A 55563-nucleotide genomic window follows, 5' to 3' on the forward strand; every position below is an offset into this window, starting at 1 on the left:
CCGCCGCCGGCGCTCCCGCAGACGACCAGGCCCCGGCCGACGCCGCCGCCTCCGAGGAGGACGTCGTCGATGCCGAGGTCGTGGACGACGAAGACGAAGAGAAGAAGTAATCATGACGGACAAGAACTTCGACGAGAACGAGGTTCCGGAGGGGTCGGATGCTCAGGCATCCGGCCCCGTGCCGCAGAACCAGGACGTTCCTGACAACGCCGACTCGAGCGAGGCCGCGGCGGCCGAGGGCTCGGACGACGACCTCACGGTCGACGACATCCTGAACGCAGAGCAGATCGACGAGGCGGCCAGCGAGGACGGCTCCGACGCGGGCATCATCGACGCCGAGAACGCTCTGCTCACCGACCTCAAGCGTCTGACCGCCGAGTACGCCAACTACCGGCGCCGCACCGAGGAGCAGCGTCACGTCGAGATCGCGCGCGCGAAGGGCGAGGTCGCGAAGGGCCTGCTGCCCGTGCTCGACGACCTCGACCGAGCCCAGCAGCACGGCGACCTCGTCGAGGGCTCGGCCTTCGCCGTGATCGCCGAGAAGCTGCGCGGCGTCGTCGAGCGACTCGGCGTCGTCGCCTACGGTGCGCAGGGCGAGGAGTTCGACCCGCAGCACCACGAGGCGATCTTCCAGCAGCCGACCCCCGGTGCCACCACCTCCACGATCCTCGAGGTCGTCGAGGTCGGCTACCGTCTCGGCGATGTCGAACTGCGCCCGGCCAAGGTCGTCGTCGCCGTTCCCGCCGAGTAGGAGCAGGTGATCGATGGCTAGCCAGGACTGGTTCGACAAGGACTTCTACAAGACGCTCGGCGTCTCGAAGGACGTTTCGGATGCCGATCTGAAGAAGACCTATCGCAAGCTCGCCCGCAAGTACCACCCCGACTCCAATCAGGGTGATGCGGCGGCCGAGGCGAAGTTCAAGGAGATCAGCGAGGCGTACAGCGTGCTCAGTGACGCCGAGCAGCGTCGCGAGTACGACGAGATCCGCGCCATGGGCTCGGGTGCGCGGTTCACCGCACCCGGTGCCGGCGGCGCAGGCGGCTTCGAAGACGTGTTCAGCCGGTTCGGGCAGGGAGGACGAGCGAGCCAGGCCGACTTCGACGACATCTTCTCGATGTTCTCGCAGGGCGGCGGCTCGTTCGGCTCCGGCCGCTTCGGTCAGCCGACCGGCGGGTACCGCGGCTTCGGCGGCCCGCAGAAGGGCACCGACCTCACGGCCACGACGACGCTCGACTTCGTCACCGCGGTGCAGGGCGACACCATCACCCTGCAGGCCGGCGACGGCAAGCCGTTCAAGGTCAAAGTGCCGGCGGGGGTGAAGGACGGGCAGAAGATCCGGCTGCGCGGCCGCGGGCGTCCGTCGCCCGACGGCGGCGAGCCCGGCGACATCGTCGTGCAGGTGAAGGTGCGCCCGCATCCGGTGTTCAGCCGCGAGGGACTGAACCTGCGCCTGACGGTGCCGGTGACGTTCACCGAGGCCACGCTCGGGGCGACCATCGAAGTGCCCACCCTCGGCGGTGACACGGTCAAGCTGCGCGTGGCCCCTGGCACGCCCTCCGGGCGCGTGCTGCGGGTCAAGGGGCGTGGCGTGACGACGGCGAAGGGCACCGGCGACCTGCTCGCCGAGCTGCAGATCGCCGTTCCCTCGCACCTCGACGACGCGGCCAGGGAAGCGCTGGAGCGCTTCCATGAGCTCGGCCCCAAGGAGAACCCGCGGGCCGAGATGATGGCCAAGGCGAAGGTCTGACCATGGACGCCGATTCACCCGTCTTCGCGATCGCGGTCGCCGCGGAACTGGCCGGAATGCACCCTCAGACCCTGCGGCAGTACGACCGCATCGGTCTGGTGGTGCCCGGCCGCACCCGCGGCGGCTCGCGGCGCTACTCGATGCGCGACATCGAGCAGCTCCGTGAGGTCGCCCAGCTCTCGAGCGAGGGGATGAGCCTGCCGGCCATCGCCCGTCTGCTCGATCTGGAGGACGAGGTGCGGATGCTGCGCCGCCGCGTCGGCGAGCTCGAGGGCGCTCTGCGCGCCGAGCGCGAGACCCGCCCCGGTGTGCGCGTGTTCGCCGCCGGGGCATCCGGCCAGGTCGTCACCCTGCCGTCGGGCCGGCGCATCCGCCGCTCGACCGAGGTCGTGCTGTGGCATCCGCGCCGTGCCGCCGTCGAGGCGGACGGCGCCACCGCATCAGAGGCGGTCGAGTCGTAGAGCGCGCTCAGATCCCGAGCACGGCCTTCGCGATCAGGAAGTAGATGATCAGGCCCGTCGCGTCGACGAATGTCGTGATGAACGGGTTCGAGAAGACAGCCGGATCGACCTTGATGGCGCGCGCGGCGAGCGGCATGATGCCGCCGATCGATGCCGCCACCGTGCAGACGGCGGTGAGCGTGAGCCCGATCACCAGACCGACGTGCCAGTCGTAGATCAGACCTGTCAGCGTGAAGCCCAGGATCCCGAGCAGCAGACCAAGGCTGAGCCCGACCCTCACTTCGCGCGAGAGCACCTTGCGCACATCGCGGGGCGTGATCTCGCCGAGGGCCAGCGAGCGCGTGACCGTCGTCGCCGCCTGATTGCCCGTGTTTCCGCCGGTGCCGATCAGCAGTGGCACGAACAGCGCCAGCACGGTCATCTGCGCGAGGGTCGCCTCGAACGCGTCGAGCACCTGCACGGTCAGCGTCGCGCCGACCGCGAGCACAAGCAGCCACACCACGCGCGAGCGCACGAGGCGGCGGATCGGGGTCGACAGGTACGAGCGGCGCAGCGGCTCGACGCCGCCCTGACGTGCGGCATCCTCGCTCTCCTCCTGCTTCAGGATGCGGGCCGCGTCGTCGATCGTCAGGATGCCGACGAGCCGCTGATCGCCGTCCACGACCGGCAGGGCCAGCAGGCCGTAGTCGGTGGTGCGGCGCGCGGCGATCTCCGCGTCCTCCGTGACCTCGGCGACGTGCGGTTCGCTCATGACGTCGGCGATCAGGGCATCCTCGTCGGCCGACATCAGATCCCGCAGGCTCACGATCCCGACCACCCGCCGCGCATCGGTGACCGGCAGCGTGTACACGGTCTCCGCGCTGTCGAGGGCGGCGCGGATGCGCGTGAACGTCTCGCGCACCGTGAGCCGGGGGTGGGTGGTGACGAACTCGGGGCTCATCCGCCTGCCGACGGAGTGCTGCGGATAGCCGAGCATCCCCGCGGTCAGCTCGCGCTCCTGCCGGGTCAGGCCGCGCAGCAGCTGCGGAGCGACGGATGCGGGCAGCTCGTCGAGCAGCCAGACCCGGTCGTCGGGGTCCATCTGGGCGAACAGCGACGTCACCTCGGCCCTGCGCAGGGCGCGCACCAGGTCGCCCCGGGTGCCGGGGGAGAGCGCTTCGAACACGTCCAGCGCTCTCGCCTTCGTGAGCAGCCGGTAGACGATGGCGGCGTCTTCGATGCCCAGCCGGTCGATGAGCTCGACGACCTCGGGAACGCTCAGCGGCGTCAGCGTCGCGGATGCGCCGGGCAGGTCGCCCTGGGCGATGAGGCGGCGGATGTCGTCAGCGGCGTCGGAGACGGTCTGAAGCTGGAGGGGAGTCATGAGCGTGCCTTAGGAAGGCACCGCACGGAGCGGACTTCGCCGGAGCGAAGGGGCGTGCGTCGCAGCAGACGACGCCGCTCAGCCGAGCGGTGCGGAAGCGGAGGGTGTGACGTGTCTGCGACTATGACTGTCACTCGACATGGTGAACCACCTCGCTTCCTGGTGCTCGGGGAGACGTACCCACCGATCGTACCCGGATGCGCTGGATCGCCCTCACAGCGGGGGTCGTGTGCAATAGGGTTCTCATCGTCGGGGGGCTGCGCAAGGCGGGCCGTCGGCCTGTCACCGGAGGAGAATCCATGCGCACCGCACCCAAGTCCGCCCTGTTCATCACCGCTCTCGCCCTCGCTGTCGGCCTCTCCGGCTGCTCGGGCTCCCCGGCGGCCGACAGCAGCAGCGGCCAGAAGACCGACAAGAAGCCGGCCACCAGCAGCCAGAGCGTCGCCGATGCCTGCCAGCTGTTCGTCGACGAGGGCACCAAGATCAGCAACAAGGCGCAGGAGCTCTCGGCTTCGGCGACTACCGACCCGGAAGCCGCCGCCGCCGCGCTCGCAGACGTGCAGAAGGAGTTCGAGGCACTCGGCGAGAAGATCACCAACGAAAAGGTCTCGCCCGTCTACAACGAGTTCGTGTCGGCGTACGCCGAGTTCTCGACCATCATCGGCGAGGTCTCGGCAGACCCATCCCAGGCAAGTGACGCCATGCAGAAGGTCAACGACACCGTCACGAAGGTCTCCGACGCGAGCACCGAGCTCGGCGAGATCTGCAACGGCTGATCCGGCGCCGCCCGCCGACAGCTGGTGCTGCAGGCCCACCGCGACGACGGACCACGATGGCGTTCGCCGGCTACCTCTGAGCAGGAGGGTCACTCAGGCGGGCGGCAGGCGAAGCACGTCGCCCTCGCCGCCGGTGATGTCGCCTGCGATCCGGATGCTGCGGGCGAGGTCGTCCAGGGCCCCCTCCAGAGTGCCGAAGCGCTCGCGGTCGCTGCACACCGCCGTCAGGGTGATGAGGTGGGTGCCGGTGTCCCACGTGTAGGTCGCCGACGCGGGCGAGGCGGGGTTCGGGGGCGACGGCATCAGCAGCTTCTCGCCCTGGCCGAGTGGAGTGCGGAAGTCCTCGGTGTCGTCGTACTCCATCGGCATCATGGCGCGTGCGGTGCGCAGCTGCGGGGTGAGCGCCTGCACGGTGGCCATCGCGACCACCAGCTCGGGCTCGGCCCTCCATGTCCACGCGAGCACCCGACCATCCGCCTTGCGCATCGCGAACGGGATCGCCTGGCTGGCGAGCCAGCTGCCGAACCGGGCGCCGGGCAGCGTCTCGCGCCCGAGTCCCGTGCCGGCCTGCGCCATCAGCATCCGGATGGCGGCCTTGCGATGCCGGCGGCCGCGCAGTCCCAGCGAGCCGGTGACGGGGATCCACAGGGCGCGGTCGGCAGACGAGATCAGGCGCATGCACCCACGGTACGCGGCCCGCCTCCCCGGATGGCACAGTGCCCTCGGGTAGAGTGACGGGCGCCCAGAGCTAGAGATAGGCAGCAGACTTCACGTGACCTCCGGACGCCCCCTGAAAATCCTCATCGGCTGCGACACGTTCGCCCCAGACATCAACGGAGCCGCACGCTTCGCCGAGCGCCTCGCCGCCGGCCTCGTGCAGCGCGGCCACGACGTTCACGTCGTCGCGCCGAACACCGCCTATCGCCGCTCTCCTGCGCACACCGAGGTGATCGAGGGCGAGCCGATGACGATGCACCGACTGCCCGCCCTGCGCTGGCTGCCGCACGACTGGGTGCGCTTCGTCTGGCCGTGGCGCTCGAAGCACTGGGCGCGCAAGGTGCTCGACGACGTGCGGCCCGACATCGTGCACATCCAGTCGCACATCATCATCGGGCGCGGACTCACCCGCATCGCGAATCAGCGCGGCATCCCCGTCATCGCGACGAACCACGTGATGGCCGAGAACATCCTCGACCACACCACGTTCCCCAAGTTCATCGACGAGGTGGTGCTGAAGCTCGCGTGGGCCGACGCCAAGCGCACCTTCGGTATGACCCGCGCGGTGACCACACCCACGCGGCGGGCCGCGGACTTCCTCGAGCGCACCACCGACATGCGGGGGGTCGTGCCGATCAGCTGCGGCATCGACCGACGCAACTACGATCCGGTGATCGCGCCGCGTGACCGCAACCGCATCCTGTTCGTGGGGCGCCTCACAGGCGAGAAGCAGGTCGACGTCGTGTTGCGCGCAGTCGCCGCGCTCGACCCCGCCCTCGACGTGCACTTCGACATCGCCGGAGGGGGCGATCAGCGCAAGGCGCTGGAGACGCTCACCGCTCAGCTGGGCATCGAGGACCGGGTGACCTTCCACGGCCGGGTCACCGACGCCCGGCTGCGCGAGCTGTACTCGCGCTCGTCGGTGTTCGCGATCGCCTCGATCGCCGAGCTGCAGTCGATCGTGACGATGGAGGCCATGGCATCCGCCCTGCCCATCGTCGGAGCGAACGCCGTCGCCCTGCCGCACCTCGTGCACGACGGCGAGAACGGCCACCTGTTCGAGCCCGGGAACGTCGACGACCTCGCCGACAAGCTGACCCAGGTGCTGACCGCGTCGCCGGCCGAGTACGAGCGGATGCAGCGCGCCTCGCTCGACGGCGTGGCCGTGCACGACATCAACCGCACGCTCGACACGTTCGAGGCACTCTACCGCGACGAGCCGCTGCCCGCCTGACGGCCGGTCGCGGCTGCGCGCGCGGTCGTGCGGAGGCAGCGCGCGGCCCCGCGGAGGCAGGTGAACGCGCGAGGGTCGGACTGACCGGGGGCGTCTTGTCCTGCGCGCGTGCGTTCGCCTGCGCTCGCCGGGTCACCGCTCGGCTCAGCCGCCATCAGCCGCAGCAGCTCGCCGCGGCCACCGCCCACGCCGGCCGTCAGGCGTCGGTCATGCCGCGGCGCAGCAGACGGCCGCGCGGGTTCTCGAAGTCGATGACCTCGCCGTGCAGCCATGTGCGGCGCACCACACCGGCGAGAGCCCTACCCTGGTACGGCGTGATCGGGTTCTTGTGGTGCAGCTTGCTGACGTCGACGACGTAGGCGTCATCGGCGGCGAAGATCGAGAAGTCGGCGTCGTAGCCCGGAGCGATCCGGCCCTTGCCGGTGAGCCCGGCGAACTGCGCCGGGCGCTCGCTCATCCAGGTCACGACCTGCTCGAGCGGCAGTCCGCGGCGGCGGGCTTCGGTCCAGATCAGCGACAGGCCGAGCTGCAGTGACGCCACGCCGCCCCAGGCCACGCCGAAGTCGCCGTTCTCGAGATCCTTCAGATCGAGGGTCGAGGGGGAGTGGTCCGACACGATGAAGTCGATCGTGCCGTCCTCCAGACCCTGCCAGAGCAGCTCGCGGTTGCCAGCCTCGCGGATCGGCGGGCAGCACTTGAACGCGGTCGCCCCGAGCGGGATCTCCTCGCTGACCAGGGTCAGGTAGTGCGGGCAGGTCTCGACGGTGATCCTCAGCCCGTCGCGCTTCGCGGTGCGCAGCATCGCCAGGGCGTCCGACGACGACAGGTGCAGGATATGCGCCCTGGCGCCGGTCCAGCGGGCGCGCTCGATGACCTCGGCGATGGCGAGGTTCTCGGCCCCGCGGGGACGGGATGCCAGGAACTTCGCGTAATCGTCGCCGTCGGGCTGCGGGGCGCGGTCGATGGCCCTGGAGTCCTCGGCGTGCACGATCATCACCGAGTCGAACGTGGCGAGCTCGCGCATGTCCTCCTCGAGCTCTTCGGGGTCGAGCGGGGGGAACTCGTCGACGCCGGAGTGCAGCAGGAAGCTCTTGAAGCCGAACACGCCCGCGTCATGCAGGGGGCGCAGGTCGGCGGTGTTGCCCGGCACGGCGCCGCCCCAGAAGCCCACGTCGACGTGCGTCTGGCCGCGCGCGACATCGCGCTTGATCTCGAGCGCCTCGACGCTGACGGTGGGAGGGATGCTGTTCAGCGGCATGTCGACGATGGTCGTCACGCCGCCGGCGGCAGCGGCGCGGGTCGCCGAGGCGAAGCCCTCCCACTCGGTGCGACCCGGCTCGTTGACATGCACGTGGGTGTCGACCAGCCCGGGGATCAGGGTCTCGTCGTCCGCGAGCTCGATGACCTCGGCGCCGTCGAGACCGTTGCCGAGCGGCTGCATGGCGACGATGACGCCGCCGCGCACGCCGACTTCGCGGGGGCGGATGCCGGAACTGGTGAGCACGCGCTGCCCGCGGATCACGAGGTCGTAGCGCTCGCCGGTGGGGTCGAGCGAGATGGATGCTGACTGCTGGTGCCCGGCGTCCTGCGACATCCCGACCGCCCTTTCACTGCTTTCATGATGCGAGAACAACTTTTCGCACTAAGGGATCTCACCATGCGGACGAAACGCTGTCAACACCGAGCGAGTGTAGTCCTGGCCCAGACTGACAGGGGCTCAGCGCCTGCCGACGGACGGCCTGGGTCGGGTTAGAGTTCTCGCGCCGCAGAAACCGGATCCCGGAACTCACACGAACGGAGTCATCATGACCGACAAGCTCACCCCCGGCACCACCGCACCCGACTTCGCGCTCGCCGACGCGAACGGCCGCACGCTCGCGCTCGCCGACCACCGCGGGCGCGACGTGGTCGTGTACTTCTACCCGAAGGCGGCGACGCCCGGGTGCACGACCGAGGCCTGCGACTTCCGCGACAGCCTCGCGGCGCTGGATGCCGCCGGCTACGCCGTCATCGGCGTCTCGCCGGACTCGGTCGACGAGATCCGAGCCTTCGCCGAGGCCGAGGGTCTCACCTTCCCCCTGCTCGCCGACACCGACGCCACCGTGGCGAAGGCCTGGGGCGTCTGGGGCGAGAAGACCGTGGGCGATCGCACCTTCGACGGCGTGATCCGCTCGACTTTCGTGCTCGACGGCGACGGCGTCGTGCAGCGCGCGGAGTACGGTGTGGATGCAGAGGGTCACGTCGCACGTCTGCGCGCCGAGCTCGGCGTCTGACTCCACGATGTGAAACGCGCCGCCGGGCGGTTGACAAACCGGTCCGGCGGCGTACAGACTTCTTTGCAGATGCTGAAACAACAGTTCCGGCATACGGAAGAAACCTTCCCGTGAAGACTCCGTCAGGGGTTTCCGTATAGCCTTCGCGCCGGATGCCAGCGTTCTGCTTGAGGATCGAAGATGCTGCTCGAGGACTTCAACTCGGCTCACCGTGAAGAAGCCGTCGCCGTCGTGAAGCCGGCTCTGGACATCACCCGCTGGATCGACGCGATCGTCGACGGTCGGCCCTACCGCAGCGTCGACCAGATCGTCGCCGCGGCCGAGTCAGCCGCCGCGCCCCTCTCCGAGGCCGAGCTCGACGGCGCGCTGGCGCACCACCCGCGCATCGGCGAGCGACCCCAGGGCGAGACCGCCGAGGCCGCCCTGTCGCGCAAGGAGCAGCCGGGCGTCGACGCCGAGGCCGCCGCCGCGCTGGCTGCGGGCAACAAGGCCTACGAGGAGAAGTTCGACCGCGTGTACCTCGTGCGCGCGGCCGGACGCACCGCCGAGGAGATCCTCGCCCTGCTGCAGCAGCGGCTGGGCAACACCCCCGAACAGGAGCTCGCCGTCGTCGACCAGCAGCTGCGCGAGATCGCGGCGCTGCGGCTGGCGGGAGCCCTCGAGAGCTGAAGGAGCGCACCATGAGCGTTTCCCACGTGACCACCCACATCCTGGACACCTCGATCGGGCGCCCCGCGCCCGACGTCGCCGTCGCACTCGAAGCCCGCCAAGGCGACGGGTGGGTCGAGATCGGTGCAGGATCCACAGATGCTGACGGGCGGGTGAAAGAACTGGGCCCCTCGCGGCTGGAGAGCGGTGCGTACCGCCTCCGGTTCGACACAGCGGCCTACTTCGCCGGCATCGACACGGACACCTTCTTCCCGGAGGTGGTGTTGACCTTCCAGGTCGACGCTGAGCAGGCGCACTACCACGTGCCGCTCCTGCTCAGCCCGTTCGCCTATTCCACTTACCGAGGAAGCTGAGTTGACAACATGACCGACATCATTCTGGGCAAGAACCAGTACGGCAAGGCAGAGGTCCGCGTGGTGCGCATCACCCGCGACTCCCACCGTCACGAGATCGAGGACCTCAACGTCACCTCGCAGCTGCGCGGCGACTTCGACAGCGCGCACTTCAAGGGCGACAACGAGCACGTCGTGGCCACCGACACGCAGAAGAACACGGTGTACGCCTTCGCCAAGGACGGCGTCGGCAGCCCGGAGGAGTTCCTGCTGCGTCTCGGCCGGCACTTCACCGGCGAGTTCGCCTGGGTCAGCGGCGGACGCTGGGAGGCCGAGCAGTACACCTGGCAGCGCATCCAAGGCGACGACGGGGAGCACGACCACTCGTTCGTCCGTGGCGGCACCGAGACCCGCACCTCGGTCGTGCAGATCGACGGCGACGACACGGTCGTCATCGCCGGCCTGCAGGATCTCAAGGTGCTCAAGTCGACGCAGAGCGGCTTCGTCGGATACCCCAAGGACAGGTACACCACGCTGCCCGAGACCGAGGACCGCATCCTCGCCACCTCCGTCACCGCGAAGTGGCGGTACAACCGCGCCGACATCGACTTCAACGAGGTCTTCGCGGACGTCCGCCGCCTGCTGCTCGCGGGCTTCTCGCGCAACTACTCGTACGCCCTGCAGCACACGCTGAAGGAGATGGCGGAGGCCGTTCTCGAGCAGCACCCCGAGATCGATGAGATCCGCTTCTCGACCCCGAACAGCCACCACTTCGTGGTCGACCTGTCGCCGTTCGGCCTCGAGAACCCCAACGAGGTGTTCTATGCGGCCGATCGTCCCTACGGCCTGATCGAGGCATCGTTCCTTCGCGCGGGCGCCGACACCGACCACTGGTCGTGGGACGGCATCGCCGGATTCTGCTGATCCGCACCGGATGCCGTTCGGCCGGCCGCTGACCCCGTCAGCCCCTGCCGCCGAACGGCATCCCCGCCGCGGCGACCGTGAGAGAGGGGACGTTCGCCTCGGCGGGCAGCTGCGCCATGAACAGCACGGCGCGCGCCGCGTCCGCGACGTCGAAGGTGGGCTCGACCAGGCGCGAGCCGTCGGCCTGCAGGGCACCCGAGCCGACCCCGATCTCGGACATGATCCGCGTCGCCGCGTTGCCGATGTCGATCTGACCGCAGCTGATGCCGTGCGGCCGGCCGTCGAGGTCGATCGACCGGGTCAGGCCGGTGATGGCGTGCTTGCTGACGGCGTACGCCACCGAGAGCGGCCGCGGCACCTGCGCCGAGATCGAGCCGTTGTTGATGATCCGTCCGCCGGACGGCCGCTGGGCGATCATCGTGCGCATCGCGGCTCCCGCGCAGAGCAGGGCACCGGTCACGTTGACATCGATCGTGCGCTGCCACTCGACCGGGTCGACGTCGGCGGCGGATGCCACCGGCCCGAAGATCCCCGCGTTGTTGAACAGCACGTCCACGCGGCCCCACTCCGCGACCACGCGGTGGAACAGCGCGTCGACCTCGGCGGGCACGGTGACGTCGGTGGGCACGACGAGAGCGTCCGGATGCCCGTCCGCGGTCTGCTGCAGGGCATCCGCCCGCCGGCCCGCGAGGGCCACCCGGAAACCGGCGGCGAGCATCGCCACCGCGACGGCGCGCCCGATGCCGGAACCCGCACCGGTGACGACTGCGACGCGTGCGCTCGTCATCTCAGTTCACCCGCCCGCCCCAGGTCAGGACGCCAGCTCGGCGCTGATCGCCTGCGCGGCCGCACGCAGCATGGGCACGGCACGCTCTCCGAAGGCGTCGTCGACGCGCGAGATCGGACCCGACACCGACACCGCGGTGGGCGTCGGGGCGTCGGGCACGGCCATCGAGAAGCAGCGCACGCCGATCTCCTGCTCCTGGTCGTCGATCGCGTACCCCCGCTCGCGGATGCGGTCGAGTTCGGCGATGAGCGCGTCGACGTCGCCGATGCTGTGCTCGGTGGGCGTGGGCATCCCGGCGCGGGTGACGATCGAGCGCACGGTGTCGTCGGGCAGCTGGGCGAGGATGGCCTTGCCGACGCCGGTGTCATGCATGTGCGCGCGCCGGCCCACCTCGGTGAACATGCGCATCGAGTGCAGCGAAGGCACCTGGGCGACGTACACGACCATGTCGCCGTCGAGCACTGCCATGTTGGCGCTCTCGCCCAGCTCGTCGACGAGCGTCTTCAGCTGCGGGCGCGCCAGCGCACCGAACTGACGCGACGCGCCCTCGCCGATGCGGATCAGCCGCGGGCCGAGCGCGTAGCGCCGGTTCGGCAGCTGGCGCGCATAGCCGAGCGACACGAGCGTGCGCAGCAGCCGGTGGATGGTCGGCAGCGGCAGGTCGGTCGACGACGCCAGCTCGCTGAGCGTGACATCGCCGCCGGCGTCGGTGACCAGTTCGAGCAGCTCGAAGACGCGCTCGACGGACTGCACTCCGGACCCGCTGCCGCGCGGGGTCTTGCTTTCAGCCATCACGTCCTCCTATGTGCTCGCACGATTCCATCATGCGAGAAGTGCGAGCGAAAGTCGTCCGCGACCCTCATCGTTGATTGCAGCGAACTTTCGTAAGATAGACAATAGTCTCCACTATGCGAAAGCACGAAGAAGTCCACCAGCACACGTGAGTCGGCGCAGCGATGCGCCGCCCACCTCAGGGAAGAGGAATCATGGCCAACCCCGGTCCCGGCAATTCGATCACACTGCGCATCGACGCCCCCTCCAACTTCAGCGTCACCAGCGAGCTCGCGGCCGCTGCGGCATCCGCCGGGGCCGCGATCACCGCACTCGACGTCGTCGAGTCGCACCCCACCTCGATCGTCGTCGACCTCACCTGCAACACCATCGACGACGACCACGCCACGCGCATCCGCGACGCGGTCGAGGCCCTCGACGGCGTGCACGTGCGCCAGGTCAGCGACCGCACCTTCCTCATGCACCTCGGCGGCAAGCTCGAGGTCGTGCCCAGCGTGCCGCTGCGCAACCGCGACGACCTCTCGCGCGCATACACCCCCGGCGTCGCCCGCGTCTGCATGGCGATAGCGGAAGACAAGAGCAAGGCGCGCAACCTCACCATCAAGCGCAACACCATCGCCGTGGTCACCGACGGCACGGCCGTGCTCGGCCTCGGCGACATCGGCCCCGAGGCCGCGCTGCCGGTCATGGAGGGCAAGGCCGCGCTGTTCAAGCAGTTCGCCAACGTCGACGCCTGGCCGGTCTGCCTCGACACGAAGGACACCGAAGAGATCATCAAGATCGTCAAGGCGATCGCCCCCGTCTACGGCGGCGTGAATCTCGAGGACATCGCCGCCCCCCGCTGCTTCGAGATCGAGGCGCGCCTGCGTGAAGAGCTCGACATCCCCGTGTTCCACGACGACCAGCACGGCACCGCGATCGTCACCCTCGCAGCCCTCGTCAACGCCCTCAAGGTCGTGAAGAAGGCCATTGAGGACGTGCGCATCGTCGTGTCGGGCGTCGGCGCCGCCGGCAACGCGATCATCCAGCTGCTGCTCGCCGAGGGCGCGAGAGACATCGTGGCCTGCGGCCGCGACGGCGCCATCGTCGCCGGCGTCGAGTACGCCGACGCGCATCGCCGGGAGATCGCCGCCACCACCAACCCGCGCGGGTTCGAGGGCAGCTTGAAGGAGGCCATGGTCGACGCCGACGTCTTCATCGGCGTGAGCGCGCCGAACGTGCTCGACGAGAACGACATCGCGGCCATGGCCGACGACGCGATCGTCTTCGCGATGGCCAACCCGACCCCCGAGGTCGATCCGGTCGTGGCATCCAAGCACGCCGCTATCGTCGCCACCGGCCGCAGCGACTTCCCGAACCAGATCAACAACGTGCTCGCCTTCCCCGGTGTCTTCCGCGGTCTGCTCGACGCGGGCGTGTCCGACATCACTGCGCCTATGCTGGTCGCGGCGGCCTACGCCATCGCGTCTCGCGTCGAAGACGATGAGCTCAACGCGAGCTTCATCGTCCCGAGTGTGTTCGACCCGATGGTCGCCGGCGCCGTCGCCGACGCGATCGTGCGGGCCGTCGAGTCCGCTGCTGCCGACACGTCGGCAGAGAAGGAGTGAGCCGGGTGTCAGCCAACACGACCCTGCGCGAAGACGACTTCGCCGACATCGACGCCCGCCTGGCGCAGACCGACGCGCTTCTGTCGGGCTCGTACCCGGGCGATGACGGCAGCCGGCAGCCGGTGCACACCCTGTACGTGCCGGCCGATCGCTTCGATCGCGACCTCCCTGCCCGCTTCGGGGCCGACGCGATCGCCGCCGTCGACGCCGCCGGCGGCACCGCTGTGCTCGCCGAGTCGGTCGGTCTGGGTCACCTCGCCGACCAGCTCGCGCCGCTGGTGGATGCCAAGCTGCGCCGCGAGCCCATCGAAGACCTGCGTCTCGACTTCGAAGACGGCTACGGCGCACGCGACGACGATGAGGAGGACGCCGACGCGATCCTCGCCGCGGAGCGTGTGGCCGAGGCCGTCGCCGCAGGCACGGCGACGCCGTTCATCGGCATCCGGTTCAAGTGCTTCGAGGCGCCGACCCGGCGCCGCGGCATCCGCACCCTCGACCGCTTCGTCACCACGCTCGCCGCCGCAGGCGAGCTGCCCGACGGGCTCGTCCTCACCCTGCCGAAGGTGACCACCGTGGCGCAGGTCGAGGCGATGGTCGCGCTGTGCGAGCGCTTCGAGCAGCGCCTCGGGCTGGCATCCGGGCGCCTGCGCTTCGAGGTGCAGATGGAGACGCCGCAGCTGATCGTCGCCGCCGACGGCACGATCCCGGTGGCGACGCTGCTGCACCGCGCCGAAGGACGCGTGTCGGCGCTGCACTACGGCACCTACGACTACAGCGCATCACTGCAGATCGCCGCGGCGTACCAGTCGATGGAGCATCCCGCCGCCGACTACGCCAAGCAGGTGATGCAGGTCGCCGTCGCCGAGACCGGCGTGCGCCTGTCGGACGGGTCGACCAACGTCATCCCCGTGGGCGAGAACGCGGCGGATGCGTGGAAGCTGCACGCCCGCCTGGTGCGCCGCTCGCTCGAGCGCGGCTACTACCAGGGCTGGGACCTGCACGCCAACCAGCTGCCGACCCGTTATCTCGCGACCTACGCGTTCTACCGCGAGGGGTTCGAGGCGGCCGCACGCCGGCTCGACAACTACCTGCACGGCAGCGACGCGACGATCATGGACGAGCCCGCCACCGCGCGCGCCCTCGCCCGCTTCGTCGTGCGCGGCCTGGAGTGCGGCGCGCTCACCGACGACGAGGTGCGCTCGTCGTCCGGCGCCTCGCCGGCCGAGCTCACCCGGCTCGCGCATCCCAAACTCGCCACCAAGGAGGCCTGATGTCCTACTACACCCCGACCGGCGGGCTGCCGCCGCAGACCGACCTGCTCACCGACCGCGCGATCGTGAAGCTCGCGTACACGGTGATCCCCAAGGGCGTGCTGCGCGACATCGTCACCAGCAGCCTGCCCGGGTTCACCCGCACCCGGGCGTGGATCATCGCCAAGCCCACCCCGAGCTCGGCGCAGACCTTCTCGCAGCTGATCGTCGAGATCTCGCCCGGCGGCGAGGCGGCCGAACCCGAGGTCGAGGCCGGGGTCGAAGGGGTCGTGTTCGTCACGACCGGGCGTCTCACGCTCACGCTCGAGGGCGAGACGCATGTGCTCGAAGAGGGCGGCTACGCCTTCCTCGCGCCCGGTGCGGACTGGTCGCTGAAGAACGAGGGCGACGAGATCACGAGCTTCCACTGGATCCGCAAGGCGTACGAGTGGCTCGAGGGCGTCGACGCGCCGGCATCCTTCGTCACCCGCGACCAGGACATCGAGCCCACCCCCATGGTCGGCACCGACGCCTGGCTCACCACCCGCTTCGCCGACTCGAGCGACATGGCGCACGACATGCAGGTGAACATCGTCACCTTCAAGCCGGGCGGCTCGATCCCCTTCGCGGAGACGCACGTCATGGAGCACGGCCTGTTCGTGCTCGAGGGCAAGGCGGTCTACCACCTCAACGGTGACTGGGTCGAGGTCGAGGCCGGCGACTACATGCTGCTGCGCGCGTTCTGCCCGCAGGCCTGCTACGCCGGCGGCCCCGGCGACTTCCGCTACCTGCTGTACAAGGACATGAACCGTCAGATCAAGCTGACCTGAGCCGGCCTCGCCGAGAGCGACCGACTCCTGAACGCACCCGTCGGGCATCCGGTGGGTGCGTTCGGCTTTCCAGCCGGTTCCGGATGCCGGAATGTCGGCACCTCGTCATTGACACCTCCCGCACACCCGCCTAGCCTTTCGTTAGTAGGAATCTTTCTTCCGCAATACGAAAAGCAGGGAATGCCATGAGCTACACCGTCAACGCCTCGATCCTGCTGACCGACCTGCCCGTGAACGAGCGTCCGGCTGCGGCCGGGGCGGCCGGATTCGACGCCGTCGAGTTCTGGTGGCCCTTCTCGTCGGCCGTGCCCGCGCAGCACGAGGTCGACGCGTTCGTCGCCGCCATCGATGAGGCCGGCGTGCAGCTGACGGGTCTGAACTTCTTCGCCGGCGACATGCCCGCCGGCGACCGCGGACTGGTCTCGTGGATCGGTCGCGAGGGCGAGTTCCGCGACAACGTCGAGGTCGTGGTCGGCATCGGCGAGCGCACGGGCACGAAGGCGTTCAACGCGCTCTACGGCCTGCGCCAAAAAGGCGTCGACGCGACGGCGCAGGACGACCTCGCCGTCGAGAACCTCGCACTCGCAGGCAGGGCCGTCTCGCGCATCGGCGGAGTCGTGCTGCTCGAGCCGGTCTCGGGCGCCGACGCCTACCCTCTGAAGACCGCCGCCGACGCGCTCGCCATCATCGCCCGCGTCAAGGACGAGCACGGTGTCGACAACGTGCGCCTGCTCGCCGACTTCTACCACCTCGCCGTCAACGGCGACGACGTCGCTGCCGTGATCGCCGAGCACGCCGGCGAGTTCGGGCACATCCAGATCGCCGACGCCCCCGGTCGCGGCGAGCCGGGCACCGGTGAGCTGCCGCTGACCGAATGGATCGACGCAGCGCGCGCCGGCGGCTACGACGGCGTGATCGGCCTCGAGTACAAGGCCACCCAGGACGACCCGTTCGCCTGGATCAAGAACTGACACCCCACTTCCGCGAAGGAGCGACGACATGACCAGCATCACCATCATCGGTCTCGGAATCATGGGCCTGCCCATGGCGAAGAACCTGGTCAAGGCCGGTTATACGGTCACCGGGTTCAACCGCAGCCCCGAGGCCGTGCAGAAGCTCGTCGATGCGGGTGGCAACGGCGCCGCCAGCATCGCCGAGGCCGTCAAGGACGCCGACGTGATCGTCACGATGGTCCCCGACTCCCCGGACGTCGCCGGCGTCGTGCAGGGCCCCGAGGGCGTCTTCGCCAACGCGAAGAAGGGTGCCCTCTGGATCGACAACTCCTCGATCCGGCCGGATGTCGCCAAGCAGCTGGCCGAGGAGGCCGTCGCCGCCGGCCTGGGCGCCGTGGATGCGCCGGTGTCCGGTGGCGAGCAGGGTGCCATCGACGGGGTGCTCTCGATCATGACCGGCGGCTCGGCCGAGGACTTCGCCAAGGCCGAGCCCATCCTGCAGGCCATCGGCAAGACCATCGTGCACGTCGGGCCCGCCGGCGCCGGTCAGACCGTGAAGGCGGCCAACCAGCTCATCGTCGCCGTCAACATCCAGGCCCTCAGCGAGGCGATCGTCTTCCTCGAGGCGTACGGCGTCGACACCGACGCGGCACTCAAGGTGCTCGGCGGCGGTCTCGCGGGGTCCAAGGTGCTCGACCAGAAGGGGCAGAAGATGCTCGACCGCGACTTCGCCCCCGGCTTCCGCTTGGCCCTGCACAACAAGGATCTCGGCATCGTCACCGCCGCAGCCCGCGGCGCCGGAGTCGCCGTCCCCCTCGGCTCGGCCGTCGCCCAGCTCGTCACCTCGCTCGTCGCCCGCGGCGACGGCGGCCTCGACCACTCCGGCCTGTTCAAGCTCACCGCCGAGCTCTCCGGCCGCGACAACGACTAAGGACAGAACATCATGACCCGCATGCGCGCAGTGGACGCCATCGTCCAGATCCTGATCAAGGAGGGCGCTGACGAGGCGTTCGGCCTGCCCGGAGCCGCCATCAACCCGCTGTACTCCGCGATACGGGCCGGTGGTGGCATCCGGCACACCCTCGCCCGTCACGTCGAGGGCGCGGCCCACATGGCCGACGGCTACAGCCGCACCGGCGACGGACGCATCGGCGTCTGCCTCGGCACCTCGGGCCCCGCCGGCACCGACATGATCACCGGCCTGTACGCGGCGATCGCCGACAGCATCCCGATGCTGTGCATCACCGGCCAGGCGCCGGTGGCGAAGCTCGACAAGGAGGACTTCCAGGCCGTCGACATCGCGTCCATCGCGAAGCCGGTGACGAAGTTCGCCAAGACGGTGCTCGAGGGGGCGCAGGTTCCCGGGGTGTTCCAGAGCGCCTTCCAGATCATGCGCTCGGGCCGCCCCGGCCCGGCGCTGATCGACCTGCCGTTCGACGTGCAGATGACCGAGATCGAGTTCGACATCGACACGTACGAGCCGCTGCCGGTCGCCAAGCCCGTCGCCACCCGCGCGCAGGCCGAGAAAGTGCTCGACATGCTCACCGCGTCGAAGCATCCGGTGATCGTCGCCGGCGGCGGCATCATCAACTCCGGCGCATCCGACAAGCTCGTCGAGCTGGCCGAGACCCTCGGCGTGCCGGTGGTTCCGAGCCTGATGGGCTGGGGCGCGATCGCCGACGACCACCCGCTCGCCGCGGGCCTGGTCGGCATCCAGACCTCGCAGCGGTACGGCAACGCGAGCTTCCTCGAGAGCGACTTCGTGCTCGGCGTCGGCAACCGGTGGGCGAACCGCCACACCGGCGGGCTGGACACGTACCGCAGGGGCCGCACCTTCGTGCACGTCGACATCGAGCCGACCCAGATCGGTCGCGTGTTCGCGCCGGACTACGGCGTGGTCTCCGACGCGGGAGCGTTCATGGACGCCCTGCTCGATGCGGCCCGCGATCGGGTGGCCGAGCTGCCCGACTACAACGCCTGGGCCGAGGAGTGCCGCGACCGCAAGGCGCGCCTGCAGCGCAAGACGAACTTCGACGACGTTCCCATGAAGCCGCACCGCGTGTACCAGGAGATGCTCACGGCGTTCGACCGCGACACCACCTTCATCACCACGATCGGCCTGTCGCAGATCGCCGGCGCGCAGCTGCTGCACGTGTACGGCCCGCGCAAGTGGATCAACGCCGGCCAGGCGGGCCCGCTGGGCTGGACGGGACCTGCAGCCCTCGGCGTCGTGCGCGGCAAGCCCGGCGAGCAGGTCGTCGCGCTCTCCGGCGACTACGATTTCCAGTTCATGATCGAAGAGCTCGCGGTCGGTGCGCAGCACAAGCTGCCGTACATCCACGTCGTGGTCAACAACAGCTACCTGGGCCTGATCCGTCAGTCGCAGCGCGGATTCGAGATGGACTACGAGGTCTCGCTCGCGTTCGACAACGTCAACACGCCGTACGATCCCGACAGCGTGGCCAGCGGCTACGGCGTCGATCACGTGAAGGTCGCCGAGGGTCTGGGCTGCAAGGCGATCCGCGTCGAGCGCCCTGAGGAGCTCGCCGCCGGATTCGCCGAGGCCGCGCGCCTGCGTGACGAGTTCCAGGTGCCGGTCGTGGTCGAGGTCATCCTCGAGCGGGTCACGAACATCGCGATGGGTGCCGATCTCGACACCATGAACGAGTTCGAGCCTCTCGCCACGTCACACGCGGACGCTCCCGAGGCGATCTACGCCCTGCTCGACTGACCGCCATGCGCATCCTCATCGCCTCTGACAAGTTCAAGGGCTCGGCGACGGGCCCGGAGGTGGCGACGGCGCTCGCCGACGGCATCCGGGAGATCATCCCGGATGCCGTCGTCGACGCCGCACCCGTCGGAGACGGCGGCGAAGGCACGGTCGACGCGGCCGTGGCGAGCGGCTTCACACCGGTGACGGTCTCGGTCACCGGTCCCACCGGTCGCCCGGTGGATGCCGCGTTCGCCGTCCGCGGAGAGCAGGCGATCATCGAGATGGCCGCTGCCAGCGGGCTGGACGTGCTGCCCGGCGGCGAGAAGGATGCCCTCGGCGCGAGCAGCCGCGGCACCGGCGAGCTCATCGTCGCGGCGCTCGACCGTGGCGCGACCTCGATCGTGCTCGGCGTGGGTGGCAGCGCGTGCACCGACGGCGGCGCGGGCATGCTGCAGGCACTGGGCGTCGCCCTGCGCACCGAAGACCGAACCGTGCGCCCCGGCGGCGCGGGGCTGGTCGACCTGGTCTCGGCCGACATCTCCGGTCTCGACCCTCGTCTCGACGGCGTCAGCTTCGTGCTCGCCGCCGACGTCGACAATCCCCTCCTCGGAGATCGAGGGGCCGCCGCGGTCTTCGCACCGCAGAAGGGGGCGAGCGCCGACGATGTCGCCGTCCTCGAGGCGGGCCTCTCGCGTCTCGCAGAGCTCGTCGACGCCCTGCCCGGAGTGCGGGCATCGGCAACCGCGCCCGGTGCGGGCGCCGCCGGCGGTGTGGGATACGCGGCTCTCGCGGTGCTCGGCGCCGTGCGCGAAGCGGGCATCGATGTCATCCTGCGCCTGATCGGTCTGGAGGCGCGCATCGCCGACGCCGACCTCGTCATCACCGGCGAGGGGAGCCTCGACGAGCAGAGCCTGGGCGGCAAGACCCCGATGGGCGTCTCGGCCGCTGCCGCGCGGGCCGGGAAGCCCGTCGTGGCGGTCTGCGGTCGCACGACGCTGGATGCCGCCCAGGCGGCATCCGCGGGCTTCGTGAAGGTCTATGCGCTGAGCGACATCGAGCCCGAGCCGGCGAAGAGCATGGCGAACGCGGTGCCTCTGCTGCGCGAGGTCGGCCGCACGATCGCCGCGGAGCTCGGTGCCCTGACCGCCCGCTGAGCCGGGTGGTCCCATGTGGTCGCCTCGCTGCGCGTGATGCGGCCATTCGGGCCCACTCGACGCGGGGAGCCGGGCGCGTGAGTCGTGCCCGCTGAGCCGGGTGGTCCCATGTGGTCGCCTCACTGCACGTGATGCGGCCATTCGGGCCCACTCCACGCGGGGGAGATGGGCGCGTGGGTCCTCAGGCCGCCTTCGGGAAGAGGACGCGGAATGCGCGGATGAAGCCGCTTCGCTGGTCGGCAGGCAGATGGAAGTCCGGGTCGATGTTGGCGGCCGGATGCTCTGCGGGCGGGACGTTCGCCTCAGTCGGATGTGCGCTCATGTCCCTCTCCGTTCTTATTCCCATATCATGGAAGAGGTGTCTTGCTTTATGAAAGAGTATGCATGAGGTCATCGACGAGTCAACACCCTTCCACGCTGTGCAATCGAAGATCGCGCGGGGTGAGCGCGTCGCCCCCGGGTCTGCTGTCGCTCGGTCAGCTCCACTGACCGGGCTGCGCGAGCACCCGCGACCGCACGGTCACAGTGCCGGTCGCGATCTCGGCCGTGCAGAACAGCAGCGACATCGTCGGGTACCCGTGGACACGGTTGTCGCGCACGATCGCCCTTTCGTCCTCGGGGGAGAGAGCGGCGCTCTCGGCGAGCACCGCGACCCAGCGCTCGTCCCACCCCTCGGCGGAGCGGTCGGCAGTCGCGGCGGCGAACTGCGGCAGCCACGCCTCGATGCGAGCTGTGCGCGGATCATCGAGGTCATCGTGCGCGATCATGTGCACGCCCGTCGGCACGGCCGTCTCGCGCAGCTCCGCGCCGTCCCACGACAGCACGCGAGATCCCTGCGGCGTCACCTCGAGCAGGTTGAACCCGTGCATCGGCAGCGGACCCTCGGGCGAGCGGCCCGCGACCGACTCCAGCGCCAGCGTCCCTCGGGAGCGCACGCCGTCGTCCGGCAGGTCGAGCACGTCGGCACGGTTCAGCAGCACGGCCAGGCGCCCCGCAGCGGGATCGGCGGCGAGCCAGGCACCGCCGGCGCGGCGGTCGCGGATGCCGGTCACACCGGGATGCGCGTCGGGCCACCACTCGCCGAGGTCGTCCCACGGACGATCCGGATCCTCGTCGCGCACGGCCAGCAGCCGGGCGCCGTCGCCGGGGAAGGGGGCGACATCGATCACGACGGTGCACACGAGCACGAGTCTAAGCGGGGCTCGACACGGCACAGCCCGCCGACCCGCGCCGCCGGGCGCAGCCCATGATCTCGCGAGCTGGGGCAGAATCGAACGCGTGAACATCGTCGTCGCCGTCACCGGCGGGATCGCCGCGTACAAGAGCGTGCACCTGGTGCGCCTGCTGATCAAGGCCGGTCACGAGGTCACCGTCGTGCCCACCGAAGACGCGCTGCGCTTCGTCGGCCTGCCCACCTGGGAGGCGATCAGCCGCAGGCCGGTCACGACGAGCGTGCACGAGGACGTCGCCCAGGTGCGCCACGTCGCCCTGGGACAGGCCGCCGAACTCGTGATCGTCGCACCGGCGACGGCGAACACGATCGCGAAGATGGCCGCGGGGCTCGCCGACGATCTGCTCGGCACCACCCTGCTCGCCACCACCGCCCCGGTCGCGATCGCTCCGGCGATGCACACCGAGATGTGGCGCCACCCGGCCACGCAGGCGAACATCGCCACGCTGCGAGACCGCGGCGTCGCCATCCTCGGACCGGGCGAGGGCGAGCTGACCGGCGGAGATTCCGGACCGGGACGGATGCTCGAGCCCGAGCAGATCCTGGCCGAGGCGCTCGCCCTGCTCGACGGCGACCAGCAGGAGAGGGACCTCGAGGGGCTGCGCGTCGCCGTCTCGGCGGGCGGCACCCGCGAGCCCCTCGACCCGGTGCGCTTCCTCGGCAACCGCTCCAGCGGGCGACAGGGCACAGCCCTCGCACTCGCCGCAGCCGACCGCGGCGCCGAGGTGCTGCTCATCGCCGCGCACGTCGACGGCACGGTGCTGGCGGATGCCGAACGGCATCCGCTCATCCGCCTCGAGCAGGTCGGAACCGCAGCCGAACTCGGCGACGCGATGCGCCGCGCATCGGAGGAGGCCGCCGTGATCGTGATGGCCGCCGCCGTCGCGGACTACCGCCCGGCCGACGTGTCCGACCGCAAGCTCACCAAGGAGTCAGGCCCCCTCGAGAGCATCGAGCTGGTGCAGAACGAAGACATCGTGGCTCACCTGGCGGCCCGCCGGCACCCGGGTCAGGTGATCGTCGCGTTCGCCGCCGAGACCCCGGATGACGCCGTCGACCTGCTCGAGCGTGCCCGTCGCAAGCGCGAGCGCAAGGGCGTCGACCTGCTCGTGGTGAACGAGGTCGGCTGGGACCGCGGGTTCGAGTCGGGCCAGAACGCCGTGCACGTCATCGGCGACGGCGGGGCGGTGGTCGCTCGGGCATCCGGAACCAAGCGCTCGGTCGCCGACGACGTGTGGGACGTCATCGCCGACGTTCTGGCGTGAGGCGGCGGCTCAGCCGCCGATGTACGACATCTCGATCCGCTTGCGCTGCGTGCGCAGCGCCGGGGTGAGGCCGGCGCGGATCTCCGAGTAGCGGTCGTCCCGTCCGCCCCAGACGGATGCCATGGCCGCTGCCAGCTCGACGTCGTCGGCGCCACCGCGCATGAGCGCCCGCAGGTCGTGGCCCTGCGAGGCGAACAGGCAGGTGAACAGCTTTCCCTCGGTCGAAATCCGTGCGCGCGTGCAGGTGCCGCAGAACGCATTGGTCACGCTGGAGATCACGCCGATCTCGCCGCTGCCGTCGGCGTAGCGCCAGCGCTTCGCGGTCTCGCCGTGCACGGTCGGGGCGACCGGCTCGAGCGGGAAGACCGCGCCGACGCGATCGATGATCTCGGCCGACGGCACGACCTCCTCGAGCGACCAGCCATTGGTGTTGCCGACATCCATGTACTCGATGAAACGCAGGGTGTACGGGGTGCCCTTGAAGTGCCGCGCCATGTCGATGATCTCGCCGTCGTTGACGCCGCGCTTGACCACCATGTTGAGCCGGATGGGTCCGAGGCCCGCCGCGTGCGCCGCGTCGATGCCGTCGAGCACCCGTCTCACCGGGAAGCGCACGTCGTTCATGCGCTGGAACAGCGCGTCGTCGAGCGAGTCGACCGACACGGTCACGCGCTGCAGGCCCGCGGCCTTCAGCGCCTGGGCCTTCATCACGAGGGCGGAGCCGTTGGTGGTCAGGGCCAGATCGAGCGGATGACCGCCCGGCGTGCGGATCGCGGCGAGCTGCTCGATGAGCTGTTCGATGCCGCGTCGCAGCAGGGGTTCACCCCCGGTGAGGCGCAGCTTCTGCACACCGTGCGCCGCGGCGACGGTGGCGATGCGCGTGATCTCCTCGAAGCTCAGCAGCTCGTCGCGATCGAGGAACGCGTAGTCGCGGCCGAAGATCTCCTTCGGCATGCAGTAGACGCAGCGGAAGTTGCATCGGTCGGTCACCGAGATGCGAAGATCGCGCAGCGGACGACGAAGCCGGTCGGTCAGCGCGACCGACGCATCGGCCGGCCGGCCGTCGCCGTCAATGCGCCTGCTCGCCATGATCATGTCCTCTCGCGTGTGAAACGGTAGCACCGGATTCCGGGTCGCGGACCCGCCTGGGCCCGTATCTATTGTCGCTCGCGCGTCTTTTCCGCCGAGGCCACGAATGCGTGTCGGAATTCTCTGGACGCCGGGGGACGATGTTGCTATTCTCAAAACAGCCGCATATCCGAGAAGTGGCTCGATTGAACAGTCAGCGGTTCGACGTATATCTCGCAGAACGATCCCACCCGGGTCTGACTCGATAAGCCGTATCACTGCTACGTCAGCAAGGAAGCTCTCGTATGAACAGCAGTGCTATACCTATATCCGAATCGCGGACTGACCAGGCGTCATCGCCCGCCCCCGCCGAGTACCTGGCGGAGGCCGTGCGGATCGCCGTCGACAACGTCCGCAATCAAGGCGGACCGTTCGGCGCCGTGGTCGTCACGGCCGACGGCCAGGTCTTCGAAGGCGTCAACCGCGTCACCGCCGATCTCGACCCCTCGGCGCATGCCGAGGTCACGGCGATCCGCAACGCGTGCCGCGAGCTCGGAACCTTCGACCTGTCGGGAGCGACGCTCTACACGAGCTGCGAGCCCTGCCCGATGTGCCTGGCCACGTCGCTGTGGGCGCGCATCGAGCGGGTGTACTTCGCCGCCGACCGCAACGACGCCGCCGACGCGGGCTTCGACGATGCGGCGTTCTACCGCTACTTCGAGGGCGGCGAAGCCGACCGGGCTGTCATGCCCGTGACCGACATCGCGCTGCCGCCTGCGCAGCGAGTCGCTCCCTTCACCGAGTGGAGCAGCACGCCCACTCGCATCGAATACTGACCCCCGACCCTTTTCGGAGCCGATGATGTCTTCACCTTTCCCTCCTTCCGCGCGCCCATCCGAGCCCGACGGATCCACGCCGGCTGACGCCGGCACATCCACCACAGCTGACACGTCCACCACAGAGGTCGTCGGCAACGACGCCGCCGGGCACTTCGCCCGCGGCGACGCGCAGCTGCCGCCCCTCGCGACCGGGGCGACGACGACCGTCGACGCCACGCCCAAGAACGCATTCGACCGGTTCTTCGAGATCACCCGGCGCGGGTCGACCGTCGCCCGCGAGATCCGCGGCGGCGTGGTCACCTTCGTGACCATGGCGTACATCGTCATCCTCAACCCGCTGATCCTCGGTGGCGTCACCGACGTGTCCGGTGGCGCGCTGGATGCCGCGCAGATCGGCGCCGCCACGGGCCTCACGGCCGGCGTGATGACGATCCTGTTCGGTGTGTTCGCGAAGCTGCCGTTCGCCCTCGCGGCGGGCCTCGGCATCAACTCCTTCCTCGCCGTCTCGGTCGTCGGCCAGGTCACCTGGCCCGAGGCGATGGGTCTGGTCGTGATCAACGGCCTGCTGATCGTGCTCTTCGGCGCCACCGGCATCCGCACCGCCATCTTCAGGGCGGTGCCGCAGGCGCTGAAGGCGGCGATCACCGTCGGAATCGGCCTGTTCATCGCCTTCATCGGCTTCGTCGACTCGGGCTTCGTCAACCGCACCCCGGGCGGCCCGCCCGTGCAGCTCGGCGACAACGGCTCGATCACCTCGGTGCCCACGCTGATCTTCGTGTTCGGCCTGGTGCTCATCGGCATCCTCGTGGCGCGCAAGGTGCCCGGCGGCATCCTCATCGGCATCGTCGTGAGCACCGTGGTGGCGCTGATCGCGCAGTCCGTGCTGAAGCTCGGGCCCTCCTTCGAAGACCCGAACGGCTGGCACATGACCATCCCGGAGCTGCCGGCCGCGTGGATCACGATCCCGGACTTCGGTCTGATCGGCCAGTTCGACCTGTTCGGTGCCTTCGGCCGCGTGGGCATGCTCTCGGCCACGATGCTCGTGTTCACGCTCGTCTTCTCGAACTTCTTCGACGCGATGGGCACGATGACCGGCCTCGCGAAGAACGCCGGGCTCGCCTACAAGGACGGCACCTTCCCGCGTCTGCGCTCGGCGTTCGTCGTCGAGGGCTTCGGCGCAGTGGCGGGCGGTGTGACCTCCACATCGTCGAACACCGTGTACGTCGACAGCGCATCGGGAATCGGCGAGGGCGCCCGAACCGGCCTCGCCTCGCTGGTCGTCGGCGTGCTGTTCCTGCTGTCGATGTTCGTCACCCCGCTCACCCTCGTCGTGCCGATCGAGGTGGGCTCGGCAGCCCTCGTGATCGTCGGCGCGATGATGATGTCGCAGATCCGCGAGATCAAGTTCACGAAGTTCGCGGTGGCGCTGCCGGCGTTCCTCACGATCGTGACGATGCCGCTGACCTACTCGATCGCGAACGGCATCGGGGTGGGCTTCATCTCGTGGGCGCTCGTGAACGCCTTCTCCGGTCGTGCCCGCAAGGTGCACTGGCTGATGTGGATCGTCGCCGCCGGCTTCGCGCTGTATTTCGTGCGCGGTCCGATCGAGGCGATGCTCGCAGCCTGAGTGCAGAAGAAAAGCCCCGATCCTCATTCCGAGGATCGGGGCCTTTCTGTTTGCACGGGGATGCTTCTCGCGGGAACGGGAAATGCGTCCGCGCACCATTCATATGCGGGGCGGATCCTCCTTTCCCCGGAATGTTGCATTGCGAAATGCCGGAATGCGTTCGGCGCATTCCGGCATTTCCCAGAATGTCATTCGGTTGACAGCTGCGCCGCCTCCTCGATGAGCTGCAGGATGCGGGCGGCGACGCTCACCGCGATGACGGCGGGCTGCTTGCCCGCAACCTCCGGGATGCCGATCGGGGTCGTCACCCGGGCGAGGTCCGCGTCGGTGTGACCGAGCTCGTGCAGCTTCTTGCGGAACCGCGCCCACTTCGAGGTCGAGCCGATCAGCCCGATGGAACCGAGCCCTGGAGTGCGCAGCGACTGGTCGACGATCGCGAGATCCTCGACGTGGTCGTGCGTCATCACGAGCACATGAGCCCCGGCCGGGATGTTCAGCAGGGCGGACTCGGGCACCGGGGTGTGATGCGGCTGGATGCTCGCCACGGCATCGGTCGTGGCCGGCACGAGACGCGCCGGGTCGAGCATCTCGGCGCGGGAGTCGACGAGATGCAGCGACAGCTCGTGCCGCGACAGGATGCGCGCGAGCTCCAGGCCCACGTGCCCCATGCCGAACACGGCCACCGAGGGCACCACGCGAACGGGTTCGAGCATGATCGTCACCTCTCCTCCGCAGCACTGCACGCCGTATTCGGTCGTCGCCTTGTCGCTGAGCGTGAGCGTCAGCAGCTGAGGCTCGGCCGTGCCCGAGGCGAGCATCTCGCGGGCGCGATCGGTGGCGGTCGCCTCGAGGTTGCCGCCACCGATCGTGCCGAACTGATCGCCGGGCGAGATGACCATCTTCGCGCCGCCGTTGCGGGGCGCGTGACCGCGCACCATCGCCAGCGTCACGATCACCGCGGGGGTGCGGCTCTCGCGCAGAGCGCGCAGGGCATCCAGCCAGTCGACCATGTCAGACCACTGCGAGCTCGGCTGCAGGCTCCGCCGCGCCGTGCGCCGCGCGGGCGGCCTCGACCGCCCAGTACACCGCCTCCGGCGTCGCCGGCGAGGCCAGATCGACCGAGTGGCCCGCCGGGCCGAAGGCCGCGACAGCATCGCGCAGCGCCTCACGGGCGCTGAACGCGAGCATGAACGGCGGCTCTCCCACGGCCTTCGAGCCGTAGACCGCGCCGTCCTCACGGGCGTTCTGGAACAGGCGAACGGCGAACTCCTCGGGCATCTCCGAGAAGCTCGGCAGCTTGTAGGTCGACGCCGACTGGGTCTGCAGGCGGCCGCGGTGCGGGCCGTCGGTGACATCCCACCGCAGGTCCTCCAGCGTCAGCCAGCCCATGCCCTGCACGTACGCGCCCTCGATCTGGCCGATGTCGAGCATCGGCGAGAGCGAGTCGCCCACGTCGTGCACGATGTCGACGCGGCGGATGCGGTACGCGCCGGTGAAGCGGTCGATCTCGACCTCGGTGGCCGCCGCTCCGTACGCGAAGTACTTGAACGGTGAGCCGTGCATGGTCTCCGGGTTCCAGTGCAGACCGGCGGTGCGGTAGTAGCCCGCCGCGAACAGCTGCACGCGCTGGAAGTACGCCGCCTTCGCGACCTCGGCGAAGGTCAGCCTCTCGGACTTGCCGAGCCCGGTCACGTAGCCTCCGCCGAAGCGCACGTCGCGCTCGTCGACGCCGAGCAGGTGCCCGGCGACGGCGGCCATGCGCTCGCGGATCTGCTCGCACGCGTTCTTCACGGCGCCGCCATTGAGGTCTGCGCCCGACGACGCGGCCGTGGCCGAGGTGTTCGGCACCTTGTCGGTGCGGGTGGGGGCGAGGCGCACCTGGTGCAGCTCGAGGCCCAGCGCGGTGGCCGCGATCTGCAGCATCTTGGTGTGCAGGCCCTGGCCCATCTCGGTGCCGCCGTGGTTGACCAGCACCGAGCCGTCCTTGTAGACGTGCACGAGCGCGCCGGCCTGGTTGAACGCGGCGAAGTTGAACGAGATGCCGAACTTGATCGGCGTCATCGAGATGGCGCGCTTCACGTCGGGGCTCGCGGCGTTGAACGCGTCGATCTCGGCCCGCCGCTGGGCGATCGACGCCTCGTCGGCGAGCTGGTCCCAGATGGTCGGCATCCGCTCGGCATCCTTCACAGGCTGGCCGTACGGGGTGCTCTGGCCGGGCTGGTAGAAGTTGCGGCGACGCAGCTCGAGCGGGTCGATGCCGAGCGACGGGGCGATCCGGCCGAGGATGTCCTCGATGAGGAACACGCCCTGCGGGCCGCCGAAGCCGCGGTACGCGGTGTTCGACTGCTTGTTGGTCTTCGCGATCTGCCCGTAGGCGTGCACGTTCGGGATCCAGTAGGCGTTGTCGAGGTGGCACAGCGCGCGGCCGAGCACGGGCTCGGACAGGTCGATCGACCAGCCTCCGTCGGCGGTGAGCACCGCGTCAAGGGCCTGCAGCATGCCGTCCTCGTCGAGGCCGACCTTCCAGCTGATGTGGAACGGATGCCGCTTGCCGGTCATCGTGAGATCCTGCGTGCGGTTCAGGCGCACGCGCACCGGACGGCCGGTGAGCTTCGCGCCGAGCGCGGCGATGGCGGCGAAGCCGTGCGGCTGCATCTCCTTGCCGCCGAAGCCGCCGCCCATGCGCAGGCACTGCACGGTGATCTCGTTGGCGGGGATGCCCAGCACGTGCGAGACCAGGTCCTGCGTCTCGGTCGGGTGCTGGGTGGAGCACTGGATGAAGTACTGCCCCTCGGAGTCGCGCACCGCGAACGACGCGTGCGTCTCGAGGTAGAAGTGCTCTTGACCGGCGAACTCGGTGACGCCCTCGAAGACGTGCGCCGAGGCGGTGAGCCCCACGGCCGCGTCGCCGCGGGCGACCGTGCGCGGTGTGCCCATGAACGATCCGGCCTCGATGGCGTCGTGCACCGTGATCAGCGACGGGAGCTCGTCGTACTCGACCTTCACCCGCTCTGCCCCGAGGCGCGCGGCCTCGGTCGTCTCGCCGAGCACCCACACCAGTGCGTGCCCGTAGAACATCGCCTCGCTCGGGAAGAGCGGCTCGTCGTTGCGGATGCCGGCGTCGTTCAGGCCGGGCACGTCGTCGGCGGTGAGCACGCGCACGACTCCGGGAACCTCGTAGGCTCCCGAGGCGTCGATGCTCACACGGGCGTGCGCGCTGGTGGACTGCACCGGCCAGGCGGTGAGCACGCCGGCGGTCAGCGTGGCGATGTCGTCGGTGTACATCGCCGCTCCGGTCACGTGCAGCGCTGCACTCTCGTGCACAGCGTTGCGTCCGACGATGGGGTTCTCGGGGCGGTCGGCGAGAGCACTCATGCCGACACCTCCTTCGACTGGATGACGGTCTGGCTGTAGAACTTCAGCAGGGCGGAGCCCAGCATGTGCGCGCGGTAGTCGCCGCTGGCGCGGTGGTCGGACATCGGGGTGCCCTCGGACTGCAGCACCGCAGATGCCGCTTTGACCGTGGCGATGTTCCACGGCTTGCCGATCAGCGCCTCTTCGGTGGCCGTGGCGCGCAGCGGAGTGGCGGCGACGCCGCCCAGGCCGATTCGCGCGGAGGTGACGGTGCCACCGGTGATGTCGAAGGCGAAGCCGAGAGCGACAGACGAGATGTCGTCGAAGCGGCGCTTGGAGATCTTGTGGAACGCGGTGTACTCCGCCAGGGGCAGCGGGACGCGCACCGCGGTGATCAGCTCGTCCTTCGCGCGCACGGTCTGCCGGTAGCCGGTGAAGTACTCGGCCAGCGGCACCTCGCGCTCGCCGTCGACGGATGCCAGCACCAGCCGTGCGTCCAGGGCAAGCAGAGCCGGGGGCGTGTCGCCGATGGGTGAGCCGGTGCCGAGGTTGCCGCCGATGGTGCCGCGGTTGCGGATGAGGCGGGAGGCGAACTGCGGGAACAGCTTGGCGAGCAGCGGCACACGGCCGTCGAGACGGCGTTCGATGTCGGACAGCGGCAGGGCCGCGCCGATCTCGATCATCTCGTCGGTGGCGGTGAGTGCGCGCAGCTCGTCGAGCTGGTCGATCGCGACGACGAAGGGGGCACGGCGACCGCGGAGGTTGACCTCGACACCCCAGTCCGTCGACCCGGCGACGATCAGCGCATCCGGCTCCTCGCGGAGCAGACGCAGGGCCTCGGCGAGGGTGGCCGGGCGGACGAAGCGCGACCCCGCCACCTCGGCATCCGTCGCGACGGCCGCGGGCGCGGGCTGCGCCAGGCGCTGCTGCAGAGGGTCATCCTGCTCGGGAGAGCCGAGCGAGTAGGCGGCGTCACGGATGGGGTGATAGCCGGTGCAGCGGCACAGGTTGCCGCTGAGAGCGTGCAGATCGAATCCGTTGGGGCCCGCCTCGAGGCCGTCGTCGTCGGGTCCCTCGCCGTGCTGCTGCTCGCCGTCGTGGGCAGGGCAGCCCTCGCCGCGCTCCGGGCGGTAGTACTCCGCCGCCATGCTGCACGCGAAGCCCGGGGTGCAGTATCCGCACTGCGAGCCGCCGGCCTCGGCCAGCTTCTGCTGCACCGGATGCAGGTTCTCGACGCCGCCGAGCCCCTCAGCGGTCACGATCTCCTGCCCGTCGAGGGCGTAGACCGGCACGAGGCACGCGTTGACCGGCGTCCAGCGGGTGGTGCCGTCGTCGTCGGGCGTGGCGATCATCAAGGCGCAAGCGCCGCATTCGCCTTCGGCGCAGCCCTCCTTGCTGCCGGGCAGCCCGCAGTCGCGCAGCCAGTCCAGCGCGGTGGTGTGGGTGGCGACACCGTCGAGCGGGCGGCTCCGCCCGTTCACGGTGACCGTGATGTCAGTCATTGTCTCTCCTCGGGTGTGACGCCGCGGCGTCGGGGCGCACGCTGCGTGCGTGCCGGCGGGGATTCCGAGGGTTGAGTGCCGCCGCGATCGCGTCCGGCGATCGCATCGACGTCGTGCGTGGCCGCGCTGATCTCAGGCGAGCCGACGACGAGGCCTCGGAATCGTCGGGAAGGGCGATTCCGTGGGCGGCTGCTCAGGCGCCGTGGGCGTACCAGTTGCCCCAGGCGGTGGAGCTCTCGACGGGGGCGGTGGCGTGAACGTGAACGTACTGCAGCATCGCGGCCCCTCTCTGCGCTGAGTTGAGGAGAATCCTCATGGTGTCGGTCAGTGTAATCCGCCGCTTCGGCTTCGGTCAAGGCAGGCGGCTTGCCCCTCGCCAGTCCGGCACGTAAACTTGAGTCGACACAACTCAAGTTTGAAGGAGTCTCCCTCCAGGAGGAACGAATGTCCAACCAGGCACAGTCTGAAGAGCAGCAGAGCGCCCTCGAGCAGTTCGGCATCAACCTCACGGATCGCGCCCGCCAGGGCAAGCTCGATCCGGTGATCGGCCGTGACAGCGAGATCCGTCGTGTGAGCCAGGTGCTGACCCGGCGCACGAAGAACAACCCCGTGCTCATCGGCGAGCCCGGCGTCGGCAAGACCGCCGTCGTCGAGGGGCTCGCGCAGCGCATCGTCGCAGGAGACGTCGCCGAGTCGCTCAAGGACAAAGAGCTCGTCTCGCTCGACATCTCCGCGCTCGTCGCGGGCGCCATGTACCGCGGCCAGTTCGAGGAGCGCCTGAAGAGCGTGTTGAAGGAGATCGCCGAGTCCGACGGCAAGGTCATCACCTTCATCGACGAGCTGCACGTGCTCATGGGCGCGGGTGGCGGCGAGGGGTCGGTCGCGGCATCCAACATGCTCAAGCCCATGCTCGCCCGCGGTGAGCTGCGCATGATCGGCGCCACGACGCTCAACGAGTACCGCGAGTTCATCGAGAAGGATGCCGCGCTCGAGCGCCGCTTCCAGCAGGTGTACGTCGGCGAGCCGAGCGTCGAGGACACGGTCGCGATCCTGCGCGGACTCAAGGGCCGGTACGAAGCGCACCACGGGGTCACGATCTCGGACACCGCGCTCGTGGCATCCGCCGCGCTGTCGAACCGCTACCTGCCCAGCCGGCAGCTGCCCGACAAGGCGATCGACCTGATCGACGAGGCCATGTCGCGGCTGAAGATGGAGATCGACTCGTCGCCCGTCGAGATCGACGAGCTGAAGCGCCAAGTCGATCGGATGAAGCTCGAAGAGCTCGCTCTGAAGAAGGAGAAGGATCCCGCGTCGAAGGAGCGGCTGGCGGCGCTGCGCGAACAGATGGCGGGGCTCGAGAGCGAGCTGGGAGAGCTCGAAGAGCGCTGGGCGCGCGAGCGCCAGGGGCTGAACCGGGTCGGCGAGCTGAAGAAGCGGCTCGATGAGGCGACCACGCAGCGCGACCTGGCGATGCGCGAGGGGGACTACACGAAGGCGTCCAAGCTCGAGTACGAGACCATCCGGCGCCTGAACGCCGAGATCGCCGAGGCCGAGCAGGCTGAGCAGGCCGTCTCGAACGAGGGCCGCATGGTCAACGAGCAGGTCACCGAAGAGGACATCGCCGCCGTCATCGCCGCCTGGACGGGCATCCCGGTCGGCCGGCTGCTGCAGGGCGAGAGCGAGAAGCTGCTGCACCTCGAGAGCGAGCTCGGTCGCCGCCTGATCGGTCAGAAGGAAGCGGTCAAGGCGGTGTCGGATGCCGTGCGGCGCTCGCGCGCCGGCATCAGCGATCCCGGCCGCCCGACCGGATCGTTCCTGTTCCTCGGCCCGACCGGAGTCGGCAAGACCGAGCTGGCTAAGGCGCTCGCCGCGTTCCTGTTCGATGACGAGCACGCCATGGTGCGCATCGACATGAGCGAGTACGGCGAGAAGCACACGGTCTCGCGTCTCGTCGGCGCCCCTCCCGGATACATCGGCTACGAGCAGGGCGGTCAGCTGACCGAGGCCGTGCGTCGGCGCCCGTACTCGGTCGTGCTGCTCGACGAGATCGAGAAGGCGCACCCTGAAGTGTTCGACGTGCTGCTGCAGGTGCTCGACGACGGCCGGCTCACCGACGGGCAGGGGCGCACGGTCGACTTCTCGAACGTCATCCTCATCCTCACCTCGAACATCGGCTCGCCCATCCTCATCGACCCGGTCATGTCGCCCGCCGAGAAGCGCGACGCGGTGATGGCGCTCGTGCGGCAGTCGTTCCGCCCCGAGTTCCTGAACCGCCTCGACGACATAGTGATGTTCTCGGCGCTCTCGCACGACGACCTCGCGCAGATCGTCGAGCTTGCGGTCGACGGCCTGCAACGCCGGCTCGGCGACCGCCGGCTGACGCTGGCGGTGACTCCGGATGCCAGGGCCTGGCTCGCCGAGCGCGGCTACGACCCGGTGTTCGGCGCCCGTCCGCTGCGCCGGCTCATCCAGACCGAGGTGCAGAACCGCCTCGCTACGGCGCTGCTCTCGGGCGGCGTGCGCGACGGTGACACGGTGCGGGTCGAGGTCGCGGCCGACGGCAGCGGCCTGACACTCACGGCTGACGGCGGCTGAGCGCGCTGGTGCCTGGACACGCAACCCCGCGAGGCTTCCCGGCCTGCCTCGCGGGGTTGCACGCGTCAACGCAGTTCCAAGATGTGGAATAGTTAGTTCGGATTTCGGAAGAAAGCATTGACCTTCAAGGGGGCGCGTGGTTGACTCTGGGCTACTCCGACGGAGGAGTACCTGGATCAGCAGACAGGCGAACTGAGCTGGCTCACTCGAGAGCCGGATCCGCCGGCTTCGCCGATCCCGACATGGAGCACCCGAATGACCGCACCGCAGCGCAGCCTCTGGCTGAAGAACCCGCTCGGCATCCACACCGGCGACAGCGCCGACGCCCGAGGCGGCCTGGTCATCGAGGGCGACCGCGTGCTCGAAGCGGTTCCCGTCGGCGGCGCGCCCACCCGGCCGGTCGACGAGACGATCGACGCCTCCCGGCACGTGATCATCCCCGGCCTCATCAACACGCACCACCACTTCTACCAAACCCTCACCCGCGCTTGGACGCCCGTCGTCAGCGCCGAGCTCTTCGGCTGGCTGAAGGGGCTGTACGGCGTGTGGGCAGGGCTCACTCCGCGCGATCTCGAGCTCGCGACCACCGCCGCGCTCGCCGAGCTCCTGCTCTCGGGCTGCACCACTGCGGCCGACCACCACTACCTGTTCCCGAACGGGCTCGAAGAGGGCATCGACGTGCAGGTCGATGTCGTGCGCCGGCTGGGCATGCGCGCCACACTCACCCGCGGCTCGATGTCACTCGGCGAGGACGACGGCGGACTTCCGCCGCAGCAGACCGTGCAGGACGCCGAGACGATCCTCACCGACAGCGAGCGCCTCGTCGGCGCCTACCACGAGCGTGGCGAGGGCGCCGTCGTGCAGATCGGGCTCGCGCCGTGCTCGCCGTTCTCGGTCACGACCGGAGTGATGCGGGATACCGCGCAGCTCGCCGAGCGCCTCGACGTGCGCCTGCACACCCATCTCGCCGAGACCCTCGACGAGGAGGACTTCTGCCGCGAGAGGTTCGGCCTGCGCACCGTCGACTACCTCGAGAGCGTCGGCTGGCTCAGCGACCGCACGTGGCTCGCCCACGGCATCCACTTCGACGACGACGAGGTCGCGCGACTGGGAGCAGCGGGCACTGCGGTCGCGCATTGCGCCACCTCGAACATGCGACTCGCGTCGGGGATCGCGCGCGCGATAGAGCTGCAGGATGCCGGAGTGCCGGTCGGTCTGGGCGTCGACGGCTCAGCGTCGAACGACGGCTCGAACATGATCCAGGAGGTGCGGCGGGCGCTGTACCTGCAGCGCCTGCGCTACGGCGCGGCAGCCGTCACACCCGAGCGTGCGCTGGGGTGGTCGACCGAAGGTTCGGCCCGCGCCCTCGGCCGCGACGACATCGGCGTGCTCGCCCCGGGGAAGCAGGCCGACCTCGCGATGTTCACCCTCGACGAGCTGCGCTTCTCAGGCAGCCACGACCCGGTCGCCGCACTGCTGCTGTGCGGCACGGACCGCGCCGACCGCGTGATGGTCGGCGGCAACTGGCGGGTGCTCGACGGGCAGATCATCGGCCTCGACGTCCCCCAGCTCATCGCCCATCACAGTGAAGCCGCTCGCGCCCTGCTCGCACGGCACCGCTGACCCCCACCCATCCGACACCTGATAACCGATCACCGACACGACGAAGAGGTCGACATGACGAAACAGAAGACCCAGACCACTCTCCGCCCCGAAGACGAGCGCCTGTCCATCGGCGCCACCTTCGGGTACGGGCTCCAGCACGTGCTCACGATGTACGGCGGCATCATCGCCCCGCCGCTGATCATCGGGCAGATCGCTGGCCTCAGCCCCGCGGAGATCGGCGTGCTCATCGCGTCGTGCCTGTTCATGGGCGGTCTGGCGACCATCCTGCAGACGGTCGGCATCCCGTTCTTCGGCTCGCAGCTGCCGCTCGTGCAGGGCGTGTCGTTCGCCGGTGTCGCGACGATGGGCGCGATCGTGACGAACGGCGGCGGGCTGCCGTCCGTGTTCGGATCGGTGATAGCGGCATCCGTCATCGGCCTGCTGATCGCACCGATCTTCGCGATGGTGATCCGGTTCTTCCCGCCGGTCGTCACCGGCGTCGTGATCACGACCATCGGCCTCACCCTGCTGCCGGTCGCCGCACGCTGGGCGATGGGTGGCAACTCCGACGCCGCCGACTTCGGCGCGCCCGAGAACCTGCTGCTCGCTTTCGTCACGCTGCTGTTCGTGCTGATCCTCAGCAAGGTGCCGGTCGGGGCCGTCTCGCGCCTGTCGATCCTGCTCGCCATCGTCGCAGGCACGATCTTCGCCGCCTTCCTCGGACGCGTCGACTTCTCGCAGGTCGGCGAGGGGGCCATCTTCGCCTTCCCCGCCCCGTTCGCGTTCGGCTGGCCGACGTTCGAGATCGCCGCGATCATCTCGATGTTCATCGTGATCCTCGTGACCCTCACCGAGACCACCGCCGACATCCTCGCCGTGGGCGAGATCGTGGGCACAAAGGTCGACAAGAAGCGCATCGCCGACGGACTGCGCGCCGACATGCTCTCCAGCGCCGTCTCGCCCGTGTTCGGCACCTTCACCCAGTCGGCGTTCGCGCAGAACGTCGGTCTGGTCGCCATCACGGGTGTGAAGAGCCGTTTCGTCGTCACCGCCGGTGGTGTGGTGCTCGTCGTCCTGGGTCTGCTGCCGGTGCTGGGCCGCGTGGTCGGCGAGATCCCCGCGCCGGTGCTGGGTGGCGCGGGCATCGTGCTGTTCGGCTCGGTCGCGGCATCCGGCATTCGCACCCTGGCCAAGGTCGACTACCGCGGCAACATGAACCTCATCATCGTGGCGTCGTCGCTCGGCATCGGCATGCTGCCGATCGCCGCGCCCACGATCTACGACCAGATGCCCGACTGGTTCAACACGATCTTCCACTCGGGCATCAGCTCGGCGGCGGTCGCGGCGATCTTCCTCAACCTGCTGTTCAACCACGTCGGTGCCCGCCGGTCGAAGGGTGCCAGCACCCTGGCCGCGGCGCCCACGCGCAGCATCCCGGTGCAGTACCTCGACGCGCTCGAGGACGGCGACTCGGTCGTCGACGGGAAGATCGTCGACCGTGAGGGCAAGGAAGTGCCCGTGCAGGTGCCCGAGCACTGACGCCCCACCGGTTGAAGCCCCGCGATCTGGCGACGCGGGGCTTCAGTCGTGCGTCGAGGTCTCCCAGGCCGCGGGGCCGGTGGAGCCGGCGGGGTACTCGTCGAGCGGCGTCTCGTCGCGAGCCCAGGCATCCAGCACCGGCTGGATGATCCGCCAGCACTGCTCGGCCTCGTCCGCCCGCACCGACAGGGCGACATCGCCGTCGAGCAGCTCGTCGAGCACCTCCTCGTAAGAGCGCTGCTGTCCGGCGCCCAGTTGCGCGACGAGATCCTCGTCGCGCAGGGCGAACGGGTCATCGCCGCCCGTCATATGCAGCCGCAGGTGCATCTCGTCCGGACCGAGCGAGAAGGTGAGACGCCCGCCGTCGGCCGGGGTGCCGTTCAGACCCGGTGGCACATGCCGCACAGGCTTGAACGTCACGACGATCTCGGAGCGCTTGCGTTCGAGCGCCTTGCCCGAGCGCAGGGTGAACGGCACCCCGGCCCAGCGGTCGCTGGCCACCTCGAAGACGACCTCGGCGAGCGTCTCGGTCTGCCGTGAGTCGTCGACTCCCTCCTCGTCACGGTAGGACGGCAGCTCGCGCGACCCCCCGTCGACGAGCTGCTGGGCGCCGGCGGTGTACTGCGCGCGCCGTGAGAAGCGAGCCGGGTCGTCCTGCATCACGTGCGTGGCGCGCAGCACCTCCGCCTTCGCATCGCGCAGATCGCGCTCGCCGAGCGTCGCGGGCGGGTCCATCGCGAGCAGGGCGAGCACCTGCAGCAAGTGGCTCTGGATCATGTCGATCATCGCGCCGGCTCTGTCGTAGTAGCGGGCGCGTCCCTCGAGGGCGACGGACTCATCGAACCGGATCAGCACCTCCTGGATGTGCTCGGCCGACCACACCGGCTCCCAGATGCGGTTGGCCAGGCGCACGCCGAGCAGGTTGAGCAGGGTCGACCGGCCGAGGAAGTGGTCGACGCGGAAGATCTGCTTCTCGGGCACCAGCGCCAGCAGCTTGTCGTTGAGGGCCCGAGCGCTCGCTTCGTCCTGCCCGAACGGCTTCTCCATCGCAAGCACTGTGCCCTCGGGCAGCGTCAGGCCGGTCATCGCATCGATCGCCGCGGCGGTGACCGCCGGGGGCAGGGCGAAGTAGAGCACCGTGTCCGGATCGAGGGTGTCGACGAGCGATGCCACCGCCGAGGCATCCGTCACATCGGCCTGGATGTAGTCGGCGACGTCGACACGGTCCAGTGCCTCGGGCGAGTCGGCGAACGACTTCTCGACCGTGGCGCGCCAGGTCTCGGCATTCCCGTCCTCGGTGCCCGACCCGCGCAGGGTCACCCGGCGCTTGTGCTCTTTGCCGAGCAGAGACGCGAGCGAGGGCAGCAGCAGGCGCGAGGTGAGATCGCCGGTCGCGCCGAGGATGAAGAGTGTTCTGGTCGTCGACATGGCACCGAGGGTAGTCGCCGCCGCACCCAGCGCAAGGGGGGTGGAGCAGCCACGCCTGCGATGACAGACTGCGCTCGTGGTGACGCGAATCGAGGACTACGCCCTGCTCAGCAACTGCCGCACAGCGGCACTCGTGTCGCGGGAGGGCAGCATCGACTGGCTGTGTCTGCCACGACTCGACTCGCCCAGCACGTTCGCCGCCCTGCTGGGCGACGAATCGCACGGGCGGTGGATGCTGCGCCCCGCCGATCCGGACGCCACGGTCACCCGTCATTACGATCGCGACACCTTCGTGCTGATCACCCGCTGGCAGAGCGGTGACGCGGTCGCTGAAGTGCACGACTTCATGCCCATCGATCCCGATCCGAGCGTGCAGATCCGGCGGACGGATGTCGTGCGCCGCATCGTGGGAGTCGCCGGGGAGATGGCGTTCACGCAGAGCCTGCGCATCCGCTTCGACTACTCCCGCGCCATGCCGTGGGTGCGGCAGACGGGCACCGACGACGAGCCGCAGCTGGTCGCCATGGCGGGTCCCGACGCGCTGGTGGTGCGTGGGGCGCGTCTGACGGCCGCCGATCACGAGCACCGCGGCGAAGTGCGCGTCGCCGCGGGCGAGGTGCGCGATCTGCAGCTGGCGTGGTTCCCGTCGCATCGCCCGGCACCGGACCTGCTCGACGTGGACGAGGTGCTCGGGTCGACGAAGAAGTGGTGGCAGAGCTGGGCGGACACGATCGAGCACTCCGGGCCTCACCACGAGAAGGTGGTGCGGTCGCTGCTCATCCTGCGCGCTCTCACCAATCACGAGACCGGGGGGATCGCGGCAGCGGCCACCATGGCGCTGCCCGAGGAGATCGGCGGCGAGCGCAACTGGGACTACCGCTACGTCTGGCTGCGCGACGCCGCCCTCACACTCGAGGCGCTGCTCGACCACGGCTTCCTCGGACTCGCCGACAGCTGGCGCGAGTGGCTGCTGCGCGCGGTGGCCGGTGATCCGGCGGATCTGCAGATCATGTACGGCCTGGCGGGTGAGCGGGACCTGTTCGAGCGCGAGCTCACCGCGCTGCCCGGCTACGCCGGGTCGTCGCCTGTCCGCGTCGGCAACGGTGCGTGGTCGCAGTACCAGGCCGACGTGGTGGGCGAAGTGCTGGTGACCCTGTCGGCGGCACGCACTGCCGGCCTGGTCGAGAGCACGTTCTCGTGGCCGCTCGAGCGCAGCCTGCTGCGATTCGCGGCGGATCAGATCGACCATCCGGATCACGGCCTGTGGGAGATCCGCGGGCCTGCGCGCATGTTCACCCATTCCCGGGTGATGATGTGGGCGGCTTTCGACCGCGGTGTGCGGGCGGTCGAGGATCATGGCCTGCCCGGCGCGGTCAAGACGTGGCGCACGCTGCGCGACCGGCTCCGAGACGAGATCGACTCGAGCGGGGTCCGCGACGGGCACTTCACCCAGCACTACGACACCGACGAGGTGGATGCGTCGCTGCTGCTGCTTCCGGAGGTCGGCTACTGCCGACACGACGACGAGCGGATGCTCGCGACGGTCGACCGCATCGAGAAGACTCTCATGCACGATGGCCTGCTGCACCGCTACCGCACGCAGAGCGGTGTCGACGGCCTGGCCGGGTCGGAGAGTCCGTTCCTCGCGTGCTCGTTCTGGCTCGTCGAGCAGTACGCGAGCACCGGGCGCCGTGACGAGGCGGTGGAGTTGATGGATCGGCTCTGCTCGCTGACCAACGACGTGGGGATGCTCGCCGAGGAGTACGACCCGATCGCCGGGCGTCAGCTGGGCAATACCCCGCAGGCGTTCTCGCACCTCGCGCTGGTGCGGGCCGCAGACGCCCTGAACGACGGCGCGCGCAAGCCCCGCTGACGCAGAGAGCGCCGCCCCGGGATCGGGGACGGCGCTCTCGTCGGGTTCCGGCGTCAGGCGCTGGCGATGATGGTCTCGTCGATCGGCCGACGCACGCGCGGCGCCGACTCGCGCTCCTGCAGCGCCTCGGGCAGCCCACCGGCATCGCCGAGTTCGCCGAGGGCGATGACCGTGATCGGGGTGAAGCGCTCGCCGAGGTCGGTCAGCTCGCTGATGGTGGAGGGGTCGAAGCCGCTCATCTGGTGCACGTGCAGACCGTCGGAGTGCGCCTGCACCGACAGGTGTGCCACAGCCTGGCCCAGGTCGTAGATCGCGTGCGTGTTGGGCGTGCCGCCCTCGGACGCGGCCTCGGCGATGGCGACGACGAGCACCGCGGCGTGCGCGGCCCAGGCCTGGTTGAACTCCACCAGAGCCGACACGACTCCGCCGTGCAGCTCGGTGCCGCGGCGCGCGACGATGAAGCGCCAGGGCTGGGAGTTGTACGCCGACGGCGACCAGCGTGCGGCTTCGAGCGCCGAGGCGAGCTTGGCCTCGTCGATCGGAGCGTCAGCGTCGTACGCGCGCGGGCTCCAGCGGTCGGCGAGGACGTCGAGCACGGGGTGCTCGGTCTGGGCGGTGCGGTCGAGGACAGGAGTGCTCATGCTCGATGAGGCCCTTTCAGTGGGGGAGAACGGATTGCCTGCGGACCTCATCGTCCATCGAGCACAACTCTTGCATGCGAATGCATATTCCACATTCGGAGTCATGGTTTCTCGAGCGGGCCGGCGAAGCCGGCGTGTCAGCCGCGCAGCGCCTCCGCGAGCTTGACCCGCGACCCCATCCGCAGCAGCGAGTTCTCGTAGATCTTCGCCGCGATGACGATCGCCGCGACGCACGACGCGAGGAGGATGACGAGCGACAGCGCTCCCTCCCACCACTGAGCCTCGCCGACGAACATCCGCACCGGCATCGCGACCGGGGCAGAGAACGGCACATACGACATGATCGTCAGCACCAGCGGGTTGTCGTTGAAGAAGATGACGAGGAAGTACGGCGCCATCACGAGCATCATCAGCGGCATGGTCGTCGATCCGATGTCCTCCTGACGCGACACCATCGCCGCCGCCGCCGCGTAGAGCGACGCGAGCAGCACGAAGCCGAACAGGAAGAACACCGCGAACCAGAGGATGGGGGCGCCGATGCCGCTGAGCACGTCCTCCTGCCCGGTCACGATCAGTCCGACGATCGCGATCACGGCCAGCGCGATGATCTGGCCCATCGCCAGCACGGTGTTGCCGAGCACCTTGCCGGCGAGCAGCGCCCGCGTGGGGATCGCTGAGATGAGCAGCTCGACCACGCGGGTCTGCTTCTCCTCCACCACGCTCTGCGCGATCGTGCCGCCGAAGGTCGATGCGGCGATCAGGAACACCAGCCCGAATCCGAGCGCCACCAGGTAGCGCAGCAGCGGGTCGGTGTCGGCCGGCTGCAGCACCTCGACGGTGGGCGACTGCGACAGCATCATCATGAGACCGGACGGTGCGCCGTCCTTCGCGAGCACCACGTACCCGAATCCGGTCGAGTCGCCGGGAACGAGGGCGGCCTTCACCTCGTCGCTCGTGACGAGCTCTTCGGCAGCCGCACGGTCGGGTACCTCGTGTGCCTCGAGCCCGGGCATCCCGTCGATCACGGCAGCGGTCTCGGGTGTGACGGCTATGGCATCGGTGGTCGGGCTCTTGCCCATCACCCCACCGATGAGCACCCCGGCGAGGGCGAGCAGCAGCAGGATCCCGGTGGCGATGACGAATGCGCGGCTGCGCAGCTTCGCCATGATCTCGCGTTCGGCGACGAGCCAGACGGCGCTGTTCATGCGATGACCTCCTTGAAGATCTGGGCGAGGGACGGATGCTGGGGGGCGAAGCTCGACACGGCGCCGCGATCGATGGCCTCGCGCAGCACGCGCTGCGCGGTGTCCGGGGCGTCGACGTCGAACAGCGCGGATCCACCCTCGAAGTCGATCACCGAGATGCCCGGCTCGGTACGCAGCCAGCCGACGTCGCCGCTGGAGTGCAGCTGGTAGCGCAGCGTCGAGTGCGCCGAGCGCAGCTCGTCGCGCGAGCCCGCCGCGCGGATCGTGCCCCCGGCGATGATGATCAGGTCGTCGCACAGCCGCTCTACGACGTCGAGCTGGTGCGACGAGAAGAGGATGGCCGCCCCGGCCGCGGCGCGGCGCTGCAGCACCTCTGCGACCACGTCGACCGCGAGCGGGTCGAGGCCCGAGAACGGCTCGTCGAGGATGAGCACCTGCGGGTCGTGCACGAGCGCCGCGGCGATCTGCGCCCGCTGCTGGTTGCCCAGCGACAGGGCCTCGATCTTCTCGTCGAGCCGTTCACCGAGCCCGAGCTCTTCGAGCAGCGCGGTGCCGCGCGCCGCGGCGTCGGCCTTGCTGAAGCCGTGCAGGCGGCCGAGGTAGACGACTTGCTCGAGCACCTTCATCTTCGGGTACAGCCCGCGCTCCTCCGGCATGTATCCGAAGCCCTGCCGGTCGTCGGCGGTCGCCGGTCGCCCGTCGAGCGTCACGGTGCCGCCGTCGGAGGCGAGAACGCCGAGGATGATGCGCATGGTGGTCGTCTTGCCGGCGCCGTTGCCGCCGACGAAACCGGTCAGTCGCCCGGGGGCGACGTCGAATCGGATGCCGTCGAGCACCTTGCGCGAGCCGTAGCTCTTGGTGATTCCGTCGAGTCTGAGATAGCTCATGACTTCACGCTAGGGAAGGGCGGTGGGGCATGGCATCCCCCCTGCGGCGGATTGCGCAGCTCCGCCTACCGGCCGAGGTGGAGGGCCGCGCGCACGACGAGTCCGGCGCTCACCGGCTGAGCCCGTGGCGGTGAGCCAGCACGATCGCCTGCACGCGGTCGCGGGCGCCGAGCTTCTGCAGCACCCGCGACACGTGGGTCTTCACCGTCGCCTCGCCGATGAACAGCTCGCGAGCGATCTCGGCGTTGCTGCGGGCGTCGGCCATGAGCGCGAGCACCTCCGACTCGCGGTCGGTGAGCGGCTCGGCGAGGACGCTCTGGTTCCCAGAGCCTGCCTGCTGGGTCGTTGAACCCGTCGAAGCGCCGCCCCGCGACATCGAGAACCTCGACAGCACTCGCCGCGTCACCTCAGGCGCGAGGATCCCGTCGCCCGCCGCGAGCGCCCGCACCGCGGTGATCAGCTCCTCAGGCCCGGCGTTCTTCAGCAGAAAGCCCCCGGCCCCGGCATCCAGCGCCTGGAAGAGGTACTCGTCGCGGTCGAAGGTCGTCACGATGGCGATCGACGCGGCGACGGCGGGGTCGGCGACGATGCGCCGGGTCGCCTCGATGCCGTCCATGTCGGGCATCTGCACGTCCATCGTGATGACATCGGGCTGCAGCTCGGTGGCGAACCGCACACCCTCGGCTCCGGTCGTGGCTTCGCCGACGACCTCGATGTCGGGCTGGGTGCTGAGGATCGCGCGGAAGCCCGCACGCAGCATGGCGTGGTCGTCGACGAGCAGCACCCGGATCATCGCGTCACCGCCGGTGCGGTCGACGGCGCGGGTGCGATCGGGTCCGGTCCGATCGGCATGGACGCGATCGGGACAGTCACCCGCACCCGGAAGCCGCCCTGTGGCCGCGGCTGCAGTTCGATATCGCCGCCGGATGCCAACGCGCGTTCGCGCATGCCCAGCTGCCCGAGCCCCGGCCGCAGTACTCCGACCGTGCGACCGGTGTTCACGATCTCGAGCTCGAGGGCGTCAGGCATCCAGCGCAGCCGCACGTCGGCGGCGGCCCCCGCGCCGGCATGGCGGCGGGCGTTGGTCAGCGCCTCCTGCGCGATCCGGTACAGATTCACGCCGACCGTCGACGACACCGGAACGGGGTCGCCGATCTCGGTGTAGGCGGTGGACAGCCCGGCATCCGTCGAGGCCTGCGCCAGCTGCTCGATGTCGGCGATCCCGACCGCCGAGGGCTCGTCGCGGCCGCCGTCGCCCGGGTCGCGAAGCGTCTCGAGCAGCTGCCGGAAGTCGCCGACGGCCTCACGGGAAGCGTCTTCCACGCCGGACAGCATCCGCTTCGCCTCATCGGGGTCGCGGTCGATCACCAGCCGAGCCGCACCCGCTTGCACACCCATCACGGACACGTGGTGCGCGACCACGTCGTGCAGCTCGCGGGCGATGCGCACCCGGTCGAGGGCCACCGCCTGTGCGGCGGTGATCTCCCGCTCGGCCTCGAGCTCGGCGGTGCGCTGCTCGAGTGCGAAGCGCTGTGCGGCGGCATGCCACGAGCGCTCGCCGAAGTAGTAGGCGCCGCCGAAGTAGAGCACGTTGACCAGCAGGTTCAGCATCATGAACGCGACGAACGGCGAGAGCAGACCCGCGGCGACCTCGGCCTTGTCCGCCTCGTCGATCGCGTCGCGGTACATCACGATGATCAGCCAGATGAACATGCCGAGGATGATCGCGGCTCGCACGAAGAACCCGCGGCGGCGGTCGTTCATCCAGGCGCCCACCGTGTACAGCGCGATGAACATGGCGATGTTGGTGGCGTAGATCTCGGGGATGCGCAGGGTGGCGCTGGTGAACATGACCACCGCGATGACGACGGCCACCAGCGCCGGATACCGCCGGCGCACGACGAGGGGGGCCGAGATGCCGACTGCGACGAGCAGGGCCCACCACAGGGGTGCCTGCTCGTCTCGGTAGAGACCGGAGATGCTCGACAGTGCGGCGCTGATGACCGCGCCGACCAGCATGACCACGGCGAGCAGCAGGTCCTGCCGCCGATCGCGGTCGGTCGGGGTGCGGGTGAAGGCGGCGGGCGCGGGCATCTCTCCAACTTACGGACGAGCGGATGCGCGGGCATCCCCCGCAGGACGGACGGGGCGGGCTGAGGCGGAGCGGGTCAGTCGTTGCTGTCGGGAAGCAGATCCGCGACGGACTGCACGATCTCGTCGGGGCGGAATGGGAACCGCTCGATGTCGGACCGGTCGCTGATGCCGGTCATCACCAGCACGGTGTGCAGGCCGGCCTCGATGCCGGCGACGATGTCGGTGTCCATCCGGTCGCCGATCATCCCGGTCGTCTCGGAGTGCGCCCCGATCTTGTTCAGCGCCGAGCGGAACATCATCGGGTTCGGCTTGCCCACCACGTACGGCTCGCGCTCTGTGGCCTTGGTGATCAGCGCCGCGATCGCGCCGGTGGCCGGGAGCGGACCTTCGGCGCTGGGACCTGTGGCGTCGGGGTTGGTGACGATGAAGCGCGCGCCGGCTCCGATGAGCCGGATCGCCTTGGTGATCGCCTCGAACGAGTAGTTGCGGGTCTCGCCGACCACGACGAAGTCCGGCCGCGTCTCGGTCATGATGAAGCCCGCATCGTGCAGAGCGGTGTGCAGGCCGGCCTCGCCGATCACGAAGGCCGAGCCGCCCGGCAGCTGCTGGGCGAGGAAGTCGGCGGTGGCGAGCGCCGAGGTCCAGATCCGCTCCTCGGGCACGTGCAGGCCGCTGGCCCGCAGCCGGGCCGAGAGGTCGCGCGCGGTGAAGATGGAGTTGTTCGTGAGCACCAGGTAGGGGATGCCGTCGCGTTCCCATCCGGCGAGCAGCTCGGCTGCGCCGGGGATCGCGTCGTTCTCGTGCACGAGAACGCCGTCCATGTCGGTGAGCCAGCATTCGATCTCAGAGCGAGCAGCCATGGCCTCAGGCTATCGGCAGGGGCGGCTCAGCGGTGCAGCATCCGCTCGATCACGCGCGCGACGCCGTGGTCGGCGTTCGCTGCGGTGACCTCGTCGGCGGCATCCCGCACGACGTCGATCGCGTTGCCCATCGCGACGCCGTGCCCCGCCCACTGCAGCATCTCGAGGTCGTTGAGTGCATCGCCGAATGCCAGCACCTCGTGCGCATCGATGCCGAGCCGCTCGCACACCTGAGCGAGCCCGGTCGCCTTGGTCACGCCCTGCGCCATCACCTCGACGAACGGTGGACCCGACAGGGTCGCCGCGAAGCCTGTCAGTCCGAGGGCGTTCAGCGCCTCGAAGATCTCATCGATCGGCACGGATGCGTGCCGGATCACGAGTTTGAGGCTGGGCGAGCCGACCACCTCGTCGAGCGCGACGCCGCCCATCGCCTCCGGGTCGCGCTTGTGGTCGCTCAGCTGGGCGAGCGCGGCGTACCCGTGCTGGGCGACGAACCCCTCGCCGGCGTCGCGCACGCTCGCGAAGACGAGATCCGGGATGCTCTTCAGCAGCGCCCGAGCCAGCTCACCCTGCACGTCAGAGGGGATCTCCTCGGCGAACAGGTGCTCCCGCGTCGACAGGTGCAGCCCGTAGGCGCCGTTGCCGCACAGCGCCCACGAGTCGAAGCCCGCCTGCTCGGCGATCGGCCGCAGCCCGATGGGCTGGCGTGCGGTGACGGGGATCGTCTCGATCCCGGCACCCCGAGCGGCGTCGAGCGCCGCCCGCGTGCGCGGCGAGACCCTGCCCGACTCGTCGAGCAGGGTGCCGTCGAGATCGGTTGCGATCAGCCGGATGCCCGTGAGAGGCGCCTGAGGACGAAGGCTCACGCGAAGATCATCGGCATGTCGCCGTCGTCGTCACCGCCGCCGAAGTCGAGGTCGACGACGACGGGCACGTGGTCGCTGGGCTGCTCGCCCTTGCGCTCGTTGCGGTGGATCGACGCGCCGGTGACGGCATCGGCGAAGGGCTTCGAGCCGAGCACGAAGTCGATGCGGATGCCCTCGTTGCGGGGGAACTTGAGCCGCTGGTAGTCCCAATAGGTGAACCCCTCGGGGATCAGCGGGCGCACGACATCGGTGACGCCCGCCGACTCGAGAGCGAAGAACGCCTCGCGCTCGGGCGGCGACACGTGCGTCGAGAAGCCCTGCACGATCGCCGGATCGCCGTTGTCGTGGTCGAACGGGATGATGTTGAAGTCGCCGACCAGAGCGAGCGGCAGGTTCGGGTCGGCGGCGAGCTCGGCGGCGGTCGCGGTGCGCAGCGCCTCGAGCCAGTGCAGCTTGTAGTGGTAGTGCTCGTCGTTCAGCGAGCGGCCGTTGGGCACGTACAGGCTCCACACCCGAACGCCGTCGACCATCACACCCAGAGCACGGGCCTCGAGCGGGGCATCCGGGCCCTCGTGCCCTTTCGCGAATCCGGGCTGCCCGGCGAACGACGTGCGCACGTCGGTCATCGGCAGACGACTCGCGATCGCGACGCCGTTCCACTGGTTGAACCCGTGCACCTCGACCTGGTAGCCGGCCTCTTCGAACGGCTCGTACGGGAACTGCTCGGGCTTGCACTTGATCTCCTGGAACGCGAGCACGTCGACGTCCTCACGGACGGCGAAGTCGACGGCGCGCGCGACGCGGGTGCGGATCGAGTTGATGTTCCAGGTGGCCAGACGCATGCATCCAGCCTATTCGGGGCGGCGGCCGGGCGCCGTCGCCGGCTACCGCTCCGCGGGGTCTCCCGTGCCGATCAGCACGCCGCGGGCGAGCGTGTGGAAGTGCCGGTTGAAGCCGAGCACCGCCGGCGTCGAGCCGGGTTCGAGATCGAGATGGTCGACGTCGAGCGCGTCGACGACGAAGAAGTAGCGGTGGATGCCCGTTCCCGCCGGGGGAGCGGCGCCGATGAAGCGCTCCGTGCGGGCCTCGTTCGGCAGCACGATCGCGCCGGCGGGAAGCTCCGCCGCGGTGCCGTCGCCGCTGTCGAGGCGGCGCACGTCGGGCGGGAGGTTGTAGGCGGCCCAGTGCCAGAAGCCCGACCCGGTGGGAGCGTCGGGGTCGAAGCACGAGACGGCGAAGCTGAGGGTGCCGGCGGGTGGGTCGGACCACTCCAGGATGGGGTGGCGGTCTTCTCCCGCCCGATCCGACGACCAGGCGAAGCCGGGAAGCGGCCCGCCTGCGGTGAAGTCGGGGCTGGTCAGCTCGAGCGGTGCGACCGGTCGCAGCTGGGCGAGTTCGGCATAGGGATCGTACGAGAACATGGTGACCTCCGCGTCCCACGGTAGGGCAGGAGAGAGGCGCGGGCCAGGCGGCGGGCGGTGAATACACTGGATGCCGTGACCCACCTCGCCGAAGACCGCCAGGCCCTGCTCGATCTCATCAAGGATGAGGCGGTGTTCCACGGAGATTTCACGCTCTCGAGCGGCAAGAAGGCGACGTACTACGTCGACATGCGCAAGCTGACCCTCGACCACCGGGCCGCCCCTGCGATCGGGCGCATCATGCTCGACCTGATCAAGGACCACGACATCGCGGCGGTCGGCGGGTTGACGCTGGGTGCCGACCCCATCGCGAACTCGGTCATGCACGCGTCGGTCGGCACTGATCGCCCGCTTGACGCCTTCGTCGTGCGCAAGGAGCCGAAGGACCACGGCCGCGGCCGCCAGGTCGAGGGCGCCGACATCTCGGGCAAGCGCGTCATCGTGCTGGAAGACACCTCGACCACCGGCCAGTCGGCGCTGAAGGCCGTGGAGGTGCTGCGTCGCGAGGGCGCCGAGGTGCTCGCCGTCGCCGTGATCGTCGACCGCAGGACCGGCGCTCAGGCCGCGATCGAGGCCGAAGGCCTGCAGTGGCTCGCCGCGTACGACCTCGATGACCTGGGCCTCGGCGCGCAGTAGCCCGCGTCCCGCGTGGCATTCCGGGGCCCGACACTCCAGATGTCGGGCGCTTTCGCAGGATCCGGCCGACATCTGGAGTGTCGGCCCCCGATTCGTAACCGGTGGAGACGCCGTCAGGGGCGGGTGCCGAGCGCCGCGTCGGCGACGAGCTTCGCGATGCGGGATGCCCGGGTCTCGGCGCGCTTCGCCATGGCGATGTTCGTGAGGCCGAGCTTCTTCGCCGACGGTGGGAAGGCGTCCCAGTTCTCGCGCGCGGCGGGAACGGCATCCAGGGCGGCGGCGAAGTCGTCGGGCTCGATGCCGGCCTCAGGGCCGTCGAGCGCGCTCCACGATCCGTCGGCCCTCGCGGCCTCGATCACGCGGATGCCCGCCGGGGCGAGCATCCCGGCGCTCTCGAGCTCCGCGATGCGTGCCTTGTTCGTGGCCGCCCATCCGCTGCCGCGGCGGCGCGGTGAGAACCACTGCCCGACGCTGCCGTCGTCGAACGTGCGCACGGGCCCGTCGATCCAGCCGAAGCAGAGCGCCTGGCGCACGGCGTCCTCGTACGAGATGCCGTCCTGCGCTGCGCGGCGCACGTGCAGCAGCCATACGCCGCCGGCTCTGGTGTGGTTGTTCTCGAGCCAGGCGCGCCAGGTCGCGGCATCCGGTGCCGAGATGCGCTCGCCGTCGTCGAGCGCGCCCATCAGCCCTGCCGGCGGGGGCGGTCGTCGTCGTGCCAGGGGCCCTCGTACCACTCGCCGCGGTTGTCTCTCTTGCGCGGCTTGAGCAGCTGGATCGTGAAGAGCGTCAACGAGGCGAGCCCGATGCTGATCAGCACCAGGAACAGCATGTCGCTCTGGTTCATCTCGATACCTCCGTGGTCAGCCTAGGCTGAGCCAGACCGCGTCCGCCGCCCCATCGGGCAGATCGGCCGGCGCGGTGATCTCGACGCCGACGCTCACGCCCGCGTCCTCCAGTCGCTGCAGCAGCTCGGGGTCGCGATCGCTCACACGCAGCACGCGGCCGACGTGCCCGGGGGGTGCGTCGCCGAGCAGCACGAACGGCTCGCGCACGACGTCGCCGTTCGCGTCGGGGATCGCGTCGCCGTGCGGGTCGAAGCGCGGGCGTCCGAGGCGCTCGTCGACGGCATCCAGCAGCCGGTCGCTGATCGTGTGCTCGAGCACCTCGGCCTCGTCGTGCACCTCGTGCCATGCATAGCCGAACTCGCTCACCAGCCACGTCTCGATCAGCCGGTGCCGGCGCAGCATCTGCAGGGCGCGCTCGCGGCCGGCATCCGTCAGCTTCACCGCGCCGTACGGCACGTGCGAGACGAGGCCGGCTGCGGCGAGCTTCTTCACCATCTCGGTGACGCTCGACGGGGCGATGCCGAGGGCCCCTGCGAGCTGTGACGGGGTGATCGGCGCATCCTGCCACTCGGTGTGCGCGTAGACCGTCTTGAGGTAGTCGTCGAAGGCGGGGGATGCCATGCTCAGCCGCCCAACGAGATCAGCACGTTGAATGCCGCGTTGCCGGCGAAGAAGAGGATCGCGAACCCTGCGAGCGCGGCGAGCAGCGACACCCGCCCGTCGTAGTCGTTCACACCGCGGGTGCCGATCGCACGGGCCCGGAAGGCGAGGAACAGGGTCAGTGCGCCGAGCGCCAGCTGCACCCACGGGCCGCCGGCCGGAAGCAGATCCGGCAGGGCGACGAGCAGCACGCCCAGAGCTCCCGCCGCCAGTGCGAACCAGGTGCTGAGCCGCATCGCCCGGCGCGCCTCGGAGTCGTCGCGGTGCTTCTTGGCGGGGGAGGAGGGCATGGCTTCGAGCCTACTGGGGGCTCCTGTGGCCACCGAGGACCTCACACACGCACCCTCGCCGGGCGTGCGCGCATCAGCTTCGGCAGCACGCCCTGGCGCGGGCTGAACAGGTAGACCAGCGCGAACACGGTGCCCTGCACAACCACCACCAGACCGCCCGAAGCGGCATCCACCCAATAGCTCAGATAGATGCCCGCGACAGACGAGGCCGCCGAGATCACGGGGGCGATCATGAGCATCGTGGTGAAGCGGTCGGTGAGCAGGTACGCCGTCGCGCCCGGGATGATCAGCATCGCCACCACGAGGATCACCCCCACCACCTGCAGGGCGACCACCGCAGTCAGCGCGAGCAGGCCCAGCAGCAGGGCGCCCAGCAAGCGGGGCGAGAGCCCGATCGCGAATGCGTGCGCGGGGTCGAAGGCGTACAGGGTGAGGTCGCGCCTCTTCACCAGCAGGATCACGAGCGTGATGGCGGCGAGCACCGCTATCTGCGCGAGATCGCCAGCCGAGACACCGAGGATGTTGCCGAACACGATGTGGTTCAGATCGGTCTGGCTGGGGGTGACCGAGATCAGCACCAGGCCGAGCGCGAACAGTGTGGTGAAGACGATGCCGATGGCGGCGTCCTCCTTGACTCGGCTGGTGCCGCGGAGCAGCCCGATCAGCCCCACCGCGACGAAGCCGAACACCAGGGCGCCTACGGCGAACGGCGCGCCGAGCACGTATGCGAGCACGACGCCAGGAAGCACGGCATGGGAGACGGCGTCGCCCATCAGCGACCAGCCGATCAGCACGAGCCAGCATGACAGCAGCGCGCACACCACGGCGGCGATGGTCGTGGTGACCAGAGCGCGGATCATGAACTCGTACTGCAGCGGTTCGAGGATCAGGTCGAAGAGGTTCATGCGCCGTCCCTTCCCAGCACATCCAGACCGAAGGCGCGCGCGAGCACATCCGGCTGGAGCACGTCGTCGACGGCGCCGTGGAACACCAGCCGTCGCAGCAGCAGCGCTGCCGAGTCGGCCAGCGAGGGGAGCGCGTGCAGGTCGTGGGTCGACACGAGCACGGTACGGCCTTCGGCGGCGGCGTCGCGCAGCAGTCGCACGATCATGGCCTCGGAGCGCTTGTCGACGCCGGCGAACGGTTCGTCCAGCAGCAGGATCCGTGCGTCCTGGGCGAGTCCCCGCGCGACGAAGGCGCGCTTGCGCTGTCCGCCCGAGAGCCGGCCGATCTGACGATCGGCGAGGTTGCTCAGCTCGACGCGCTCGAGAGCTGCGTCGACCGCCTCATGATCGGTGCGCCGCGGGCGCCGTGTGAGACCGAGGTGACCGAACCGGCCCATCATCACCACGTCGCGCACCGAGATCGGAAACGCCCAATCGACTTCCTCGCTCTGAGGCATGTAGGCGATGAGGCGGCGGCGACGCGCCTCGGCAGGCTTCATCCCGGCCACGGAGACCGTCCCGTGTGCGGGTCGCAGCACGCCGGTGAGGCTCTTGAACAGCGTGGACTTGCCTGAGCCGTTCATGCCGACCAGGCCGGTCACCGTGCCGGTGGGAATGCGCAGCGACACGTCGTCGAGGGCGAGCACCTCGCCGTAGCGCACGGTGACGTGCGCCGCCTCGATCGCGGGTGCGCCGGATCCGGCGTCTGGGGCGGGGCGGGGGTGCGGCTCGGTCATGATGCTCGTGCGCCGGTGAGCGCCGCCGCGATGCGGTCGGCGTCGTAGCCGAGCAGGTCGAGGTAGGTGGGGACCGGGCCGTCGGCTGCCGAGAGCGAGTCGACGTAGAGCACGCCGCCGAACTTGGCATCCGTGGCCTCGACCACGCGCTGCATGGGCTTGTCCGACACGGTCGACTCGCAGAAGACGGCCGGTACGTCGTTGTCGCGCACGAACTCGATGGCCGCGGCGATCTGCTGGGGCGTGGCTTGCTGTTCGGCGTTGACGGGCCAGATGTACGCCTCGGTGAGCCCTGCGTCTCGGGCGAAGTACGAGAAGGCTCCCTCGCAGGTGACCAGTGCACGCTGCTGCTCGGGGATGCCGGCGAGCTCCGCGACCAGGTCATCCTGCACCTGCTGCAGCTTCGCCTTGTACGTCTCGCCGTTGGCGGCGAAGTCGTCGGCATGCGCGGGTTCGAGCTCGCTGAAGGCGGCGACCATGTTGTCGACATAGATCTGCGCGTTGACCGGGCTCATCCACGCGTGCGGATTCGGCTTGCCGGCGAACGCGTCCGCGGTGATGTCGATGGGGTCGACGCCTTCCGAGACGACGACATGCGGCACGTCGACCGAATCGACGAACTGCTCGAACCACGCTTCGAGGCCCAGGCCGTTGTCGAGGATCAGGTCGGCGCCGGACGCCTGCGCGATGTCGCGCGGCGTCGGCTCGTACCCGTGGATCTCGGCGCCGGCCTTGGTTATGGACGCGACGTGCAGGTGCTCGCCGGCGACGTTCTGAGCGATGTCGGCCAGCACGGTGAAGGTGGTGAGCACAATCGGCCGATCGGGGTCGGAACCATTCTGGCGGCGGCCGGATTCGTCCGTACAGCCGGCGAGGGTGAAGACGAGGCAGGCGACCGCTGCGAAAGCGATGACCGAGCGCGACGAATTTTTAGGCATGCCGAAAACGTACCCTATTTTCGGCGTGCCGAAAGATCCGGCGTCCGGGTCGGGTTCGGCGTCACCTTCGTCCTCGGAGGGCAGTGGTGTGCTCGAAGATGGAGGGGTGACCGACGAGACACCCGAGCGCAGCACCCATGGGGTGGGCCCATACCCCGGCGGCCCCGAAGAGTGGCCTTCCGGCGATCACTACGATCCCGAGCTGCTCGCGCACGGCGACACCCGCAACGTCATCGACCGGTACCGGTACTGGCGGATGGATGCCATCGTCGCCGACCTCGACTCGCAGCGGCATTCGTTCCACGTGGCGATCGAGAACTGGCAGCACGACATGAACATCGGCTCGATCGTGCGCAGCGCCAATGCGTTCCTCGCCGACACGGTGCACATCATCGGGCGACGCCGCTGGAACAAGCGCGGCGCGATGGTCACTGACCGGTATCAGCACGTCGTGCACCATCCCGACGTCGAGTCGTTCACCGCGTGGGCGGCGGGGGAGGGCATCCCGATCATCGCCGTCGACAACGTCGGCGAGGCGGTGCCGGTCGACCGTGCCGATCTGCCCGAGCGCTGCGTGCTGCTGTTCGGTCAGGAGGGGCCGGGTCTGTCGGGCGAGGCGCTCGCCGCGGCGTCCGGGCACATCGAGATCACGCAGTACGGGTCCACCCGCTCGATCAACGCGAGCGCTGCGGCGGCCGTGGTGATGTACGAGTGGTGTCGCCGGTACGCCTGAGTGCGTCACCTTCCCTTGAGACGCAGTCTCGCGTAAAGTGGGCCTGAGTCTCACGCGAATGGAGTGCACCATGGCATCCGACTACGTCCCCCCGGTCGACGATTACCGCTTCCTCTTCGGCGAGGCGTTCGGCCTCGACCTTCCCGCCCGGGCGACCGGCGGTGCGTTCAGCGCCGAAGACGCGACCGAGATCGTCGCGGGTGCCGGCGAGTTCGCGGCATCCGTTCTGGCGCCGCTCCAGACGAGCGGCGACCGAGAGGGCGCCCGCATCGAAGACGGGCAGGTGCGCCTGCCCGCCGGGTTCGCTGAGGCGTACCAGGCGTTCGTCGAGGCCGGCTGGGTCAGCGCCGAGGCGCCCGAGTCGGCGGGCGGCGACGGGCTGCCCGGCTCGATCCGCGCGGGCCTCGGCGAGATCTGGAACGCCTCCAACGCGGCGTTCGCGCTGTGCTGGCTGCTGACGGCGGGGCAGATCCACGCGCTGGATGCGGCGGCATCCGACGAGATCCGCGAGACGTATCTGACCAAGCTCGTCTCGGGCGAGTGGACCGGCACGATGAACCTCACCGAGTCCGACGCCGGCACCGACCTCGGCGCGATCCGCACGATCGCGACCCCGCGCGGCGACGGGTCGTGGGGCGTCAGCGGCCAGAAGATCTTCATCACGTGGGGTGACCACGATGTGGCCGAGAACATCGTGCACCTCGTGCTCGCGCGCACACCCGATGCTCCGGCCGGGGCCAGGGGCCTGTCGTTGTTCGTCGTGCCGAAGTTCCTGCCCGACGCATCCGGAGCGCCGGGCGAGCGCAACGCCGTCACCACGGTGGCGCTCGAGCACAAGCTCGGCATCCACGGCAGCCCCACCTGCGTGCTCGCGTACGAGGATGCGACCGGATACCTCGTCGGCGAGGTCGGCGGCGGGCTCGCGGGCATGTTCGTGATGATGAACTCCGCGCGCGCGGGCATGGGTTTCCAGGCGACCGGCATCTCCGACCGCGCGTACCAGCAGGCCGTGGCGTATGCCGCCGGTCGGCTGCAGGGAGCGGTGCTCGACCGACCGGCCGGCACGCCGATCGCCGAGCATCCCGATGTGCGCCGTCTGCTGCTGTCGATGCAGAGCCGGCTGTTCGCGATGCGCGCGCTGGGCGTCTACGTCGGCGACCTGTTCGACCGGGCGGCGACCGACGGCACCGGAGCGCTCGCGGAGTTCTTCGTTCCGATCCTCAAGGGCTGGGCGACGGAGGACGCCGTCGCGCTGACGAGCGATGCGATCCAGGTGCACGGCGGCATGGGCTTCATC

General features: G+C 69.6%; 56 protein-coding genes (2 of these 56 running past the window's edge). 27 read left to right on the plus strand and 29 right to left on the minus strand.

Features of this window, described 5'->3' with window-relative positions:
- The 4 genes in view from dnaK to ACWGSM_RS10115 are tightly spaced (at most 13 nt apart) and all read left to right on the plus strand, a layout consistent with a single transcriptional unit that may run on beyond the window.
- Positions 1-110 carry the final stretch of a molecular chaperone DnaK gene (dnaK, locus tag ACWGSM_RS10100; protein WP_452322785.1) on the plus strand. 1759 nt of this gene lie to the left of the window's left edge, so 110 of the gene's 1869 nt are visible here — the last part of the coding sequence; its start codon lies off the left edge, out of view; the stop codon is at positions 108-110.
- Between the two features lie 2 nt (positions 111-112).
- Positions 113-751, plus strand: a complete 639-nt coding sequence (locus tag ACWGSM_RS10105; protein WP_452322786.1) for a nucleotide exchange factor GrpE — start codon at positions 113-115, stop codon at positions 749-751.
- 13 nt (positions 752-764) lie between these two features.
- The gene (locus tag ACWGSM_RS10110) at positions 765-1748 is read left to right on the plus strand and encodes a DnaJ C-terminal domain-containing protein (RefSeq protein ID WP_452322787.1); all 984 of its coding nucleotides are present in this window, start codon (positions 765-767) and stop codon (positions 1746-1748) included.
- A 2-nt stretch (positions 1749-1750) separates the two neighbouring features.
- Positions 1751-2209, plus strand: coding sequence for a heat shock protein transcriptional repressor HspR (locus ACWGSM_RS10115; protein WP_452322788.1), 459 nt, complete (start codon positions 1751-1753; stop codon positions 2207-2209).
- Positions 2210-2216: 7 nt separating this feature from the next.
- Here the strand turns inward: ACWGSM_RS10115 and mgtE are convergent, their stop codons facing one another.
- Positions 2217-3572, minus strand: a complete 1356-nt coding sequence (gene mgtE, locus ACWGSM_RS10120; RefSeq protein WP_452322789.1) for a magnesium transporter — start codon at positions 3570-3572, stop codon at positions 2217-2219.
- Between the two features lie 299 nt (positions 3573-3871).
- Between mgtE and ACWGSM_RS10125 the strand changes: the two genes are divergently transcribed.
- Positions 3872-4348, plus strand: coding sequence for a hypothetical protein (locus ACWGSM_RS10125; protein WP_452322790.1), 477 nt, complete (start codon positions 3872-3874; stop codon positions 4346-4348).
- Between the two features lie 93 nt (positions 4349-4441).
- On the opposite strand, the gene ACWGSM_RS10130 is transcribed toward ACWGSM_RS10125, so the two are convergent.
- Positions 4442-5026, minus strand: coding sequence for a hypothetical protein (locus ACWGSM_RS10130; protein ID WP_452322791.1), 585 nt, complete (start codon positions 5024-5026; stop codon positions 4442-4444).
- A gap of 94 nt (positions 5027-5120) precedes the next feature.
- On the opposite strand from ACWGSM_RS10130, the gene ACWGSM_RS10135 reads away from it, so the two are divergent.
- Complete coding sequence (locus tag ACWGSM_RS10135; RefSeq protein WP_452322792.1) at positions 5121-6299, plus strand: glycosyltransferase; 1179 nt, start codon at positions 5121-5123, stop codon at positions 6297-6299.
- 196 nt (positions 6300-6495) lie between these two features.
- On the opposite strand, the gene allB is transcribed toward ACWGSM_RS10135, so the two are convergent.
- Positions 6496-7893 (minus strand): allantoinase AllB, encoded by a 1398-nt coding sequence (allB, locus tag ACWGSM_RS10140; RefSeq protein WP_452322793.1) that lies wholly within the window; start codon positions 7891-7893, stop codon positions 6496-6498.
- 211 nt (positions 7894-8104) lie between these two features.
- Between allB and bcp the strand changes: the two genes are divergently transcribed.
- From bcp to pucL, 4 genes are all read left to right on the plus strand, one after another.
- The gene (gene bcp / locus ACWGSM_RS10145) at positions 8105-8572 is read left to right on the plus strand and encodes a thioredoxin-dependent thiol peroxidase (RefSeq protein WP_452322794.1); all 468 of its coding nucleotides are present in this window, start codon (positions 8105-8107) and stop codon (positions 8570-8572) included.
- A 180-nt stretch (positions 8573-8752) separates the two neighbouring features.
- Positions 8753-9241 carry a 2-oxo-4-hydroxy-4-carboxy-5-ureidoimidazoline decarboxylase gene (uraD, locus tag ACWGSM_RS10150; protein ID WP_452322795.1) on the plus strand — a complete coding sequence of 163 codons (489 nt, stop codon included), beginning with the start codon at positions 8753-8755 and terminating at the stop codon, positions 9239-9241.
- A gap of 11 nt (positions 9242-9252) precedes the next feature.
- Positions 9253-9594, plus strand: coding sequence for a hydroxyisourate hydrolase (uraH, locus tag ACWGSM_RS10155; protein WP_452322796.1), 342 nt, complete (start codon positions 9253-9255; stop codon positions 9592-9594).
- Positions 9595-9603: 9 nt separating this feature from the next.
- The gene (gene pucL / locus ACWGSM_RS10160; protein ID WP_452322797.1) at positions 9604-10497 is read left to right on the plus strand and encodes a factor-independent urate hydroxylase; all 894 of its coding nucleotides are present in this window, start codon (positions 9604-9606) and stop codon (positions 10495-10497) included.
- Positions 10498-10534: 37 nt separating this feature from the next.
- Here the strand turns inward: pucL and ACWGSM_RS10165 are convergent, their stop codons facing one another.
- Both ACWGSM_RS10165 and ACWGSM_RS10170 read right to left on the minus strand, forming a co-directional pair.
- Entirely contained in the window at positions 10535-11284 is a 750-nt protein-coding gene (locus ACWGSM_RS10165; RefSeq protein WP_452322798.1) for an SDR family oxidoreductase, read from the minus strand.
- A 24-nt stretch (positions 11285-11308) separates the two neighbouring features.
- Positions 11309-12076 carry an IclR family transcriptional regulator gene (locus tag ACWGSM_RS10170; RefSeq protein WP_452322799.1) on the minus strand — a complete coding sequence of 256 codons (768 nt, stop codon included), beginning with the start codon at positions 12074-12076 and terminating at the stop codon, positions 11309-11311.
- A gap of 194 nt (positions 12077-12270) precedes the next feature.
- Here ACWGSM_RS10170 and ACWGSM_RS10175 point away from each other — a divergent pair, with 194 nt between their 5' ends.
- The 7 genes from ACWGSM_RS10175 to ACWGSM_RS10205 all read left to right on the plus strand — a co-directional run bounded on the left by ACWGSM_RS10175 (position 12271) and on the right by ACWGSM_RS10205 (position 20583).
- Positions 12271-13683: a malic enzyme-like NAD(P)-binding protein gene (locus tag ACWGSM_RS10175; protein ID WP_452322800.1), complete on the plus strand. Its 1413-nt coding sequence runs from the start codon at positions 12271-12273 to the stop codon at positions 13681-13683.
- A 5-nt stretch (positions 13684-13688) separates the two neighbouring features.
- The gene (locus tag ACWGSM_RS10180) at positions 13689-14954 is read left to right on the plus strand and encodes a DUF6986 family protein (protein ID WP_452322801.1); all 1266 of its coding nucleotides are present in this window, start codon (positions 13689-13691) and stop codon (positions 14952-14954) included.
- A complete protein-coding gene (locus tag ACWGSM_RS10185) occupies positions 14951-15763 on the plus strand; it encodes a bifunctional allantoicase/(S)-ureidoglycine aminohydrolase (protein WP_452322852.1) in 813 nt (270 codons plus the stop codon). The genes ACWGSM_RS10180 and ACWGSM_RS10185 overlap by 4 nt, the downstream gene beginning before the upstream one ends.
- 185 nt (positions 15764-15948) lie before the next feature.
- The gene (locus ACWGSM_RS10190; protein WP_452322802.1) at positions 15949-16734 is read left to right on the plus strand and encodes a hydroxypyruvate isomerase family protein; all 786 of its coding nucleotides are present in this window, start codon (positions 15949-15951) and stop codon (positions 16732-16734) included.
- A 28-nt stretch (positions 16735-16762) separates the two neighbouring features.
- A complete protein-coding gene (locus ACWGSM_RS10195) occupies positions 16763-17647 on the plus strand; it encodes a 2-hydroxy-3-oxopropionate reductase (protein WP_452322803.1) in 885 nt (294 codons plus the stop codon).
- A gap of 12 nt (positions 17648-17659) precedes the next feature.
- Positions 17660-19447, plus strand: a complete 1788-nt coding sequence (gene gcl, locus ACWGSM_RS10200) for a glyoxylate carboligase (RefSeq protein ID WP_452322804.1) — start codon at positions 17660-17662, stop codon at positions 19445-19447.
- Between the two features lie 5 nt (positions 19448-19452).
- Positions 19453-20583, plus strand: coding sequence for a glycerate kinase (locus ACWGSM_RS10205; RefSeq protein WP_452322805.1), 1131 nt, complete (start codon positions 19453-19455; stop codon positions 20581-20583).
- 181 nt (positions 20584-20764) lie between these two features.
- Here the strand turns inward: ACWGSM_RS10205 and ACWGSM_RS10210 are convergent, their stop codons facing one another.
- Entirely contained in the window at positions 20765-20905 is a 141-nt protein-coding gene (locus tag ACWGSM_RS10210) for a hypothetical protein (RefSeq protein WP_452322806.1), read from the minus strand.
- 154 nt (positions 20906-21059) lie between these two features.
- Entirely contained in the window at positions 21060-21764 is a 705-nt protein-coding gene (locus ACWGSM_RS10215; protein WP_452322807.1) for an NRDE family protein, read from the minus strand.
- A gap of 97 nt (positions 21765-21861) precedes the next feature.
- Here ACWGSM_RS10215 and coaBC point away from each other — a divergent pair, with 97 nt between their 5' ends.
- Positions 21862-23079: a bifunctional phosphopantothenoylcysteine decarboxylase/phosphopantothenate--cysteine ligase CoaBC gene (coaBC, locus tag ACWGSM_RS10220; protein ID WP_452322808.1), complete on the plus strand. Its 1218-nt coding sequence runs from the start codon at positions 21862-21864 to the stop codon at positions 23077-23079.
- A gap of 9 nt (positions 23080-23088) precedes the next feature.
- Here the strand turns inward: coaBC and moaA are convergent, their stop codons facing one another.
- Positions 23089-24168 carry a GTP 3',8-cyclase MoaA gene (gene moaA / locus ACWGSM_RS10225; protein ID WP_452322809.1) on the minus strand — a complete coding sequence of 360 codons (1080 nt, stop codon included), beginning with the start codon at positions 24166-24168 and terminating at the stop codon, positions 23089-23091.
- A 284-nt stretch (positions 24169-24452) separates the two neighbouring features.
- Between moaA and ACWGSM_RS10230 the strand changes: the two genes are divergently transcribed.
- Entirely contained in the window at positions 24453-24983 is a 531-nt protein-coding gene (locus tag ACWGSM_RS10230) for a nucleoside deaminase (RefSeq protein WP_452322810.1), read from the plus strand.
- 25 nt (positions 24984-25008) lie between these two features.
- Complete coding sequence (locus ACWGSM_RS10235) at positions 25009-26613, plus strand: NCS2 family permease (RefSeq protein ID WP_452322811.1); 1605 nt, start codon at positions 25009-25011, stop codon at positions 26611-26613.
- Positions 26614-26801: 188 nt separating this feature from the next.
- Here ACWGSM_RS10235 and xdhC read toward each other — a convergent pair whose 3' ends face one another.
- From xdhC to ACWGSM_RS10255, 4 genes are all read right to left on the minus strand, one after another.
- Positions 26802-27623: a xanthine dehydrogenase accessory protein XdhC gene (gene xdhC / locus ACWGSM_RS10240; protein WP_452322812.1), complete on the minus strand. Its 822-nt coding sequence runs from the start codon at positions 27621-27623 to the stop codon at positions 26802-26804.
- Between the two features lies 1 nt (position 27624).
- Positions 27625-29988, minus strand: a complete 2364-nt coding sequence (xdhB, locus tag ACWGSM_RS10245) for a xanthine dehydrogenase molybdopterin binding subunit (protein WP_452322813.1) — start codon at positions 29986-29988, stop codon at positions 27625-27627.
- The gene (locus tag ACWGSM_RS10250; RefSeq protein WP_452322814.1) at positions 29985-31469 is read right to left on the minus strand and encodes a xanthine dehydrogenase small subunit; all 1485 of its coding nucleotides are present in this window, start codon (positions 31467-31469) and stop codon (positions 29985-29987) included. The genes xdhB and ACWGSM_RS10250 overlap by 4 nt, the downstream gene beginning before the upstream one ends.
- Positions 31470-31662: 193 nt before the next feature.
- Complete coding sequence (locus tag ACWGSM_RS10255) at positions 31663-31785, minus strand: hypothetical protein (RefSeq protein ID WP_271639212.1); 123 nt, start codon at positions 31783-31785, stop codon at positions 31663-31665.
- Positions 31786-31913: 128 nt separating this feature from the next.
- On the opposite strand from ACWGSM_RS10255, the gene ACWGSM_RS10260 reads away from it, so the two are divergent.
- The 3 genes from ACWGSM_RS10260 (at position 31914) to ACWGSM_RS10270 (ending at position 37208) form a co-directional block, all read left to right on the plus strand.
- Positions 31914-34064, plus strand: a complete 2151-nt coding sequence (locus tag ACWGSM_RS10260; protein ID WP_452322815.1) for an ATP-dependent Clp protease ATP-binding subunit — start codon at positions 31914-31916, stop codon at positions 34062-34064.
- Positions 34065-34319: 255 nt separating this feature from the next.
- Entirely contained in the window at positions 34320-35687 is a 1368-nt protein-coding gene (locus tag ACWGSM_RS10265) for an 8-oxoguanine deaminase (RefSeq protein WP_452322816.1), read from the plus strand.
- A gap of 54 nt (positions 35688-35741) precedes the next feature.
- Positions 35742-37208, plus strand: coding sequence for a nucleobase:cation symporter-2 family protein (locus ACWGSM_RS10270; protein ID WP_452322817.1), 1467 nt, complete (start codon positions 35742-35744; stop codon positions 37206-37208).
- A 42-nt stretch (positions 37209-37250) separates the two neighbouring features.
- On the opposite strand, the gene ACWGSM_RS10275 is transcribed toward ACWGSM_RS10270, so the two are convergent.
- Positions 37251-38636, minus strand: coding sequence for a glucose-6-phosphate dehydrogenase (locus tag ACWGSM_RS10275; RefSeq protein ID WP_452322818.1), 1386 nt, complete (start codon positions 38634-38636; stop codon positions 37251-37253).
- A gap of 76 nt (positions 38637-38712) precedes the next feature.
- Between ACWGSM_RS10275 and ACWGSM_RS10280 the strand changes: the two genes are divergently transcribed.
- Entirely contained in the window at positions 38713-40509 is a 1797-nt protein-coding gene (locus ACWGSM_RS10280) for a glycoside hydrolase family 15 protein (RefSeq protein ID WP_452322819.1), read from the plus strand.
- A 53-nt stretch (positions 40510-40562) separates the two neighbouring features.
- On the opposite strand, the gene ACWGSM_RS10285 is transcribed toward ACWGSM_RS10280, so the two are convergent.
- The 9 genes from ACWGSM_RS10285 to ACWGSM_RS10325 form a co-directional block, all read right to left on the minus strand.
- The gene (locus tag ACWGSM_RS10285; RefSeq protein ID WP_452322820.1) at positions 40563-41150 is read right to left on the minus strand and encodes a nitroreductase family protein; all 588 of its coding nucleotides are present in this window, start codon (positions 41148-41150) and stop codon (positions 40563-40565) included.
- A 137-nt stretch (positions 41151-41287) separates the two neighbouring features.
- The gene (locus tag ACWGSM_RS10290; protein ID WP_452322821.1) at positions 41288-42355 is read right to left on the minus strand and encodes an ABC transporter permease; all 1068 of its coding nucleotides are present in this window, start codon (positions 42353-42355) and stop codon (positions 41288-41290) included.
- Positions 42352-43242 carry an ABC transporter ATP-binding protein gene (locus tag ACWGSM_RS10295; RefSeq protein ID WP_452322822.1) on the minus strand — a complete coding sequence of 297 codons (891 nt, stop codon included), beginning with the start codon at positions 43240-43242 and terminating at the stop codon, positions 42352-42354. The genes ACWGSM_RS10290 and ACWGSM_RS10295 overlap by 4 nt, the downstream gene beginning before the upstream one ends.
- Before the next feature lie 109 nt (positions 43243-43351).
- Positions 43352-44035 carry a response regulator gene (locus ACWGSM_RS10300; RefSeq protein ID WP_452322823.1) on the minus strand — a complete coding sequence of 228 codons (684 nt, stop codon included), beginning with the start codon at positions 44033-44035 and terminating at the stop codon, positions 43352-43354.
- On the minus strand, positions 44032-45336 hold the full coding sequence (locus tag ACWGSM_RS10305; RefSeq protein ID WP_452322824.1) for a sensor histidine kinase: 1305 nt from the start codon (positions 45334-45336) through the stop codon (positions 44032-44034). The genes ACWGSM_RS10300 and ACWGSM_RS10305 overlap by 4 nt, the downstream gene beginning before the upstream one ends.
- 74 nt (positions 45337-45410) lie before the next feature.
- Complete coding sequence (locus tag ACWGSM_RS10310) at positions 45411-46196, minus strand: HAD-IIA family hydrolase (protein ID WP_452322825.1); 786 nt, start codon at positions 46194-46196, stop codon at positions 45411-45413.
- Between the two features lie 26 nt (positions 46197-46222).
- A complete protein-coding gene (locus tag ACWGSM_RS10315; RefSeq protein WP_452322826.1) occupies positions 46223-47062 on the minus strand; it encodes a Cof-type HAD-IIB family hydrolase in 840 nt (279 codons plus the stop codon).
- Positions 47059-47904, minus strand: coding sequence for an exodeoxyribonuclease III (locus ACWGSM_RS10320; protein ID WP_452322827.1), 846 nt, complete (start codon positions 47902-47904; stop codon positions 47059-47061). Before ACWGSM_RS10320 ends, ACWGSM_RS10315 begins: the two co-directional genes overlap by 4 nt.
- A 42-nt stretch (positions 47905-47946) precedes the next feature.
- On the minus strand, positions 47947-48483 hold the full coding sequence (locus ACWGSM_RS10325; protein ID WP_452322828.1) for a YbhB/YbcL family Raf kinase inhibitor-like protein: 537 nt from the start codon (positions 48481-48483) through the stop codon (positions 47947-47949).
- Positions 48484-48558: 75 nt separating this feature from the next.
- Here ACWGSM_RS10325 and pyrE point away from each other — a divergent pair, with 75 nt between their 5' ends.
- Complete coding sequence (gene pyrE, locus ACWGSM_RS10330; protein WP_452322829.1) at positions 48559-49119, plus strand: orotate phosphoribosyltransferase; 561 nt, start codon at positions 48559-48561, stop codon at positions 49117-49119.
- A 113-nt stretch (positions 49120-49232) separates the two neighbouring features.
- Here pyrE and ACWGSM_RS10335 read toward each other — a convergent pair whose 3' ends face one another.
- Genes ACWGSM_RS10335 through ACWGSM_RS10365 form a run of 7 tightly spaced genes read right to left on the minus strand, consistent with a single transcriptional unit; the run spans position 49233 to position 53533 of the window.
- The gene (locus ACWGSM_RS10335; protein ID WP_452322830.1) at positions 49233-49802 is read right to left on the minus strand and encodes a YdeI/OmpD-associated family protein; all 570 of its coding nucleotides are present in this window, start codon (positions 49800-49802) and stop codon (positions 49233-49235) included.
- Positions 49802-49963, minus strand: coding sequence for a hypothetical protein (locus tag ACWGSM_RS10340; protein ID WP_452322831.1), 162 nt, complete (start codon positions 49961-49963; stop codon positions 49802-49804). The genes ACWGSM_RS10335 and ACWGSM_RS10340 overlap by 1 nt, the downstream gene beginning before the upstream one ends.
- Positions 49964-49979: 16 nt before the next feature.
- Positions 49980-50585: a metal-dependent transcriptional regulator gene (locus ACWGSM_RS10345; RefSeq protein ID WP_452322832.1), complete on the minus strand. Its 606-nt coding sequence runs from the start codon at positions 50583-50585 to the stop codon at positions 49980-49982.
- Between the two features lie 2 nt (positions 50586-50587).
- Complete coding sequence (locus ACWGSM_RS10350) at positions 50588-50914, minus strand: hypothetical protein (protein ID WP_452322833.1); 327 nt, start codon at positions 50912-50914, stop codon at positions 50588-50590.
- 41 nt (positions 50915-50955) lie between these two features.
- Positions 50956-51819 carry a metal ABC transporter permease gene (locus tag ACWGSM_RS10355; protein WP_452322834.1) on the minus strand — a complete coding sequence of 288 codons (864 nt, stop codon included), beginning with the start codon at positions 51817-51819 and terminating at the stop codon, positions 50956-50958.
- Positions 51816-52595, minus strand: coding sequence for a metal ABC transporter ATP-binding protein (locus ACWGSM_RS10360; protein WP_452322835.1), 780 nt, complete (start codon positions 52593-52595; stop codon positions 51816-51818). The genes ACWGSM_RS10355 and ACWGSM_RS10360 overlap by 4 nt, the downstream gene beginning before the upstream one ends.
- Entirely contained in the window at positions 52592-53533 is a 942-nt protein-coding gene (locus ACWGSM_RS10365; RefSeq protein WP_452322836.1) for a metal ABC transporter substrate-binding protein, read from the minus strand. Before ACWGSM_RS10365 ends, ACWGSM_RS10360 begins: the two co-directional genes overlap by 4 nt.
- A gap of 106 nt (positions 53534-53639) precedes the next feature.
- On the opposite strand from ACWGSM_RS10365, the gene ACWGSM_RS10370 reads away from it, so the two are divergent.
- Positions 53640-54266, plus strand: a complete 627-nt coding sequence (locus ACWGSM_RS10370) for a TrmH family RNA methyltransferase (RefSeq protein WP_452322837.1) — start codon at positions 53640-53642, stop codon at positions 54264-54266.
- Between the two features lie 70 nt (positions 54267-54336).
- Positions 54337-55563, plus strand: partial view of an acyl-CoA dehydrogenase gene (locus tag ACWGSM_RS10375; protein ID WP_452322838.1) — the 5' portion only. 489 nt of this gene lie beyond the right edge of the window; 1227 of the gene's 1716 nt are visible here — the first part of the coding sequence; it begins with the start codon at positions 54337-54339; the stop codon falls past the right edge of the window.

It is taken from the genome of Microbacterium sp. NPDC055521 (assembly GCF_053619695.1).

Excerpts from the sequence above, each read along its gene's own strand:
- ACWGSM_RS10255 (WP_271639212.1), bottom strand. The coding sequence starts at position 31,785 with ATGAGGATTCTCCTCAACTCAGCGCAGAGAGGGGCCGCGATGCTGCAG.
- ACWGSM_RS10210 (WP_452322806.1), bottom strand. The coding sequence starts at position 20,905 with ATGAGCGCACATCCGACTGAGGCGAACGTCCCGCCCGCAGAGCATCCG.
- ACWGSM_RS10115 (WP_452322788.1), top strand. The coding sequence starts at position 1,751 with ATGGACGCCGATTCACCCGTCTTCGCGATCGCGGTCGCCGCGGAACTG.
- ACWGSM_RS10260 (WP_452322815.1), top strand. The coding sequence starts at position 31,914 with ATGTCCAACCAGGCACAGTCTGAAGAGCAGCAGAGCGCCCTCGAGCAG.
- moaA (WP_452322809.1), bottom strand. The coding sequence starts at position 24,168 with ATGGCGAGCAGGCGCATTGACGGCGACGGCCGGCCGGCCGATGCGTCG.
- pucL (WP_452322797.1), top strand. The coding sequence starts at position 9,604 with ATGACCGACATCATTCTGGGCAAGAACCAGTACGGCAAGGCAGAGGTC.
- ACWGSM_RS10105 (WP_452322786.1), top strand. The coding sequence starts at position 113 with ATGACGGACAAGAACTTCGACGAGAACGAGGTTCCGGAGGGGTCGGAT.
- ACWGSM_RS10165 (WP_452322798.1), bottom strand. The coding sequence starts at position 11,284 with ATGACGAGCGCACGCGTCGCAGTCGTCACCGGTGCGGGTTCCGGCATC.
- ACWGSM_RS10350 (WP_452322833.1), bottom strand. The coding sequence starts at position 50,914 with ATGCCCTCCTCCCCCGCCAAGAAGCACCGCGACGACTCCGAGGCGCGC.
- ACWGSM_RS10305 (WP_452322824.1), bottom strand. The coding sequence starts at position 45,336 with ATGCCCGCGCCCGCCGCCTTCACCCGCACCCCGACCGACCGCGATCGG.
- uraD (WP_452322795.1), top strand. The coding sequence starts at position 8,753 with ATGCTGCTCGAGGACTTCAACTCGGCTCACCGTGAAGAAGCCGTCGCC.
- bcp (WP_452322794.1), top strand. The coding sequence starts at position 8,105 with ATGACCGACAAGCTCACCCCCGGCACCACCGCACCCGACTTCGCGCTC.
- ACWGSM_RS10275 (WP_452322818.1), bottom strand. The coding sequence starts at position 38,636 with ATGTCGACGACCAGAACACTCTTCATCCTCGGCGCGACCGGCGATCTC.
- gcl (WP_452322804.1), top strand. The coding sequence starts at position 17,660 with ATGACCCGCATGCGCGCAGTGGACGCCATCGTCCAGATCCTGATCAAG.
- xdhC (WP_452322812.1), bottom strand. The coding sequence starts at position 27,623 with ATGGTCGACTGGCTGGATGCCCTGCGCGCTCTGCGCGAGAGCCGCACC.
- ACWGSM_RS10360 (WP_452322835.1), bottom strand. The coding sequence starts at position 52,595 with ATGACCGAGCCGCACCCCCGCCCCGCCCCAGACGCCGGATCCGGCGCA.
- ACWGSM_RS10195 (WP_452322803.1), top strand. The coding sequence starts at position 16,763 with ATGACCAGCATCACCATCATCGGTCTCGGAATCATGGGCCTGCCCATG.
- ACWGSM_RS10190 (WP_452322802.1), top strand. The coding sequence starts at position 15,949 with ATGAGCTACACCGTCAACGCCTCGATCCTGCTGACCGACCTGCCCGTG.
- ACWGSM_RS10290 (WP_452322821.1), bottom strand. The coding sequence starts at position 42,355 with ATGAACAGCGCCGTCTGGCTCGTCGCCGAACGCGAGATCATGGCGAAG.
- ACWGSM_RS10355 (WP_452322834.1), bottom strand. The coding sequence starts at position 51,819 with ATGAACCTCTTCGACCTGATCCTCGAACCGCTGCAGTACGAGTTCATG.
- ACWGSM_RS10250 (WP_452322814.1), bottom strand. The coding sequence starts at position 31,469 with ATGACTGACATCACGGTCACCGTGAACGGGCGGAGCCGCCCGCTCGAC.
- ACWGSM_RS10130 (WP_452322791.1), bottom strand. The coding sequence starts at position 5,026 with ATGCGCCTGATCTCGTCTGCCGACCGCGCCCTGTGGATCCCCGTCACC.
- ACWGSM_RS10205 (WP_452322805.1), top strand. The coding sequence starts at position 19,453 with ATGCGCATCCTCATCGCCTCTGACAAGTTCAAGGGCTCGGCGACGGGC.
- ACWGSM_RS10365 (WP_452322836.1), bottom strand. The coding sequence starts at position 53,533 with ATGCCTAAAAATTCGTCGCGCTCGGTCATCGCTTTCGCAGCGGTCGCC.
- ACWGSM_RS10310 (WP_452322825.1), bottom strand. The coding sequence starts at position 46,196 with ATGGCTGCTCGCTCTGAGATCGAATGCTGGCTCACCGACATGGACGGC.
- uraH (WP_452322796.1), top strand. The coding sequence starts at position 9,253 with ATGAGCGTTTCCCACGTGACCACCCACATCCTGGACACCTCGATCGGG.
- ACWGSM_RS10340 (WP_452322831.1), bottom strand. The coding sequence starts at position 49,963 with ATGAACCAGAGCGACATGCTGTTCCTGGTGCTGATCAGCATCGGGCTC.
- ACWGSM_RS10300 (WP_452322823.1), bottom strand. The coding sequence starts at position 44,035 with ATGATCCGGGTGCTGCTCGTCGACGACCACGCCATGCTGCGTGCGGGC.
- allB (WP_452322793.1), bottom strand. The coding sequence starts at position 7,893 with ATGTCGCAGGACGCCGGGCACCAGCAGTCAGCATCCATCTCGCTCGAC.
- ACWGSM_RS10325 (WP_452322828.1), bottom strand. The coding sequence starts at position 48,483 with ATGTTCTCGTACGATCCCTATGCCGAACTCGCCCAGCTGCGACCGGTC.
- ACWGSM_RS10335 (WP_452322830.1), bottom strand. The coding sequence starts at position 49,802 with ATGGGCGCGCTCGACGACGGCGAGCGCATCTCGGCACCGGATGCCGCG.
- ACWGSM_RS10320 (WP_452322827.1), bottom strand. The coding sequence starts at position 47,904 with ATGCGTCTGGCCACCTGGAACATCAACTCGATCCGCACCCGCGTCGCG.
- ACWGSM_RS10285 (WP_452322820.1), bottom strand. The coding sequence starts at position 41,150 with ATGAGCACTCCTGTCCTCGACCGCACCGCCCAGACCGAGCACCCCGTG.
- ACWGSM_RS10110 (WP_452322787.1), top strand. The coding sequence starts at position 765 with ATGGCTAGCCAGGACTGGTTCGACAAGGACTTCTACAAGACGCTCGGC.
- ACWGSM_RS10235 (WP_452322811.1), top strand. The coding sequence starts at position 25,009 with ATGTCTTCACCTTTCCCTCCTTCCGCGCGCCCATCCGAGCCCGACGGA.
- ACWGSM_RS10170 (WP_452322799.1), bottom strand. The coding sequence starts at position 12,076 with ATGGCTGAAAGCAAGACCCCGCGCGGCAGCGGGTCCGGAGTGCAGTCC.
- ACWGSM_RS10265 (WP_452322816.1), top strand. The coding sequence starts at position 34,320 with ATGACCGCACCGCAGCGCAGCCTCTGGCTGAAGAACCCGCTCGGCATC.
- ACWGSM_RS10175 (WP_452322800.1), top strand. The coding sequence starts at position 12,271 with ATGGCCAACCCCGGTCCCGGCAATTCGATCACACTGCGCATCGACGCC.
- mgtE (WP_452322789.1), bottom strand. The coding sequence starts at position 3,572 with ATGACTCCCCTCCAGCTTCAGACCGTCTCCGACGCCGCTGACGACATC.
- ACWGSM_RS10345 (WP_452322832.1), bottom strand. The coding sequence starts at position 50,585 with ATGGCATCCCCCGCCTTCGACGACTACCTCAAGACGGTCTACGCGCAC.
- ACWGSM_RS10295 (WP_452322822.1), bottom strand. The coding sequence starts at position 43,242 with ATGAGCTATCTCAGACTCGACGGAATCACCAAGAGCTACGGCTCGCGC.
- ACWGSM_RS10230 (WP_452322810.1), top strand. The coding sequence starts at position 24,453 with ATGAACAGCAGTGCTATACCTATATCCGAATCGCGGACTGACCAGGCG.
- ACWGSM_RS10270 (WP_452322817.1), top strand. The coding sequence starts at position 35,742 with ATGACGAAACAGAAGACCCAGACCACTCTCCGCCCCGAAGACGAGCGC.
- xdhB (WP_452322813.1), bottom strand. The coding sequence starts at position 29,988 with ATGAGTGCTCTCGCCGACCGCCCCGAGAACCCCATCGTCGGACGCAAC.
- ACWGSM_RS10125 (WP_452322790.1), top strand. The coding sequence starts at position 3,872 with ATGCGCACCGCACCCAAGTCCGCCCTGTTCATCACCGCTCTCGCCCTC.